Here is a 57,671-nt window from a genome sequence, read left to right on the forward strand (position 1 = left end):
AAATTTCAGAGCATAATATGAACAATAACAAGGGCGTTTGATACTGCTTTTTTAGGAACGTAGAACTGGACACACTAATTAATAATCTTGCAGCCTGAAGATTAATAATCTTACAGCAGATGAACCTATATGTGTCGGCGCATCTATCTGTGGGACTTTTTCCAGAATCAGACAATCTTATTCGAAAGTATACAACTCTGAAGGCAGCGTGCGCTTTAGTGCGCAAAGTTGTATATCGCGTCCTGCTACGATGCCTTGTTCGCGCAAGGCAAGTTCTACGGTCTTGTATGCAAGTTCCGGATGGTTGTTGTCTTTGCTTAGATGGCAAAGCCAAAGTACCTTCAGGTGGGGAGGAAAGTGCTCGGCAATAAACTGGGCTGCCTCACGGTTGCTCATGTGTCCGTTTGGCCCGGCGATACGTGCTTTCAGATAAGGGGGATAAGGTCCCATCTGCAGCATGGCATCATCGTAATTGGCTTCCAGAATCAGGTAATCGGCACGTTCGATGTATGAAGCAGCTGTAGGGGTAATGTGGCCCATATCGGTAAGAAAGGCGAAAGTCTTGTCGCCTGTTTCTATGCAATAACCCACATTGTCTGTACCGTCATGAGGCACCTCGAAGCAGGTTATGGTGAAATCATCCAGGCTGATAGTTTTTTCTTTTTCTATCAGACGGATGCAGTCTGCCGAAAGTTTTTCGGTCATGCAGTAGCTGCGCTCCATACCTTTGTGGATAGCCTGTGTGGCATAGACGGGGATATTATACCGTTTGGCAAGGTTGCCTACAGCTTTTATATGGTCGGCATGGTCATGTGTGATAAAGATGGCGTGGATACACTGCATGTCAATGTTGTAATCCTTGAATATTTTCTTTACAGTGCGGATGCCTACTCCGGCATCTATTAATATACTGCATGTCTCGGTGGCAAGATAATAACAGTTTCCGCTGCTTCCGCTACCTAAGCTCATAAATTGTACCTTCATGTTCTTTCTGTCTTTTTGTTTTTAGGAGCGGACAAAGATACGAAAAAGAAAGAAGCCCGCCAAATAGCGGGCTTTCTCATGCAAAATCTGATTTATGAAGAACGATTAGAAATTGAAATAATTCTTTGCGTTGTTATAGCAAATATCTTCTACCATTTGCTGGATGCGCGGCATTTCTGATTCCGGGAGTTCTCCGTTTTCAACATCATTGCCTAACAAATTACATAATGTGCGGCGGAAGTATTCATGACGCGGATAAGACAGGAATGAACGCGAGTCTGTAAGCATACCTACAAAGCGGCTCAACAAGCCCAGCAGTGAAAGCGCGTTCATCTGCTTTTCCATACCGTCTTTCTGATCGAGGAACCACCAGCCCGAACCGAACTGAATCTTGCCCGGTACCGAACCGTCCTGGAAGTTGCCCAGCATGGTAGCAACGACTTCATTCGCGCATGGATTCAGGTTGTACAGGATGGTTTTAGTCAGTTTGCCTTCAGAGTTCAAACGGTCGAGGAATTTCGACATTGATTTGGCTGTGTTGAATTCACCGATAGAGTCAAAACCGGTATCCGGTCCCAATAACTTGAACATCTTGCTGTTGTTGTCGCGGATAGCTCCGTAGTGATATTGTTGTGCCCAACCGGTTTCCCAGTCCATTTCGGCAAAGATAACCAACATAGCCGACTTGAACTTCAGGATTTCTTCTTTCGTCAATTCCGTGCCGCCGTATACTTTATTGAATATCGCACGGATTTCAGCGTCGGTATAGTCTTCTGCATAGAATTCTTCGATTCCGTGGTCAGACAATCTACATCCTTGTTCTGCAAAGAATGCGTGACGTTTGCGCAAAGCGTCAATCATGTCATCGAACGAAGAAATGTTTACGCCGCTTACTTCCGCCAGTTTTTCGATGTAAGCACGATAGTTGGCTGCAGATTCTACAGCCATGGCCTTATCGGGACGCCAAGCCGGAAGCATCTTGATTTCGAAGCCGCTTTCGCGTGTTGCGATATGATATTCCAAAGAATCTACAGGGTCGTCTGTCGTACATACTGTCTCTACGTGGTAGCGGCGCATCAAGTTGCGTGCAGAGTATTCAGGAGTAGCCAATTTGGCATTACATTCTTCGAATATTTCACGTGCGGTAGAGGGGTTCAGGATTTTATCGATACCGAAAGCGGTTTTCAGTTCCAGATGAGTCCAATGATACAAGGGGTTACGGAATGTGTAAGGAACAGTTTCTGCCCACTTTTCGAATTTTTCCCAATCTGTGGTGTCTTTTCCGGTACAATAGCGTTCGTCTACACCGTTGCTACGCATAGCACGCCATTTATAGTGGTCACCGCCCAGCCAGATTTCTGTGATTGACTTGAATTGATAATCATCGGCTACCATTTTCGGAATCAAATGGCAATGGTAATCGATAATAGGCATCTTGGCAGCGTGGTTGTGGTATAATTCCTGTGCAGTTTCTGTTTTCAACAGGAAATTTTCGTCCATAAATTTTTTCATATAAGTTTTCTTTTTGGTTTATGTTTTTTGTTAGGTATTTTCACTTTTTCTAATTGCTGGAACGATTTTTTATGCTGAACAACACAAATATCGTTTTATTCTCCGTTATCGAACACGAAAATAGAAATTTTATTTGGAATAACAAAATATTTCGTATATTTGCAGCGAATATTTAGTAAAATTAATCACTTCGTTGATGGGTAGGTTATGTGCTGGATAAATATTTTTTACCATTTGTGAAGGTGATTTGAACTTGAATATGTATTGTATGCAACAGTAAACCTAAAAATAAATACAAAGTATGAGACCGTTAAACAAAGAAAATGCGAACAAGCCTGTTCGTCCTGAAAGAATCATTCAATTTGGTGAAGGTAACTTTTTACGTGCGTTTGTCGACTGGATTGTTTATAATATGGACCAGAAGACAGATTTCAATAGCAGTGTAGTCATTGTGCAGCCTTTGGGTAAAGGTATGATTGATACGCTGAACAATCAAGACTGTTTGTATCACGTTAATTTGCAGGGACTTGATAAAGGTCAGGTGGTGAATAGCCTGACATTGATTGATGTAGTAAGCCGTGCATTGAATCCATACAGTCAATTTGACGAGTTTATGAAACTTGCCGAGCAGCCTGAGATGCGTTTTGTGATTTCGAATACTACCGAAGCAGGTATTGCTTTCGACCCTTCGTGCAAACTGGATGATGCTCCTGCTGCTTCTTATCCGGGTAAACTGACCCAATTGCTGTATCATCGTTTTAAGACATTCAATGGTGATATGTCAAAAGGTTTGATTATTTTCCCTTGCGAATTGATTTTCTTGAACGGGCATAAGCTGAAAGAAACCATTTATCAGTATATTGAATTGTGGAATTTGGGCGAGGATTTCAAGAATTGGTTCGAAAAAGCCTGCGGTGTATATGCTACTTTGGTAGACCGTATCGTTCCGGGATTCCCGCGCAAGGAAATTGATGCTATCAAAGAAAAACTGCAATATGATGATAACATGGTGGTACAGGGTGAAATTTTCCATTTGTGGGTAATCGAGGCACCGCAAGAAGTGGCAAAAGAATTCCCTGCAGACAAGGCAGGTCTGAATGTCTTGTTCGTTCCGTCTGAAGCTCCGTATCATGAAAGAAAAGTTACGTTGCTGAACGGTCCGCATACCGTATTGTCGCCGGTTGCATATCTGTCGGGAGTAAATATCGTCCGCGACGCTTGCCAGCATCCGGTTATCGGCAAGTTCATCCACAAGGTGATGTTTGACGAACTGATGGAAACCTTGAATTTGCCGAAGGCTGAATTGGAACAATTCGCTCATGATGTACTGGAACGCTTCAACAATCCGTTCGTTGACCATCAAGTAACCTCTATCATGCTGAACTCATTCCCGAAATACCAGACTCGTGACCTGCCTGGCTTGAAGGTATATTTGGAACGTAAGGGTGAACTTCCGAAAGGCTTGGTATTGGGACTGGCTGCTATCATTACTTATTATAAAGGCGGCGTACGCGAAGACGGTGCTGAAATCGTTCCGAATGATGCTCCGGAAATCATGGATTTGCTGAAACAATTGTGGGCTACAGGCGATACGCAGAAGATTGCAGAAGGCGTATTGGCGGCACAGTCTATTTGGGGCGAAGATTTGAATCAGATTCCGGGATTGACCGCAGCCGTAAAAGCTGATTTGGACAGCATTCAGGAAAAAGGTATGTTGGAAACTGTGAAGTCGATTCTGTAATAGTGCCTTAACTTAATTGTTAGAAATTCCATGTGGGGGAGGGAAGTGATTTTTACTTCCCTTCTTTTTTATGGGTCCAAGTTTCTTAATTTCCTCTACCTTCTTCATGTTCGGCAACAATGGACCAGCGGACTGGAATTATGAATAAACGGATGTGGAATATCGCAGTCTTTAGGCTGTTGGATAAAATGTTTGTGTTTTCCGGTATTCATTAGGAGAGTGTCCTGTATGCTTTTTGAAAACCCGGTTAAAATGCTGTGAATATTGAAACCCTAGTTCGTAGGCTATTTGAGTAATGGTTTTGTCCGAACCTAAAAGCAGATCCTTGGCGGTGTCAATGATTTTATTCTGGATGTATTCTTGTGGCGTTTTGCCTGTTTCTTTTTTTATGAGGTCTCCAAAATAATTGGGCGATAGGAATACTCTCTCTGCAAAGTATCTCACTGTGGGAATACCTTCTACTTGGGTCTTTCCGTTGTGGAAATAGTCATCCAGCAACGATTCAAAACGTGTCAGGACATCCTTGTTGACTTCTTTCCGAGTTTCGAACTGTCGGTTGTAGAAACGCATACAATAATCCAGTAGTAGTTGTATATTTCTGGTTATCAGTCTTTTGCTTAGTTTGTCTATCGGGTGCATCAATTCTGCTTTTATGTTTGTCAGGCAGTCAAGGATGGTGTTTTGTTCTTCATCCGAGAGGTGTAATGCTTCGTACGAACTATATGCAAAGAATGAATATGATTTGATTTCTTGCCCCAGTGATGTGCCTTTTATCAGATCAGGGTGGAACAAGAGGCCTTTAGCCTTGGGCTTTACTCCTTTCTGAAGTTCTGTTTCTGCAACTTGTCCAGGTGCGAAACTGACAATGGTTCCGTCTTGATAATCGTAAGTTTGCTTGCCATAGCGGATATCTCCACATCGGGTATCTTTTAGAAACAAGGCATATATTCCATAATTGATGGTGAAATGAGTAGGAAAGTATGTTGCTTCGTCCAGGTCGATGACATTTACCAGCGGATGGAGCGATTCTAACCCGAATAGTTGATTGTACGTTTCTACCGAATCCATTTTGATAAAATCTTCTTTCATATGCGTGTATATTTTACGTAGCAAAAATACATATTTTGTGGAAAAATGCTATGCTTGATGGAATAGAATCTGTAATTAAGGTACAAATCTCCGTAATTTTTCTCCATAAGAATCAGGCTCTTGCTGCAGATTTTGCTGTGATTGTGTGTGTAAAGCATCGGAAATATCTGAAGTTTTTGGTATTATGGCTTCCGGATATGAGAAAAAAACAGCCAGTTACGCGATATTGAGTGCTTTTTTTACTAATTTTGCAATTCGAACGAAATCTTGGAGAATAATCAAACAAAAGACATATCTATGGCAAAAGAACTGAAAGAACTGACCAAAAGAAGCGAGAATTATTCGCAATGGTACAATGATTTGGTAGTAAAAGCAGACCTGGCAGAGCAGTCGCCCGTGCGTGGCTGTATGGTAATCAAACCTTATGGGTACGCCATCTGGGAAAAAATGCAGCACCAGCTGGATACAATGTTTAAGGAAACGGGACATGTGAATGCTTACTTCCCGTTACTTATTCCAAAATCATACTTGAGCCGTGAGGCAGAACATGTGGAAGGGTTCGCTAAAGAATGTGCGGTGGTCACTCATTATCGCCTGAAGAATGCCGAGGATGGTTCGGGTGTCATTGTCGACCCGGCAGCTAAACTGGAAGAAGAACTGATAATCCGTCCTACTTCGGAAACCATTATTTGGAGTACCTACAAAAACTGGATTAATTCGTATCGTGACTTGCCTATCCTTTGCAATCAGTGGGCAAATGTAGTGCGCTGGGAAATGCGCACACGTCTTTTCCTGCGTACAGCCGAGTTTCTGTGGCAAGAAGGACATACGGCGCATGCTACCCGTGAGGAAGCCGAAGCCGAAGCACAGAAGATGTTGCACGTGTATGGTGATTTTGCTGAAAAATACATGGCAGTGCCGGTCATTAAAGGAGTGAAGAGTGCCAACGAACGTTTTGCCGGAGCATTGGATACTTATACCATTGAAGGACTGATGCAGGACGGTAAGGCTTTGCAGTGTGGTACATCCCATTTCCTGGGACAAAATTTTGCTAAGGCATTCAATGTGCAATTCGTCGATAAGAACAATAAGCTTGATTACGTATGGGCTACTTCATGGGGAGTGTCTACCCGTTTGATGGGGGCACTTATCATGACTCATTCGGATGATAATGGTTTGGTTCTTCCTCCACATCTGGCGCCGATTCAGGTGGTCATTGTTCCTATTTACAAGAACGATGAGCAGCTGAAACAGATTGATGCGAAAGTGGAAGGTATTGTCACGAAACTCCGTAATATGGGTGTTACCGTGAAATATGATAATGCCGATAATAAGCGTCCGGGATTTAAGTTTGCCGATTACGAGCTGAAGGGTGTTCCCGTACGTTTGGCAATGGGTGGCAGAGACCTTGAAAACAATACCATTGAACTGATGCGCCGCGATACGTTGGAAAAGGAGACCCGCTCATGCGACGGTATTGAGGAATACGTAAAGAATCTGTTGGAAGAAATTCAGGAGAATATCTACCAGAAAGCCTTGAAATACCGCAATGAACACATTGTGAAAGTGGATACTTACGAACAGTTCAAGGAACAGATCGAAAAGGGCGGATTCATCCTTGCACACTGGGATGGTACGACTGAAACTGAAGAACGTATCAAGGAAGAGACGAAAGCAACCATCCGTTGCATCCCGTTCGAAGCAGACGAGGAAAGTCTGACACCGGGCGTCGATATGGTAACAGGTAAACCTTCGGTACGCCGCGTATTGTTTGCACGTGCTTATTGATTATTTTTCTTCCTGAGGATTGGAGTTTTGCTTTGCAGGATTCCAATCCTGATTGGAAACAGGGAAAGGAGTATTAGAAGTTGGCTGATAGTGAGAACATGTTTTTGTCTTGTATCAGTTTAGAGATATTGTATAAAAAACAGTGTCGGCAGAGTTAATGTTTTATCTCTAGCTGACACTGTTTTTATTTTTATGGAGCTGGTTGCTGCAATGCTAACCTGATCCAATGTTGCTTGCGAATCAGATAAAATTGATTATTGATTCGCCTTATGGTTAAATTATTTGAACGAATTATTTGTCGATGTTAATGCCTTTATTACGCAAAGTTAACGCCATCAGACGAACGTAATCGGCATACTGCTTGTCATTTAATGTCTTTTTCATCAACTTCAAATTTCCATAAACCGCATTACGGACTTTCTGGTCAGTATCTTTAGACGATCTGTTCGCTAACTTCATTTGTTCCTGAAAGTAATCGCAGATATCTGCAACTTCTTCATTCTGTGCTGAAGTTAATTTCAAATACTTATTCAGTTTAGCCTTGTTAATAGATCCATCCCATTTGGCAACAACAGTTGAATCATTTACACCGTTAGCAAATACTGATGCAGAAAACGCTAAAGCAGCTACTAATGTTAATCCAAACTTTTTCATAATACCTAAATTTTAAATGTTACCTAAAAACTTGTTACCTTAAAACAATTACGTTATCTTTTTAAATCTAGTTTAGCTCGAGCTTTATCTTTTTACCACTGCAAAGATAAGAATGTGTTGAATAACATAAAAGCAATATTGGAGAAAATCACAAATAAAGGTGTCATTTATTGATGTAAATCAATATCAATATAGCAAAATGTATGTTTTTGAAATGGAATTGTAATATTCTAAATGTGTTATCTGAAAAAGAAGCAACCTTTTGTAAGATTAATGTTGCCATAAACAATAGTTCGTTAAAATGATAAGTTTTCTTTAGATGAATGTCTGCCATTCAGCCAATGCATCATCTACGAAAACGAAGATATACTTCATAAGCCATTCCAGTTAACTGCTACAGCCTGAAATGTCAAATAAGTATATCTTCATTTAAAGCACATTATTAAAAACATTCGTTTCCTTTAGTTTTTTATTCTTGTGCACTCTTTTTCATTCGCAGTTCGTAGAGGTCGCTGCGACGGTCGCGTAGGTTGCGCACACTTCCGTAGGTGTGAAGCTCGTTCAGCAGGTCAAGGTCGACATCCGATACCAGAATCATCTCGGTATTCGGAGTAGCCTCGGCACGTTTGCCATCGGTCGGAAAAGCGAAGTCGCATGGCGTGAATACACCCGACTGGGCATATTGGATATCCATGTTATGCACGCGGGGCAGATTACCGACACTTCCAGCTATCACCACGAAACATTCATTCTCGATGGCACGCGCCTGGGCACAGACACGTACACGTGAATATCCGTTCTGTGTATCGGTGAGGAAAGGCACGAAAAGGATTTGCATCCCTTGGTCTGCCATCAGTCGGGAGAGTTCGGGGAATTCGACGTCGTAGCAAATCAGTACGCCGATTTTTGCACAGTCGGTATCGAAGGTACGTACCATACGTCCACCACTCAAGCCCCAGCTCTTTACCTCATCGGGGGTGACATGGACTTTTTCATACATTTCGTAAGTTCCGTCACGGCGGCAGAGGAATCCTACGTTGTACAGGCTTCCGTCATCTTTTACGTAAGGCATGCTTCCGGTGATGATGTTGATGTTGTAGCTGATGGCAAGCTCAACGAAGCGGTCACGTACTTCTTCGGTGTATTGCGCCAGGGCGCGGATGGATTGTGCCTCACCCATATCGTTAAATTTAGCCATCAACGGAGCATTGAAATATTCGGGGAAAAGTACAAAATCGCTCTTATAGCCCGAAACGGCATCCACGAAAAACTCTACCTGTTCGAATACATCATCAAGAGTCTTGTATGAACGCATCTGCCATTGCACCAGGCCTACGCGCACGGTAGTTTTTTTGTCTACATACGAGTCGGTAGGTGGTTGATAGTAAATGTTGTCCCATTGAAGGAGTGTGGCGCAATGACGCGATTCCTCGTCGTTGGGCAAGTAGTTGCGCATCACACGGCGCACGTGGAAGTCGTTCGATAACTGGAAGGTGAGTACAGGGTCATAAATCTCGCGCAGGCGTACTTTTTCGATGTACTCTTTCGGGCGCATCGTGTCGGCATACTTGTGATAGTTTGGAATGCGTCCGCCAAACATAATTGCTTTCAGATTCAACTTTTCGCACAGTTCTTTTCGGTAGTCATACATGCGTCGTGCCAGGCGAAGACCTCTGTATTCGGGGTGGATAAACACTTCGATGCCATAGAGGATGTTCCCTTTCGGGTTATGGGTATTGAAAGTTTCATTGCCAGTTACTTTGGCATAGGTATGGTCGCCTTTCACCATGTCATAGTCAACGATAATGGAGAGCGCACAGCCTACAATCTTGTCGTCTGCCACGGTCACGATTTGCCCTTCCGGAAAAATGGCAATCAACTTCTTTATCTGAGCGCGTGTCCAAAATACGTCCCGGTCGGCGTACACGCGTGTGAATGATTGTGCCAACTGGTCATAATCTTCCATCCGCAAGTTGCGGATTTCTACTTTGTTGATTTTATGTGTCTGTTCCATAATGGTTATAATTATTAATGTGGCAAAGTGGGTTGGTATACAACATTACTCGTATATTTCCACCTTGTCGTTAGTATATCTTTATCCGTTTCTAGTCAAATAAAGCCGGTGGGTGATACATGCCGGAAGTTCTTCCTGGTAGTGTGTCACCATAATTAAAGTTTTGCCTTGGCGTTGGCAAAACGCCTCGATGATGTCTTTCACCATCCGGCGGTTGAACAAGTCGAGTCCGTGAAGTGGCTCGTCTAATATCAATAACTCGGGATCTTTCACAAAAGCGCGTGCCAGTAATACGAGGCGTTGTTCACCACTGGAAAGTTGTAAGAAACTGCGGTCTTTCAAGGCGAGGATACCGAAGATGTCCATCCACCATTCACACATGGCACGGTCGGCGTCACTCCGCTTTTTGTATAGCCCGATGGAGTCGTGCAGGCCGCTTGCCACGATGTCGACAGCTGGTAGGTTTTTCAAATAGGCGCGGTGCATTTCAGGGCTGACGTACCCGATGTGCCGTTTGATTTCCCAAATACTTTCTCCGCTTCCGCGCTTCCGTCCGAAGAGGGAGATGTCACATGCATAGCTTTGCGGATTATCGGCACATACCAGACTGAGTAGGGTAGACTTGCCTGATCCGTTGTCGCCGCTTAAGGCCCACCGTTCGCCGCAGCGCACAGACCAGTCGAGGTCTTTCAGTATAGTGCGGTTTCCGTAACGGATGCTCACCTTGTTCAGGTCAACGATGTGGTCACTGTGATATAAACCTTCGGCATATGGCAGATTCAGGATGCGTGCGCGTTTTTCCTCAGACAATACACGAGCTGGGATTTCAGGATGCGAAGCCAAGTATTCAGAAAGTGTGATTTTCTTTCCGCACACTCTGTTGGATACAGGCACCACGTGGGTGATGAATGCAGGAATATCATCCGACTTCGAAAGCACAAGGATGACTTGTAGGTGGGTTACCTCGGTGAGGCGTTTCAACAAGACATGCAGCAAGTCGCGCGTCTTGGCGTCTAGGCCAATGAACGGATTGTCCATAATCAGCACCCTAGGATGACTCAGCAAGGTCTTGGTGAGTTGGAACTTACGGAGTTCGCCACTTGAAAGAAGGATAATATGCTTGTCGAGCATCGCCTTGATGCCGAACAAGTCAAACAAGTTTTGTTTTAACGTTTCATCCTTACACTCGGGGAGCAAGTCGCGTACAACAGGCGTGTCGTCCAGGTCGTGTGCATTCCAGCGTTGTTGGTAATAATATGTAGCATCGGAGTCACCATACGAGTCGCGGAAGGTGATATACTTGATGTTATCGGACACCATTTTCGATGCAGAAGGCGAGAAGTCATATTTCACTTCGTTCATTAGCAAGGGATAACGTCCGGTTAGGGTGTCAACCAGCAGGCTCTTTCCTCCACCGTTGGGTCCGACGATGGCGATGTGTTCACCTTCGTTGAATTGCAGGTTCACTGGTTCTTTCATCCGGTATGCCGGATGGCGGGTTATGCCGTTTTCGATGGTAATGATATGTTGCATTGTTTTTTATATTATAATTGAACACAAAGACGCAAATACGCAGAGTTGTTATTGTTAAAGCAAAGTTTCCTGTTTTTAGAGAAGCAGAGCATGTGAAGAGATAATTCTCGGCAAATCTCTGTGGGTTTGGTTTTTCCTAAAAAGGAGTTCTTCGCGATTTTGTGTCTTAATGTTCCTGTTTCCATAAATCATTGGTGTATTATCGTGGCTGAGCGAGGAGCTACTTGGAGTTGGTTCCCCGTTATTGTGCCAAGTCCCAGTACCAAATCAACTTTTCCATTCTGGCATACCACCCAATACTTTCCTTCTGGGATATTCACTTTTACGGCTTCTGTACGTGCATTGAGCACTACTATTGTGTTGAGCCAAGCGTCTCCACATGGGTTCCCTTTCAGGCGGAAAGCCACAACGCTAGAGGCAGGTACGGGGATAAATTCTAAATGTTCTCTTATCAAAGCAGCATCTCCCATGCGGAAGGCTGGATGCCCCTTGCGCATGGCTATCAGCCCTCGGTAATAATCGAATACGTCACGATGCAATGCCTTGTCATTCCAGCGGATGGCATTTACTTCATCTGGCAGGTTATACGGGTTAGGTTTCCCTTGTCTTGTGCGCAAGAATTCATCTCCCGCGAACAAGAACGGCACTCCTTGTGAGGTAAGGAGGGCAGTAGCCGCCAGTTTTTGCAGCGAACCTAGTTCCTGCACTGAAGCTCCTGGAAGTGTTGCTTTCAAACGGTCGGTGAGGCACAAGTCATCATGGCAACTGACATAGCTGATGAATTGCAGTGGAGAACCCGTACATGAGTCATTGGGAGTCAAGGGATATGTGCCTCCCGATATGCCGAAACGTACGCCTTGTTCGTGGTTTGGTCTGCCAATCAGGAAAGCCCCTTTCTTGTCATTTCCGAACGGCCCGCGCAAACTATCGCGGAATTCGTCGCGGAAGACTGCTATTCCGGGCATTTTGTTCACGTTCTCTTTCATGGCGAGCAGGTCGGGCGAAAGGCTTGGAACTGATGCCGCCCATCCCTCGCCGCAGATGAAGATGGCAGGGTCAATACGGTCAAGTGCATGACGTACGGCACGCATTGTCTCTGCATCGTGTAAGCCCATCAAGTCGAAACGAAATCCGTCGATGTGGTACTCTTTTGCCCAATAACAGACTGATTCCACAATAAAGCGGCGCATCATCGCCCGTTCGCTGGCAGTTTCGTTTCCGCATCCCGATCCATTAGCAAAATTTCCTTTCGCATCCTTGCGATAGAAATATCCTGGGACAGTACGTTCAAACACACTTCCTTGAACAGTAAACGTATGATTATATACTACGTCCATAATTACACGGATACCCGCATTGTGTAAAGCCTGTATCATCTGTTTAAACTCGCGGATACGCACTTGGGGATTATAAGGGTCTGTAGCATACGAGCCTTCAGGCACGTTGTAATTCTTCGGGTCATATCCCCAGTTGTATTGGGTACGTTCGGGATGGCTTTCGTCGATGGAAGCAAAGTCAAACACAGGCATCAGCTGTACATGCGTTACCCCTAGCTCTTTCAGATGTGCAAGTCCTGTATGTTCTCCCATCCATGTATGTGTAGTATCTTCTGTCAAGGCAAGGTATTTACCCCGGTATTTCATGCCTCCTGTGCTATCCGTGGTAAAATCGCGTAAGTGCATTTCGTAAATGATGGCATCTTGCAAGCTTTTTGCTGTCGGACGGCGATCGTTCTCCCAATCGGTGGGGTCGGTTTCTTTCATATCGATAATGGCTGCCCGGTTTCCGTTTACGCCCACTGCCTTTGCCCATAGTCCTGGTGTGTCACCTTGCCACACATCGTTTATCCGCACATTAAAAGTATAGAAACAGCCTTTTAAATCGCCCTCTACCGATGTTCTCCACATACCGTCTTCGGCCGGCTCCATGTCAACCATTCGTTTTGCAGACCCTCCTTGTCCGGTTTCATACACTAGCACTTTTACTTGTTGGGCGGTAGGTGCCCACAAGGCGAAACTGGTATGCAAAGGGGTATATGTCATTTCTTCCCACTTCCCTTCGTATACCGGATACTCATCGTAGGAAGCATACGAAACAGAATGTGGCTGGCAAGCGAAAATCATTGTAGTTAACATTCCCATCAACAATATTGTTTTTATATTCATTGTCTGTATATTTATTACTCATCACAGATGGTGCAAATATTAAAACTTCTATGTGCTGCTGTGGTGAACAAGCTTACATCATTTCACGATCTTCTCCGGATGTTTCCGAAGATAGTCTTTCCATCCCGAATAGGCATCGGGAAGTGCCGGACGCCCCATCTGTAAGTAATGGCAATAGGCGGCGCCCAGTGCATCGGTGGCATCCATAAAGGGACCCATTTCTGAGTCGGGGATGTGGAGCATCCGTTTCAGCATATTTGCTACCTGCTCTTTGCTGGCCTGTCCGTTTCCCGTTATCGCCATCTTGATTTTCAAAGGTGCATATTCGGTTACGGGGATATCACGGCACAAAGCTGCCACTATCGCTACTCCTTGCGCACGTCCCAGCTTCAGCATAGACTGGACGTTTTTTCCGAAGAATGGGGCTTCAATGGCAAGTTCATCGGGCAGGTACGAAGCGATGATGCCCTGCACGCGCTGGTAGATATGTTTCAGTTTCAGATAAGGGTCACCGCATTTGCGAAGGTCGATGACTCCCAGTGTTATCACTTCAGGCTTAATGCCGGTCACTTTCAAGACACCATAGCCCATAATGTTCGTGCCCGGATCGATGCCCAGAATAATCTTTTCCCTTACAGGCTGTATCACGCGATGACCTCCATCAAGGTAGGAAAACCTATCACCTTGTCTTTAAACGTTCTTTTTAGTTCCTCATTCAGGTGTGCTCCCACCTGCGTGTGCCAGCGGTGCAGTGCGGCACTGTCTTCCACTTCCCATTGCAAAGAGAAGCACTCGCTGTCCTGCTCCTTATGGCTCAGGATGCGCAAGATGCGCGGGTTGCTCAACTCTCCCGATTTTTCTGCCTCGGGAATATAACATTCGTGAAGCCAGATGACGAAATTGCGTGCGTCAGCCATCTCCACGTGAAAGGTCGTATTGTAAATCAACATAATTTTTGAGCTTTAAATTACCCTGCAAATTTAGATATAAATCTCGATTTATAGGCTAGAGTGAGAAGAAAAAAGTCAAGCCTTCATGGTTCTTTCATTTAAAGTCGTGTAAAAGGTCTTGTTTTGGCATAAGTGAAGATATGGCTTATTTTCTTTGATTTTCAAAGTTTTTCGGTAATGTGACTGATGAAGCCATGTCCGAAAGGATTCTTCATTCATTGGCGGTTCTATCATGAACAGATTATTTTTAGCACCGGTATTGTCGCATCTACAGTAAGAAGCTGTTTTGAATTTCTCCAAAAAGTTTTTCTTGGCTTGATGTATCTGTTTTCGTGTGTGCTTTGGGCGATTTTTTGGTCCTTTTCGCTCCTGTTCTTCGTCAGATAGCCCGCTATCTTCCTCATCACAGAAGCGAAAATGCCTCAAAAACTCATCCCAAATCATCGCACGATAAATTCAAAACAGCTTCTAAAGTGGCTCTGGAGGGACTGATATGCATCGGAAAAAGCAAGCATAAAAAAAGGGAATCTTCCCAGATTCCCAATCTTCATTAACCTTAAATCTAATACCATGAAAAACACAATGCAAAGATATATATATTATGTTATTCAACATACATATATAAGAAAAATCGCATGTTATTTAACATATATTTAAATATTAATGAGATTTTGAGGGGGTAAAATTTGCTTTTCTTTAAAATTACTACAATCTTTGCACAATAAACAAACAGACAGGCAAAAGACGAAGAAACTATTTTAAGGAATTAATTACTAAATAAAGTCTAACTAAAACCTTATTTTATATGGAGAGTAATAGCAATCGCATCCTAAGATACAACAGTATCATCCAGGCTTTTGTGATAATGGGGGACTTATGCCTATGTAATGGATTGTTTTATGCTTTTTATTATTGGGCCAACATGATGGACAAGCCTGTTTTGTTTAATTCCAGTTTACCCCAGATTCTTATAGTAATGTCGCTTTGCTATTTATTATGCACAATGCGTGGAGGGGTTATATTACATCGACAAAAGGTACATTCGTATCAAATTGTCGCACGTGTATTTCGTAATGTATTCTATTTTACCATTGTAAGTGGTTTTTTATTAACGGTAGGTATGCATTTTAATGTCATATCATTATTTTATGCAGCTTATCTGTCTGCCTTATTCCTTATTATAAGTATATACAGGCTTATGTTCCGCACATGCCTGAAAATTTACCGGAACAACAAAAAAAACATACACTATGTAGTTTTGGTGGGAAGTACTCCAAACAATATCGAGTTATACCATGAATTGACCGATGACCCGGCAAGTGGTTATGGGGTTGTGGGATATTTTGATGATGAACCAAATCCTAACATGGATAATGAACATTGCACTTATCTAGGCAAGCCGGAAGAAGTGGAACACTATCTTTCTGCTCATCCTTATATTCATTATCTTTTCTGTTGTCTTCCATCGCGAAAAGCAGATGTCATTTTGCCCATTATCAATTATTGCGAGAATAATGTGGTACATTTTTACAGCGTTCCTAATCTTCGCAACTATCTACATAACCGGGTATATTTCAATATGATGGGTAATGTGCCTTACCTCAGTTTGCGCCCAGACCCTTTAAGCCGTCCGGAAAACAAGTTCTTGAAACGTGCTTTCGATATTGCATTTTCACTCTTGTTCTTATGTACTTTCTTTCCTATCATTTTTATCATTGTGGCTATCGTTACCAAATTAACCATGCCTGGTCCGATATTTTTCCGCCAAAAACGTAATGGACTGAACGATAAGGAATTTTATTGCATCAAGTTCCGCTCTATGAAGGTCAACAAAGATGCTGATACCGTACAAGCTACTAAAAATGATCCGCGTAAAACAAGATGGGGGGATATTATGCGTAAAACCAATATAGACGAATTGCCTCAATTTATCAACGTATTACTAGGTGACATGAGTATAGTCGGACCACGTCCCCATATGCTGAAACATACACAAGAATATTCTAAATTGATTAATAAATATATGGTACGTCATTTTGTTAAGCCAGGCATAACAGGCTGGAGCCAAGTGACGGGATATCGGGGGGAAACCAAAGAATTAAAAGATATGGAAGGACGTATCTTAGGTGATATCTGGTATATTGAGCACTGGAGTTTCGGGTTGGATTTATATATCATCTACCGCACAGTCCGTAATGCCATTCATGGTGAAAAAAATGCTTATTGATAAAATCAAGATACGGTACTATCAGGGCCGACGCATTTGATTTCTGCAAAACACTGCCCTTGGGATATACGTTTTGGGGTATCCAAAGGCAGGCTTTGGAGGACAAGCGGTGTAATGCTGCTGTAGATGATAATCTGTATAATTTAGATGCGTTTGCCCTGAATGTATTATGTAAAATACAAGATACAATGTTGTTTTCTGTGGACTTTTAGTTGTAAAAAAAAGTCCCACAAATCATTGATTTATGGGACCTTATTCACTTCTGTCCAGTAGTTACAGCGGAAGCTGGGGGATTCGAACCCCCGGTACGGTAACCCGTACGGCAGTTTAGCAAACTGCTGGTTTCAGCCACTCACCCAAACTTCCAATATAATTTAGGTTGGTAGCGCATACGGGAATCGAACCCGTGTTTCAGCCGTGAGAGGGCCGCGTCCTAGGCCACTAGACGAAAGCGCCATCTGAACTTTTGTAGCAATTGCCGGACCGGTTTGTCCTTTCATTGCTACTGAAAAGAATGACATTCTTCTTAACAAGCCTTTAATAGGTTTTGATTAAATTGAAAATCTTTCTTTTTCTTTTCCGGCTGCAAAGGTATGGCTTTTCTTTGAATTGGGCAAGTTTTTAAAACTATTTTTTTCAATCTATGGTTTTCTATTTTATGAATGTCCTTATTTTCTATTTTCATACTATGCGCGGTATGGATTTGTGCGTTTTGCTGATGTCGTTGCAGGACACATTCACATGCTGACACTCTCAAACGAACATAAGTGATAGGACTGACTTACTTATGTGAAACGCATAACTTACTTATGTGAAACGGCTAACTCACTTATGTTCATTAAAAGGCATGCTTGAAATCAGTTTTTTAGAAGCTGTTTTGAATTTATCGTGCGATGATTTGGGGTGAGTTTTTGAGGCATTTTCGCTTCTGTGATGAGGAAGATAGCGGGCTATCTGACGAAGAACAGGAGCGAAAAGGACCAAAAAATCGCCCAAAGCACACACGAAAACGGATACATCAAGCCAAGAAAAACTTTTTGGAGAAATTCAAAACAGCTTCTTATTTTCTTGTTTCACAATTTGTAAAGTCATAATCTTTCCGTATATTTGTTTCATTGTTTTTTATTTGGAGTATATATGATAAAATGAAGCGAATATGAATGTCAAAGTTCGATTGATAGTGATGAACTTCCTGCAATTTGCTGTGTGGGGGGCTTACTTGACTTCGATGGGGACGTATCTGGCAGGAATTGGGCTGGGAGGTCACATCGGGATATTTTATGCTATGCAAGGTATCGTTTCCTTGTTCATGCCGGCGATTTTGGGTATCATAGCCGACCGTTGGGTGCCTGCCCAGCGGCTTTTGGGGCTGAGTCATTTGCTGGCTGCTCTGTTTATGGCGGGTGCAGGTTATTATGGCTTGACGGCAGGCGACCAGGTTTCGTTTCCTGTTCTGTTTGCTTTTTATTCGATGAGTGTGGCATTTTATATGCCTACATTGGCATTGTCGAATTCAGTAGCTTATTCCGCCCTTGACCGCGCAGGGCTGGATACTATCAAGGCTTTTCCACCCATTCGTACGTGTGGCACGATTGGCTTCATTTGTTCTATGTGGCTGGTGGATTTGTGGGGATTCCAATCCAATTATATGCAGTTCTTTGTTTGTGCTGGTTGGGGTGTTCTGCTTGCTGTTTATGCCAACACACTTCCTGCTTGTCCGGTAAATCGTGGCGGTGGAGGTACGAAATCATTGGCTGAGGCATTGGGGTTGAAAGCTTTCCTGTTGTTCCGCCGGCGCAAGATGGCTGTTTTTTTTATATTTTCCATGTTGCTGGGAGTTTCTTTGCAGATTACCAATGGTTTTGCCAATCCGTATATTACGAGTTTCAGTGCTATTCCTGAGTATGCTGATACGTTTGGCGTTCAGCATGCCAATTTACTTATTTCCTTGTCGCAGATTAGCGAGACGTGCTGTATCCTGCTGATACCTTTTTTCCTGAGTCGTTTCGGCATCAAGAAGGTAATGCTTATCGCAATGGTGGCGTGGGTATTGCGCTTTGGCTTGTTCGGTTTTGGAAATCCGGGTGAAGGTGTGTGGATGTTTATCCTTTCGATGATTGTGTATGGTGTGGCTTTTGACTTTTTCAATGTGTCTGGCTCTTTGTTTGTCGACAAAGAAACGGATGTGGATGTGCGTTCCAGCGCGCAGGGGCTGTTCATTATCATGACCAATGGCTTGGGAGCTACCATCGGTACGCTGAGTGCGCAGGCGGTGGTCAATCGTTTTGTCGACTTCAACAGTTCGCTTCCTCAGGTAGAAGGATGGAGCCGTGCTTGGTTTGTTTTTGCTGCATACGCATTGGTGGTGGCAGTCTTGTTTGCCATCGTCTTTAAATATAAACACGTGAAGGAATGAAAGAGGTTGAACTGAAGATTCTGGATATGTCATCGGTCTTGAAACCGTCAGATTCGTTTGCGTTGGTTTTGGAAGAAGTTGGGGGAGAGGAACGGAAACTGGCATTGATTATCGGGGCGGTTGAAGCGCAGGGCATCAAAATGGCGGAAATGCACTATAGGCCGCCACGTCCGTTTACGCACGACTTGTTGTTGAATGTGATGGCAGTTGGTCGTCTGCAATGTCTGAAAGGGGTTATTTATCAAGTGAAGAATGGAATATATTCCACCTATTTATATATAAGGAGAGCCGATGGGGAAGTGGATGTAGTAGATGCGCGTACGTCGGATGCCATTGTGTTGTCATTGCGGGCAGGTTTCCCGCTTTATGTATACGAAGATATTTTGGAAAAAGAACATTTGCGCAATATTTCTTCGGACGGTTCCAGCTATACGATGTCAATCAACTCGGTAGATATTGATATGCTGAAAAGGGCGATGGATGAGGCGGTTCAGTGTGAAGATTATGAACGCGCGTCGCAATTGCGGGATGAAATCCGCAAACGGGAAAATGAAGAAAACAATAAAAACTAATACAGGGAGGGATTATGCATACATTTTATACGCCTGACATAAGGACTAAAGCGGAGTTGCCCGAAGAAGAGGCGGCTCATTGTCTGCGTGTGCTGCGGCTTACCGTGGGAGATGAAGTCTTGTTGACCGATGGAAAGGGGTTTTTCTACAAGGCTTTGATAGATGGCATTGCCGGGAAGCGGTGCCGTGTAAAGGTTATTGAAACCATTGCTCAGGAACCGCTTTGGACAGGACATTTGCATCTTGCCATGGCTCCTACGAAGAACATAGACCGTACGGAGTGGTTTGTGGAGAAGGCTACCGAGATTGGTTTTGATGAACTGACATTTTTGAATTGCCGTTTTTCGGAACGTAAAGTGGTGAAGAATGAGCGTATTGAGAAAATTGTGATATCCGCAGTCAAGCAGTCGCTAAAAGCACGGAAACCCTTGGTGAATGGAATGGTAGATTTTGCCAAGTTCGTGTGTAAGGACTTTCCGGGGCAAAAATTCATAGCTCATTGTTATGAGGGAGAAAAGCCTTTGTTAAGGAACGTGCTGAATCCGGAAGCTGGAGCAGTGGTACTGGTGGGGCCTGAAGGTGACTTTAGTCCGGAAGAAGTAAAGCTGGCGGAATCTTTCGGCTTCCAGCCGGTAAGCCTGGGAAAGTCAAGGCTGCGGACGGAGACGGCGGCATTGGTATCGGTGCATTTGATGAACTTGGCACATGTGAATGAATAAATAATAAAATGAATGTCTGCAAACAGCCAATATGTACCCCTGAAAAATGAATATATACTGCATGTGCGAATGAATATATACTTCATCTGCGATTGAATATATACTTCATCCGCCTATGGATATATACTTCATCTGCCAATGCAGTACTATTGCGTTTTCAACTTAGTTAGATGGGGGTAGATGCGGATATTAATAATAAATTTTTTAATATATAAATGTTATGATACAGAAGAAGACAATAAGTGTCTGGATGGCCTGTTGGACGATGCTTGTGGGGATGATGGTGTCTTGTACAGGCGGAAATGAATATGAATCTGCTTTGCCCGAAGACGCTGCTTTGGTGATATCCGTCAATCCCGTGTCTATTGTCGATAAAAGCGGATTGTCGGGAGAAACAGGAAAAAACGCTGTGCAAAGGCTGGGAGATGCATTGAAAAGTGGTATGCAAGGCTCCGGGCAATTAATAGACAAGATAATTGAAAACCCTTCGGAAAGTGGTATTGATTTTCGCAGGAATCTTTATTTTTTTATGGAATCGCAATCTATTTCGGCCGGGATGTTGGCACGTGTGTCTGACGAGGGGAAGCTGGAAGAGTTATTCAAGGCTTTGAGCAAGCAACAGATTTGTTCAATGCCGACGGAAGAGAATGGTTGTTCGTGGACGGTTATGGGAAATGTGCTTGCGGCCTACACGTCAGATGCATTACTGTTGCTGGCCGACCCTAATGGAGGTGCACCGCAAGATCTGTTGCATACTGCTTCGATGTTGTTGCGCCAAGGCGAGAAAGAAGGTTATCGTGCCACTTCGGATTTTGCGAGGATGAAGAGTGGGAATGGAGATGTCATAGCTTTGGGAACGCTTGATTTGATTCCCGGACGTTACGTGACTCCGATGATGATGGGTATTTCCGGTGACATGAAGATGAAGGATGTGAAATGTATGGCGGAGGTTACTTTTGGAGAAGGGAAGATGACCGTTGACTTTACTGACCTGACAACGGATCCTGTGATGAAGCAGATGAAAGACAGGCAAATGCAAGTGTTCGGGAAGGTGACGGGCAAGTATTTGGATTTTTTCCCTGCCAATACGGGTTTCTGGTTATCGGTGAATGTGGATGGAAAGAAGGCGTATGAAATGTTGAAAGAGCATCCAGTGTTCAATAACCAGTTGGAAAATTCGATGATGCCTGTCGATTTTGAGGCCATATTCAGTGCATTGAAAGGAGATATGGCAATTGCGGGTGATTTGCTGGCGAATAAGTTTATTGCGTATGCTGATGTGACAGATAATGGCTTTCTTCAGACATTCGAGGACTTGAAGCCTTTGCTCTTGCTGACAGGCGGGCAGATGAAACTGATAAACCGTGGAACTTCTGCATACGAATTTTGGATGATGGATGGCAGTATGCTTGGCATGCGTCCTGGAAGTTTGTCTTTCTGGTTTGGGGTCTCTGACGGAAAGTTTTATTTTACCAATGATTCCCGGTTGGTAGATGCATCTGTGGAAGGACTCTCTTTGCGTGATTGCCCGTGGGGGAAGGAAGTGAAGGGAAAACGTTGTTTTTATGCAATGAACCTTGCTGCGTTGCTGGAAACTGGGCAATCATTTCCAGACCGTCCTGAAATGCAGGCGCTCAGGTTTGTGAAGGGGTTGGATTACCTTGTCATTGAATCGGTTGATGCGGAAAAGTCACGGATGGAACTGGTAATGAAAGACAAGAAGCAAAATATTCTCCGTGTGCTGTTGAGTTCGATAAATTAAAGTGTGATTCATGCGTTCGGGACGGTATTTGTCAGAGCAATGGGTATCGTTCCCGAATGGAAGAATAAAGAATGGAAGACAATGGAAACAATAGAGTTGCAACAAACGTTGCCGGAAGTATTTGCCGGCAAGGATATGGTTATCTCAGATGTATGGCATCGGCAGATAACCTTTCAAAAAGGGAAGATTTATCTGCTGGAGGCAGCTTCGGGTACAGGTAAATCTTCTCTTTGTAGTTTTATTTATGGGTATCGGAAAGATTATCAGGGTATCATTACTTTTGACGGGCGTAATGTGCGCAGTTTTTCGGTGCGTGAATGGGTGGATTTGCGAAAACGTTCGTTGAGTATGCTTTTTCAGGAAATGAGGTTGTTCGGAGAATTGAGCGCAATCGAGAATATCCGGTTGAAGAATGCATTGACCCGCTATGCTTCGCGGAAACAGGTTGACGAGTGGCTTTTGCGTTTGGGGATTGATGGAAAAAAAGAGCAAAAGGTAAGCCGCATGTCATTCGGGCAGCAGCAACGTGTGGCGTTTGTTCGTGCCTTGTGCCAACCGTTTGACTTTATTTTCTTGGATGAACCAATCAGTCACCTTGACGATGGAAACAGCAAAGTGATGGCAGATATACTTTGTGAAGAAATCGGTAAACGTGGTGCAGGGGCGGTGGTGACGTCCATTGGTAAACATTTGCCTTTGGAATACGATAGGGTGTTGTCATTGTAGTTTAATCATAAAATGTTCATTATAAAAATATGATTTGGAAGTTATTGAAGCAGCATATCAGCCTTTCTCAATTACTGGGTTTTTCATTGGCAAACGTGTGTGGAATGGTAATCGTGTTGCTTGCTGTACAGTTTTATCGGGATGTTTTGCCTATGTTCACTCAGGAAAACAGTTTTTTGAAAGGTGACTATATCATTATAAGTAAGAAAGTAAGTACGTTAGGTACAATTGTAGGCAAGCAGACCACATTTTCAGCTGGAGATATTGCAGAGATAGAAGAACAGCCATTCGTGAAGCGTGTGGGTAGTTTTTTACCTTCTCAATTTAAAGTGATGGCTGGAATGGGGTTGCAAGGCATCAAGATGTCTACCGATTTGTTTTTTGAATCGGTTCCAGATGCGTATGTCGATGTGCAGTCGGAGGAATGGAAATTCAATCCCGAGTCGAATGTCATTCCTATCATCATTCCTCGTAATTATTTGAACTTGTATAATTTCGGGTTTGCGCAAAGTCGGAATTTGCCTCAGTTGTCTGAAGGGATTATCGGTATGGTAAATTTGGATATCCGTTTGGTCGGGAATGGGAAAACCGAGCAAATGAAAGGTCATATCGTAGGTTTTTCCAGTAGGTTGAATACAATATTGGTACCTGAATCTTTTATACGTTGGGCAAATGCACGTTTCAGCACAGGAGTTGAGGCTGAGCCTTCACGATTGATTGTTGAGGTGGGTAATCCAGCCGATGAACGCATCGTGCAGTTTGTCCAGCGCAAAGGCTATGAGATGGAAGGGAACGAACTGGAAGCTGGAAAGACAGTTTGGTTTTTGAAATTGATTGTCGGGGTGGTTTTGTCTGTCGGTTTGTTGATAAGCGTTTTGTCTTTCTATATTTTGATACTTAGTATTTATCTGTTGTTGCAGAAAAATATGCGAAAGCTGGAAACATTGTTGTTGATAGGTTATAGTCCGGCGCAGGTGGCAAGACCCTATCAAATGTTGGCTGTTGTGCTGAATCTGTCTGTGTTGTTGCTGGGCATAGCTATCGTAATAGGGATACGCGGAACTTATTTGCCTGTGATAACTTCGTTGCTTCCTGATGCGGGAAATGAAAGTCTGTTGCCGGCTTTGTTGACGGGAGCGTGTGTCTTTTTACTGGTGTCTGTCTTGAATATAGTTATGGTCCGTCGGAAGGTGGACGGGATTTGGATGCATAAAAAGTAAGTGACTTATGATTGAGCAAGTTGAATTTTCGTTGAAACCTCGAAGAAGAGGATTTCATTTGATTACTCAGGAGGTTGCAAGCCATTTGCCTGTACTTCCAGAAAAAGGTCTGTTACATTTGTTTGTAAAACATACCAGTTGTGCATTGAGCATCAATGAAAATTATGATCCTAGCGTGCGAAATGACATGGAATGTATTTATAATGATTTAGTGAAGGAAAATCAGCCTTATTACACTCATACTGATGAAGGTTCGGATGACATGCCCAGTCATGCCAAATGTAGTTTGACGGGGGTGTCACTGACTATTCCCATTACGGATGGACATATGAATTTGGGTACTTGGCAAGGTATTTATTTATGCGAGTTCAGGGATTATGGTGGGGCGCGCAGAGTGGTAGCTACGATTGTCGGATAAATTTGTCGTTCTCGCACACGATACCGTTTTCAGAACTTTTTCTGTGAATAATTGTTTAAAAAGTAAGCTGTAATGACAGTCATGTTAATATCTTGTTTCACGTTAGGTGGGAAAAGTGGTTTTTTTATAAAAAAATGTTATGTAGAATGACAGGTTTATAAGATATTTATTTAAATTTGCATAGATGATTTGGTCAAACATTGAACAATTGTAAAACTTGTTTCAGGTAACACAGAATATTGAATCCATAATAAAAAGAGTAAAGCTTATGTCAAAAATCGTTGGACACATTTCGCAGGTCATCGGTCCGGTGGTCGATGTGTACTTCAAATTGGAAGAAGGACAGGATGTGGAAAAATCCTTGCCGAAAATCCACGATGCGTTGACTATCGTTCGTAACGATGGGCGTACGCTGGTAATCGAAGTGCAGCAACATATCGGTGAGGATACCGTACGTTGCGTTGCCATGGACAGTACGGACGGATTGAAGCGTGGAATGGAAGTCGTACCTGCCGGTCATCCGATTTCTATGCCGGTAGGAAATCAGATTAAAGGACGTGTGATGAATGTCGTAGGTGATGCGATTGACGGTATGACGGAACTGGATAAAAAAGATGGTTTCCCGATTCACCGTGAGCCGCCTAAGTTCGAAGACCTGGCTACATCACAAGAAGTTCTTTTTACAGGTATTAAAGTTATCGACCTTTTGGAGCCTTATTTAAAAGGAGGTAAAATTGGTTTGTTTGGTGGTGCGGGTGTAGGAAAGACCGTGCTTATCAAAGAGTTGATTAACAACATTGCCAAGAAACACAATGGTTTCTCTGTCTTTGCCGGTGTAGGTGAACGTACGCGTGAAGGTAATGACTTGTTGAGAGAAATGATTGAATCTGGGGTTATCCGCTATGGTGATGAGTTTCTGAAGAGTATGGAAGAAGGAAATTGGGACTTGTCGAAGGTGGATTACAAGGAAGTGGAGAAGTCACAGGTATCCATGGTGTTTGGCCAGATGAATGAGCCTCCTGGTGCACGTCAGTCTGTGGCTTTGTCTGGTCTGACGCTTGCAGAGTCTTTCCGTGACCGTGAAACGGGTGAAAACGGTCCCCGTGATATCTTGTTCTTCATCGATAACATTTTCCGTTTCACTCAGGCTGGTTCTGAGGTATCTGCTTTGTTGGGACGTATGCCTTCGGCTGTGGGTTATCAGCCTACGCTGGCTACTGAAATGGGACAGATGCAGGAACGAATCACTTCTACCAAGAATGGCTCCATCACTTCTGTACAAGCGGTGTATGTGCCTGCTGATGACTTGACGGACCCGGCACCTGCTACAACTTTTACACACTTGGATGCCACAACGGTGTTGAGCCGTAAGATTACGGAGTTAGGAATATATCCGGCTGTAGACCCGTTGGATTCTACTTCACGTATCTTGGATCCGCTGATTGTGGGGAAAGAACATTATGAGACTGCCCAACGTGTAAAACAGATTCTGCAGCGTAATAAGGAATTGCAAGACATCATTTCTATTTTGGGTATGGATGAATTATCTGATGAAGATCGTCTGACCGTGAATCGTGCGCGTCGTGTACAGCGTTTCTTGTCACAGCCGTTTGCTGTTGCCGAACAGTTTACTGGTGTACCGGGTGTAATGGTTTCCATTGAAGATACGATTAAAGGTTTCAAGATGATTCTGGATGGTGAGGTAGATTACTTGCCTGAACAGGCATTCTTGAATGTGGGAACGATTGAAGATGCTATCAAGAAAGGCGAGAAATTGCTTGCGGCAGCGAAAGGATAAGGATTTTGGTTTTAAGTTTTTTGTTTTTTTATTCTATAGTGAGCTAGGCTATAGAAACTGTAAGTAAGAAACAAATAAGCTGAAGGACTGACAAACTTAAAAATGAATGACTAATGAAAGAACTTCATCTGGTTATCGCTTCACCTGAACGTACTATTTTCGAGGGAAAAGTAGATATGGCTGTTTTACCAGGAGAACTTGGAGAGTTCCAAGTGTTGGTGAATCATGCGCCGCTGATTTCATCGTTGATGGCTGGAGAAGTGAAGTATACGACTGGGACAGAATCGCAGTCCTTGCAAATTAAGGGTGGATTCGTAGAAGTCAGAGACAATCAGATATCAGTTTGCGCTGAACTCTGAAAAAGAGAGATGTAGCAAAGTTAAAGCTGTATTGGCAAAATGTATTTGAAGACCGTAAAGAAGAAATTCATAGAGGAGCTTACTGTGGCAAGCATTGTTCTTACAGCAGGAATGGGATTGATTTTTCATTTCGTTATTCCAACGTGGTACTTTGTTTGGTTTCCGATTATCCCTGTGTTCTTTTATCTGTTTGGTTTTTTATACATCTTTATGTTCGCATTCGGTTATGAATTAGGAACGGACAAGATAGCAATGACTTACCTGATATGTAAAGTGCTGAAATTGATATTAAGTGCTTTGATACTGGTTTCCTATGGATTCGTGATAAAAGAAGACGTAGTGGCTTTTGTGGCGGCTTTTGTCTTTTATTATTTTGCGTTTCTGGTTTTCGAGACCCGTTTCTTCCTTCGCTTTGAAGCGAAACTGAAATTAAGTAAACAAGTAAAAAATGAAAAGAATACGGTACATAGTATTGACGCTGCTGCTGTTGTCGGCAATTCCGACAATGACGCTGAGGGCGGAGACCGGCGGTGAAGAAGATATAGATGTGAACGAACTTATTTTCGGGCATATCGGTGATGCTTACGAGTGGCACGTGGTCACAGTAGGTGATACACATCTCACCATTCCGCTCCCAGTCATTGTGAAAAGCAATACGGGCTGGCATGTGTTTTGTTCTTCCCATCTTGCGGAAGGAAAAGAATATGAAGGTCTGTACATAGCCGAAGGAGGAGCTTATGACGGCAAGATAGTGGAGAGGAATGCTGCTGGCGAAGAGGTGAGACCCATTGACATTTCCATTACTAAAAATGTGCTAGGCTTATTCATCAACAGTGCCTTATTGGTAGTGATTATGTTAAGTTGTGCACGTTGGTATAAAAAACATGCTTTGGAACAAGGTGCCCCAAAGGGTGGGGTGGGAATGGTTGAAGCGACAGTAATGTCCATATACAATGATGTGATCAAAGGTTGTATAGGGGAGGATTACAAACGCTATGCTCCTTATTTGCTGACTGCTTTCTTCTTTGTGCTGGTGAATAATCTGATGGGATTGATTCCAATATTCCCAGGAGGTGCTACAGTGACTGGTAATATTGCTATTACTATGGTGCTGGCAATATGTACTTTCCTTTTTACCAATATTTTTGGTACAAAGGCATATTGGAAAGAGATTTTTTGGCCTGAGGTTCCTACATGGCTGAAAGTCCCCATTCCTATGATGCCGTTGATTGAATTCTTCGGTATATTCACTAAACCGTTTGCCTTGATGATTCGTCTTTTCGCCAATATGATGGCGGGGCATGCTGCTTTGTTGAGTTTGATTGCTATCATTTTCATCACAGTTAAGGCCGGTGCTGTCATCAATGGTTCGATGACGGTTGTCGCTGTGGCATTCGGTATTTTTATGAATGCACTTGAACTTTTGGTCGCATTCATCCAAGCGTATGTGTTCACGATGCTTTCGGCGGTGTTTATCGGTTTGTCGAGAGTGAAAGAACATCATGAATAAAAAGGACAATAAATTAAAAAGTATAACCAATTAAATTTTTAGAATTATGTTATTATCAGTTTTATTGCAGGCTGCTGCAGGTGTTGGCATTAGTAAATTGGGCGCTGCTATCGGCGCAGGTATCGCAGTATTGGGTGCAGGTATCGGTATCGGTAAAATCGGTGGTGCTGCCATGGAAGCTATGGCTCGTCAGCCGGAAGCATCTGGTGATTTGCGTATGAATATGATTATTGCTGCTGCTTTGGTCGAAGGTGTTGCCCTTATCGCCATTGTGGTTTGCTTGTTGACATTGTTCTTGTAAAAAAAATGTAGCTTATGGGATTATTAACTCCGGATCCGGGGCTAGTGTTTTGGATGATTATTACGTTTGGTGTCGTTTTCGTTTTGTTGGCGAAATATGGATTCCCCGTAATCATTAAGGCAGTAGAGGACCGGAAAGCATATATTGACAATTCGCTGAAAGCAGCACGTGAAGCCAATGAACAATTGGCAAACGTGAAGCTTGAGGGTGAAAAGATCTTGGCTCAGGCACGTGAAGAGCAAAACCGCATCTTGAGTGAGGCTGCCGTCACACGTGACCGCATCGTGAAAGATGCTCAAGATAAGGCTATAGTTGAAGGCCAGCGTCTGATGGCAGAAGTGAAAAAGCAGATTGAGACCGAAAAGGAAAGTGCAATCCGCGATATTCGTCGTCAAGTAGCTGTGCTTTCAGTCGAAATAGCTGAAAAGATTATGCGGAGCAAGCTTATTGATGCCAAAGAGCAAAATGCTTTGATAGACCGTATGCTGGATGAAATGCTTGAATCTTCAAAAAAATAATTAGGTTATGAATACGGGAGTTGTTTCCAGACGTTATGCAAAGGCATTGCTTGCTTATGCCAAGACGGTGAATAAGGAAGACAAAGTGTATCAGGAAATGAAAAGACTTGCTACCTATTTTGACCGTGTTGCCGATTTGCGTCATGCAGTGGAGAATCCTGTATTGGATGTCCAGACAAAGCTGAAATTATTGCATGAAGCAGCTGGCGGAGCCAATGTAAGCGACGAGCTGATGCGTTTCTTTAGTCTGGTATTAGAAGAAAAAAGAGAAAAATTCTTGCAGTTCATGACCTGGTCGTACATTGATTTGTATCGTGAGGATAAAAACATTCTCATCGGCAAGTTAATGACTGCTGTGCCATCACCCAAATTGGAAGACTACTTGAAAAAGTCTTTGTCAAAAAGTAACAATAATGCTACTATTGAATTGGATACGAAAGTGGATTCTGAACTGATTGGTGGTTATATCGTAGAGGTCGCCGGGTATCGGATGGATGCCAGTGTGGCTAATCAGTTAAAGCGTGTGAAACAGCAGTTTATAGCAAAAAACAGGAGAATCATTTAATAGAATTGAGAATTTTGAAAGGGGAGAAGCCATGAGCTTCTCCAACTTTCTATTTCTGATTCTTAATATTCAATTTATTAAGCTTATGCCAGAAAATAATAATATCAAACCCAGTGAAGTTTCGGAAGTGTTACTCCAGCAGTTGCAAGGAATAGACACTTCTCTGAAATTCGATGAAGTAGGTACCGTGCTTCAGGTGAGCGATGGCGTGGCTCGTATTTACGGATTACGTAATGCTGAAGCCAATGAATTGCTCCAGTTTGAGAACGGACTTATGGGAGTCGTGATGAATCTGGAGGAAGACAATGTCGGAGCCGTCTTGTTGGGACCTACCGATCAAGTGAAAGAAGGGATGGTCGTTAAGCGGACTAATCGTATTGCCTCTATTAATGTAGGAGAAGGTATGTTGGGACGTGTTATCGACCCGTTAGGGGTACCTTTGGACGGACGTGGTGAAATAGGAGGAGATACTTGTGAAATGCCTTTGGAACGCAAGGCACCGGGAGTAATTTTCCGTCAGCCTGTGACTGAACCGTTACAGACAGGTCTGAAAGCTATTGATGCCATGATTCCTATTGGACGTGGACAGCGTGAGTTGATTATTGGTGACCGTCAGACAGGTAAGACAGCTATTGCCATCGACACTATTATCAACCAGCGTCATAATTTCGAAGCAGGAGATCCTGTATATTGCATTTATGTGGCAGTAGGTCAGAAAGGTTCCACTGTTGCGAGCCTTGTAAATGTATTGCGCGAAAAAGGTGCGATGGATTATACGATTGTGGTAGCTGCTACTGCATCCGATCCTGCAGCCTTGCAGTATTTTGCACCATTTGCAGGTGCAGCTATCGGTGAATATTTCCGCGATACGGGCCGTCATGCGTTAGTTGTTTACGATGACTTGTCAAAGCAGGCTGTCGCTTATCGTGAAGTATCTTTGATTTTGCGCCGCCCTTCAGGCCGTGAAGCCTATCCGGGCGATATCTTCTATCTGCATTCTCGTCTGTTGGAGCGTGCGGCAAAGATTATCAGCCAGCAAGAGGTGGCAGAAACCATGAACGATTTGCCTGCAAGCCTGAAAGGGAAGGTGAAAGCGGGTGGTTCGCTTACCGCGTTGCCTATTATCGAGACACAGGCAGGCGACGTTTCGGCTTATATTCCTACCAATGTGATTTCTATTACCGATGGTCAGATATTCTTGGAAACAGACTTGTTCAACCAAGGCTTCCGACCTGCCATCAATGTGGGTATTTCTGTATCCCGTGTCGGTGGTAGCGCACAGGTCAAGAGTATGAAGAAAGTGGCAGGTACGTTGAAAATTGACCAGGCTCAGTATCGCGAACTGGAGGCATTCTCTAAATTCAGTAGTGATATGGATCCCGTTACTGCCATGGCTATCGACCGTGGCCGTAAGAACAACCAGTTGCTTATCCAGCCTCAGTATTCACCGATGCCGGTAGGCGAGCAGGTTGCCATCTTGTATTGTGGAACACACTCGTTGATGCGTGATATTCCTATTGATAAGGTTCGCGCATTTCAGGATGCGTTTCTTACTACGATGCGTGCTAATCATCAAAAAGATGTATTGGATGTGTTGGCAAGTGGAAAAATCAATGACGAGGTGACAACAATCATCGAAAAAGTAGCGGCAGACACTGTAGGACAATTTAAAGACAAATAATCATCATGGCATCACTGAAAGAAGTAAAAGGAAGAATCAATTCCATCAACGGGACGCTGAAAATCACTTCGGCGATGAAGATGGTAGCCTCTGCCAAGCTCCATAAGGCGCAAGGCGACATTGAAAATATGCTTCCTTACGAACGAAGACTGCACCATATGCTCACTAATTTTTTAAGTTCGGGACAAAGTGTGGAGTCGCCTTTCATTGTGAAACGTGATGTGAGGAAGATTGCGATTGTCGTGTTTGCATCGAATAGTAGTTTGTGTGGGGGATTCAATGCAAATGTGATTCGCCATTTGCAGGAAACGGTAGCAGAATATGCTCAGGCAGTGCGGAAGGATGATATCCTGATTTATCCGGTAGGACGTAAAGTGGCTGATGCTGTCAAGAAGATGGGATACACTCCAATGGGTGACTATCAACACATGAGTGGAAAGCCCAATTACAAAGAAGCATCCGATTTGGCAGAGGAGCTTATTGACCGTTATTTAGATGATGAAATTCAGGAGGTCATCTTGCTGTACAACCATTTTAAGTCTTCATCTTCGCAGATTCTGACCAAAGAGGCGTATTTGCCGCTTGATTTGTCTGCAGAGCAGAAAAATCAAGAAGGGGAAGACGATACGCGGAAATTCCACATGGAAGCTGATTATATTATTGAGCCTTCGGCAGAACGGGTGATGCAGGAACTATTACCCAAGGTACTGCGTCTGAAGATTTATACCGTTTTGCTTGACTCGGCTGCAGCCGAACATGCAGCACGTACGATGGCGATGCAGATTGCTACGGATAATGCCAATGACTTGCTTCAAGAGCTTACATTGCTTTATAATAAGAGCCGTCAGCAGGCAATTACCAATGAATTGCTTGATATTGTGGGTGGTACGATGGCATGATTGTTGTTGTAGGGAAGAAGGTAATTGATTCCCAACCCCGGCAAGTTAGGATTATTTTATAAGAATGGCATATGAAAATGGCGAGATCATTTCATATGCCATTTTTTTAGGGATACCTGGCGTATGGCTACTACAAGGGTTATCTTCTCCAATGAAGAGGATGATTCTTTATTTTTCCGGTATGTAGAATTTGTCATTAAATGAATGCCGCCAACAATCGATACATACCTCTGAAAAATGAATATATACTGCATCTGCGGTTGAATATATACTGCATCTGCGGTTGAATATATACTGCATCTGCGGTTGAATATATACTGCATCTGCTTATGGATATAACTTCATCGGCAAATGCAGTACTACTGCGTTTTCAATTCAGCCGGATTGGCTAAATGAGGACATTCGTTAATTGGGGAATATGAAAGGTGTAGACCAACTTATTTGCTAGGCTTAGGAGAAAGATAAGGCATTATAAAGTCTTGTACTTTTTTTGTATATGTCTGAGGATAGTCACGGTAGGAGTGTGCATGGTCTACTCCTGGCACAACCCATAAGGATTTGGGTTGAGGCTTAGCATCGTAGAGCTTGTATATCATATAGGTAGGGACGAAATCATCGTTTCCACCATGAATGAATAGCATCGGGAGGTGACATTTCTCCACTTGATTTAGTGCTGAAGCTTCGTGAAAGTTCCATCCGTTCTGAAGTTGGCATATCCAACTGGTGATATACAGCAAGGGGAATGCAGGCAGGTGAAACATTCCTTGCAGTTCTTTTTCAAACTGGTCCCATACACTGGTATAGCCACAATCTTCTACAAAACATTTAATGTAAGTCGGAAGCTCTTCGCCTGAAAGCATCATTGTTGTGGCTGCTCCCATTGAAATGCCGTGAACTACAGTACGGAGAGAATCGCCAAAAAGGTGGGGGGCTACATTTATCCATTGCATTACGTCTTTTCTGTCAAGCCACCCCATTTGGATAGCATCACCTTCTGACAAACCGGAATAGCGCAGGTCGGGCAACAATACATTGAAATCAAGCGAGTGGTTATAGAGGTATCCGATATGAAACATGCGTATGGCATTATCTGTATATCCGTGTATGATAACTGCAGTATTTGCCGTAGGTTTGGAAGAATAGGCATAGAATGCATGCAGGCGGATACCATCGGGAGCAGTGATAAAAGTATCGCGTAATGCATTGCATTGTGTCAGACTGTCTATCCAAGGCACAACTTGTGGATAAGTTTCGCGTATGTAAGTCATTGAGCCTTTTATGTCTTTCCCACGGTTAATAGGCCGTAAGGAAAAGTCAAGCATATACAAGCCTGCTCCAATGAAGATACCTGCCAATACAAGGATTCCCACTATGGCGCTGATAAGAATTTTCTTTTTTTTCACTGCACAACCTGTTTATTAGTTATTAATGGCTTGTTCTGGTAGATGCGGAAAATCATTTGTTCCAGATTTCCCATGAACCGAATGCTTGTAGCAAAAGCATTTCCAGTCCGTTTTTCACCACGGCTCCCTGATCACTTCCTTTTTTCATAAAAAGTGTCGTGTCGGGGTTGTATAAGAGGTCGTAGAGTAAGTGTCGTGAGGTAAGACATTCGTAAGGAATATCAGGACATTGGTCGGCTTGCGGATACATACCTACAGGGGTACAATTGACGATAACTTTGTATTCGTCCATTATTTCGGGAGTGATTTCCTTGTAGGTGATGGTATGGTCATCGTGTCGGTTTCGGGAAACGAATCGTGTTTCTAGCCCGAGTTGCTTCAAACCGTAGTTGATAGCTTTAGATGAACCTCCTGTACCTAAGATGAGAGCTTTTTTATGGTAGGATTCAAGTAGTGATTCTATTGACCGCGTAAAGCCGATGACGTCAGAATTGTATCCTGTCAGCCTCAGCTTGCCTTTTGTCCATTCGAACTTGATGACGTTGACCGCACCGATTTCGGCAGCTACAGGGTCTATATGGTCGAGATAAGAGATGACTTTTTCCTTGTAAGGGATAGTGACATTCAATCCGCAAAGGTCGGGATTGGTTGCTGTTACTTTGGGAAACTCGTCAATGGTGGGTATTTCGAAGTTAACATATTGTGCATCGATGTTTTCTGAGGCGAACTTCTCATTGAAGAAGTTTTTGGAAAAAGAATGTCCCAGTGGATAGCCTATCAAACCAAATTTTTTCATAGAATAAAATTTATAAAGTATTATTTAGTGGCAAAATAAAGCGTGCAGACGCCCAAAGTCAGTCTTTTGAATTTCACTTCCCGGAAACCTGCTTTGCGAAGAATTCCCTGCATTGCCTCTCCTTGTGGGAAAGCCTTGATGGAGTTGGGCAGGTAGGTATAGGCACTGTTGTCTTTCGAAAACAGTTTCCCCAGATTAGGGATAACGATTTTTGAATAGATGGAGTAAAGTTGCTTCATCGGGAACCATTCAGGTTCTGACAATTCTAGAATTACAAGATGCCCTTCGGGAACCAGTACCCGGTGCATCTCTTGCAGGCCTTTATCAAGATTCTCGAAGTTACGTATGCCGAAAGCTACGGTAATGGCATCAAAGCGGTTATCCGGAAAAGAAAGGGTCGTGCAGTCTTCTTTGGCGAAAGAAATCTGCTTGTCGAGATGCATTTGTTTTACTTTTTCGCGTCCTATGTTCATCATACCTTCCGAGATGTCGGTTCCTATTAATTCTTCGGGTTGGAGCATACGGTAGGCTTGGATGGCGAAGTCTCCTGTTCCGGTAGCTACATCCATGATGTGTTGCGGCCGGTAGGGTTTAAGCAGGCGGATGGCTTTACGCCGCCAGCTTTTGTCGATGTCCAAAGAAAGCAGGTGATTCAGTTTGTCATAAGCAGGTGCGATGTTGTCGAACATTTTTTCTACCTGTACTGCTTTTCCTTCGCTTTCGTTATAGGGCTTGATTTTCTCTTGTGGATAATGGGTCATAGGAGCTTTTTTAATGTGCTAATTGTTATAATGAACAATGTGCTAATGTGCCAATGAGTTTTTTAATGTGCTAATGAATAATGTGCTGATAGAAAAAATATTCTCTCATTAGCACATTCTCTCATTAGCACATTGTCATATTCTCACATTGTTACATTGTCACATTTTTATCATTCCATCAAATAATTCATCACGTTCTTTTCGATACGTTCGCTCAGATGGTCGGTATCGGCTTTGACAAAAGGTTCGCCGGTGATGTGCTCATAAAGTTCGATGTAACGGTCGCTGATGGACGATACTATCTCTGGAGTCATTTCGGGCACTTTTTGTCCTTCTTTGCCTTGGAAGCCATTGTCCATCAGCCATTCGCGGACAAATTCTTTCGAGAGCTGGCGTTGCGGTTCTTCGTTTTCGAAGCGTTCCTGATAGCCTTCCAGGTAGAAGTAGCGGCTTGAGTCTGGAGTGTGGATTTCATCCATCAGGTAGATTTCACCGTTGTGTTTGCCGAATTCGTATTTTGTGTCTACCAGTATCAGGCCTCTTTGGGCAGCGATTTGTGTACCACGTTCAAAGAGGGCAAGTGTATAGCGTTCCAGTATGTCATATTCTTCGGGAGTAGCTAATCCACGTGCCAGGATTTCTTCTTTTGAGATGTCTTCATCGTGCATACCCATTTCCGCCTTGGTGGTAGGGGTGATGATGGGATGAGGAAATTTTTCGTTTTCACGCATATTTTCGGGCAGACGTACGCCACAAATTTCACGTACACCGCTCTTATAGGCACGCCATGCACTTCCGCACAGATAGCCGCGCACTATCATTTCAATGGGGAATCCTTGGCACAATACGCCTACGGTTACCATGGGGTCGGGAGTAGCAAGTTTCCAGTTGGGGCAGATATCGGCGGTAGCATCCAGAAATTTGGCTGCGATTTGGTTCAGCATCTGTCCTTTATAAGGGATACCTTCGGGCAAAACCACGTCGAAAGCGGAGATGCGGTCGGTTGCCACCATAATCAGTTTCTCATCATTGATGTTGTACACATCACGTACTTTTCCGTGATATACACTTTTTTGTCCCGGAAAGTGGAAATCGGTTTTTGTCAATGCTTTGCTCATAGTTTTATATTTTATTACATTTTTAATTAGGTGACAAGTTTTCAGTGGGCAAGGTTTTCAGATAATCTTGACTGTTCAGGACCTTGTCACCTTGTTGCCTTTGTTCTCTTCTTCGAATTTTTCGTATGCCTCCACGATACGTGTCACCAGTTTATGGCGTACGATGTCTTTTTTGTTCAGCTCGATAAAGCCGATGCCCTTCACTCCTTTCAGAATCTTAAGGGCTTGTACCAGTCCCGAAGTCTGGTGTGAAGGCAAGTCTATTTGCGTCATATCACCTGTTACAATCATCTTGGTATTCATCCCCATACGTGTAAGGAACATTTTGATTTGTTGTGTGGTGGTATTCTGGGCTTCATCCAGAATTACCACTGCATCGTTCAGTGTACGTCCACGCATAAAAGCCAGCGGGGCTATCTGTATGATGTTCAGGTCCATATACTCCTTGAGCTTGGCGGCAGGAATCATATCTTGCAATGCATCATATAGCGGTTGCAGGTAAGGATCGATTTTATCTTTCATGTCACCCGGTAAGAATCCCAGTTTTTCTCCCGCTTCTACGGCCGGACGGCTCAAGACTATTTTTTTTATTTCCTTGTTTTTCAAAGCACGTACTGCCAGTGCTATAGCGGTATAGGTTTTTCCTGAACCGGCAGGACCGATGGCAAAAATCAAGTCGTTCTTGTCGAACTCTTTGACTAGCTTCAGCTGGTTGGTACTCCGCGGTGTGATGGGTTTTCCCGTTACGCTGTATACGATGGCATCCCCTGTTTTTTCTACCGCAGGTTTGTTTCCCTTGATGATATCGAGGATGGTTTCTTCGTTTAACGAATTGTATTGTGCACAATGCTTTTCCAAGTCAAGGATAGCTTCTTCGAAAGCGCACATTTCTTCTTCGTCTCCCATAATCTTGATGACATTTCCACGTGCTACGATTCGTAGTTTTGGAAACAATGCTTTAATCATCTGCATGTTGGCGTTATTGACGCCATAAAAGACAACCGGGTCAATGTCCTCCAGTACAATATGCTTTTCTATCATTCAGTCTTTGTTCGTATTTAAATTTCTGCAAATTTAATCATTCCTTTTAATCTAACGCTTCTTATCGGGCATTTTCTTTTCTTTTTTCATCGGATGTTTCGTTGAATCTCGTTATCTTTGTGCCATATTGTTTAGATTTGTGAAATCTGTACTAAAAAAAAAGAAAATGATACGAACTTTCATGCGAACAGTCCTGATAATAGGGGGCTTTTTGGTTGTGTTGGGAAGCTGTATGGAGCCTGACCGGAGTATTGTGCTGAACAATCCGCACAACATCCGTGGGGTAGTAAGTTATAAACGGAGTTTCAATGACCTGAATGATGTGCAGTTGTCTTCAGCTAAGCGTATCGGCATCCGTCCCATTGCTTCGCGTGAAGAGGCCGAAGATGAAGTCGGGTCACGTCTTACCCACATAGCTCCGTGCGGGCATTATGATATGGACTCATTGACACATTCAATTCCTTTTCTTGTTCCGAAGGCTAGTGCCTTGCTGGATACTATAGGCATGAATTTTCTTGACTCATTGGGTCGGAAGGGGTTGAATCCGAATAAAATTATTGTGACTTCGGTGTTGCGCACCAAAGATGACGTGAAGCGTTTACGTCGTACCAACGGAAATGCTTCGCTCAACTCATGTCATTTTTATGGTACTACGTTCGATATCAGTTGGAAACGATTTGCTAAAGTCGAGCATCCCGAGGGGCGTCCCATGCAGGATGTGGGTGCAGATACCTTGAAACTGGTATTGTCGGAAGTGCTTCGTGACTTACGTCAGGCAGACCGGTGTTATGTGAAGTATGAGTTGCGTCAAGGATGTTTTCACATAACGGCAAGATAAGGGAAATGGTACGTTATTTCATTTATTTAGGATATGACGGCACAGCTTATCACGGCTGGCAGGTACAACCCAATGGCATGAGTGTACAAGAAGTATTGCAAAAAGCCTTGTCTGTCTTGATGCGCCGTCCGGTGGAAGTGGTTGGAGCCGGGCGTACCGATGCCGGTGTGCATGCTCGTCTGATGGTGGCACATGTTGATTTTGATGCTCCGGTAGATATATTTCGGATGGTGGACAAGCTGAATCGCCTGCTTCCGCCTGACATTGCGGTTTACCGGATGCGTCGGGTTACAAACGAGGCTCATGCCCGTTTTGATGCCACTTATCGGCGGTATCAGTACCATATTACCACAAATAAGGATCCATTCCATCGGCATTATGCATGGCGTGTATTTCAGTCGCTTGACTTCGAGGCGATGAATCGGGCTGCATCTGTTCTTTTCGAATACACCGATTTTACGAGCTTCAGCAAGCTTCATACTGATGTGAAGACTAATAATTGCCGTATCATGCAAGCTGGTTGGGAACAGGTGGGCGAAGATGAATGGGTGTTTACTATTCAGGCAGACCGTTTCCTCCGTAATATGGTGCGTGCGGTGGTAGGTACGCTAGTCGAAGTAGGTAGGGGCAAACTTACCCTTGACGGGTTCCGTAGGGTGATAGAAGCAAAAGACCGTTGTAGTGCAGGGACTTCCGTGCCTGCACATGCTCTTTTCCTGGTTGATGTGGGCTATCCGGAACTTCTGTTTTATCCATAAACCAGATATCCCACAATACCGCTTAGTACAATCAGCAGGATGGGATTGGCCTTAAAGCGGTAGGAGGCTATGAAGACAGTTACGAAGAGGATGATGCTGACGATGATTTGCACATTGGCGGTGCCGAAGTTTTCTCCATTCATCAATACGAGGGCGGCAGCAGCAAGCAGTCCTACTACGCCCGGACGTAACCCACTAAATACGGAAGACACAGCAGGATGTTTTTGGTATTTCAGGAAGAACCGGCTGATGAGGACCATCAAGATAAACGAAGGAAGCACCACGGCACCAGTCGTGATAATAGAGCCTAAAATACCCCAAGCGTGCGAATAGCCTGCATTGACTACTGCCGTATACCCCACATAAGTAGCAGAGTTGATACCGATAGGACCAGGAGTCATTTGGCTGATGGCGATGATGTCGGTAAACTCGGGCGATGTGAGCCAGGCGTGGCGGGTCACAACTTCGCCTTGTATCATGGATATCATGGCGTACCCGCCTCCGAATCCAAAAAGTCCGATTTTGAAGAATGCGTAAAAAAGTTGCAGGAAAAGCATATGGATAATTAATAGTTAATAATTAATAATTAATAGTGAACGGTTGATGTTTGAGCCGGTGTATGCAAACTTCTAATTTTCAATGTTTAGATTTTAACCTCCCATAGATGTATCCTCCCAGTCCGCTTAGGATAATGACATAAATGGGAGAAAAACCCAAGAGCCAGATAAGAAGAGCGGAAACAATGGGAATCCACACGTTATAGCGGTTAATACGTGCCGACTTTGCCATCTTGAACGTGGGGGCAGCTATTAATGCCACTACAGCAGGGCGGATGCCCTTGAACACGTTTTCCACTGCAGGGTATTGTTTGAATTGTTGGAAGAAAAGGGCAATGGCAAGGATGACAAGGAACGAAGGGAGGATGGTGCCCAGTGCCATCCAGAAAGCTCCCCAGAACTTTCGTAACTTGTAGCCGATGAAAATGGCGATATTGACGGCAAAGATGCCGGGTACGGTTTGTGCCAGTGCCATCAGGTCGAGGAAGTCTTCGCGGGTAATCCATTTCCGTTTGTCGACTAGTTCGTCTTCGATGAGCGGCACCATGGCATATCCGCCCCCGATGGTGAACATCCCGATGCGGGTAAAGATAAGGAATGACTTGATGTAGAAATTCATGTTGTTGTTTTAATCGGTTTGTTATTCGTTTTTCTTATATACGCTGGGCGGCACGCCATAAAATTTCTTGAACGTGTCGGCGAAATATTTCGGATCGGCAAAACCCATACGGTCGGAAACTTCTGCTACAGTGTATTGCTGGCTTTTCAGCAGGGTGGCAGCTTCTTGCATACGGATATTGCGGATGAATTCGTTGGGGGCGATGCCCGTTAGTGCCTTCATCTTGTTGTAAAAACTGGTGCGGCTCATGTTCATGCTGGCGCACAGTGTGTCTACAGTCAGTTCACCTCCTAGGTTTTCCTTAATGAAAGTAGTGGCACGGCGCATGAAGTCTTCGTCCAGTCCTGATGGGAGAGGGATGTCTTCGGCAGGTGGTTCCATGTCTAATGATGCCTGCTTCAGACGCTTACGTATAAACTCACGGTTTTCCAACAGGTTATTGATATTTGCTTTCAGTACCGTCAGGTCGAAGGGCTTTACAATATGCATGTCTGCTTTGGTCTGTAGACCGCGCAGGATATCCTCCTTAGTTCCCAGGGCTGTGAGCAGAATGACTGGTATGTGGCTGGTTTCAATGTTACTTTTCAGGGTTCCACATAGCTCTTCTCCGTTCATTACGGGCATCATTACGTCGGAGATGACCAGGTCGGGCTGAAGGGTGCGTATCTTGCTGAGTGCCTCTTGTCCGTTGCCGGCTTCTTCTGTACGATAGGTGTCAGCCAGGTTTTCTGCAAGGAAAGTGCGCAGGCTGGTGTTGTCTTCTACTATTAAGATAAGAGGAGCATTGGAAGCTGCTTTCCGGACGTTCTTTTTCTGAGGAAGTGCAGGAAGAATTTCTTCTCGTTCTTCCATTGTGGCAAAGGCTTCGCCTGGGATTTCATCGGTGCGATACTGATAATGTTCGCTCCGGATGGGGAAGCTCAAGACGAAGGTGGTGCCTGCGTTTTCAGCACTTGTGAAACTTATTTTTCCTTCGTGATTACGGATGAGCCGGTAGGTGAGCAACATGCCGATACCTGAACCCGTTATCAGTTGGTTGGTAGCATTTCTGCCCCGGAACAGGAAACGGAACAGTTTCTTTTGGTCTTCTTTGGGGATGCCGATTCCGGTGTCTTTGATGCAGAGTGTCCAGCGGTTCTTGGTATATCCGGATTCTATCTGTATTTCTCCTCCGTGCGGTGTGTACTTCAAGGCGTTGCTGATGAGGTTTCTTAGGATAGAGTCTATTTTATTACGGTCTATCCATACATCCAGTTGGCTGAAAGTGGAGGTATAATGTAGGCTGATGCCTTTTTGTTCGGCGTATGCCTGAAATTGTTTCAGGTAGGTTTGCAGGTAGGTTCCCAGCTCATGTCGTGACACTACGGCTTGTGAACTGTAGTAACTTTCTTTCTGGAAGTTGATGAGATTGTCTGCAAGGTCAGAGAGGTTTTCGGTGCTTTGCAGGGCGAGGTTTAGATTCATTACTCCCTTATCGCTTAAATGTTCGTCTTTCAGGATTTCACCCAAAGGAGCCTTGATGAGGGTGAGCGGTGTACGGATATCGTGAGCGGTATGTACGAAGAAATTGATTTTCTCTTGCGATACTTGTTTCTCGTGGCGTATCATTTTGATGCGTACCAAGAGGTATGTGATGCCGATGATGATAAGGGCATAGCCCAGAAATGCCCAAAAGGTGAGCCATGCCGGACGTCCTATCAGGATACGGATAGAGCGCTCTTCTATCGGTTGGTGATTATCGGTCAGGACGGCTCGTACGTGCAGGGTATAATTGCCTGGCGAGAGGTTGGTGTATTGGATGAGTCCGTCGGGCGAGAGAGGTGACCATTCATCGTAGAATCCTTCCAGTTTCCAGCTGTATGCAATGTCGGATGAATTGTCGAAATTGATGGATGAAACGTTGAGTGAGAAAGTGTTCTGGTTATACCCCAGCTTGATTTGTGTCGTTTGGTCAAGCGGTTGGGAAAGGGGAGAATCTTTCTCTCCCGCGTGTACTGTTCGGTACATGATTTTCAAGTCTGTAAATACCAGATGGCTATAGAAATCGGAAGGTAACTGGATGTTGTCAGGCAAGACGATGGCACCTTCGTTACTTCCGAATATCATTTCCCCATTCCGGCTATGGATAGCTGCATTGGGGTTGAAGCTTGCTGCCAGCAGACCTTGCTCTTTGGTCCAGTTAGTAAATGTACCAGTGGAGAGGTTGAAAAATGCCAGTCCGTTTTCTGTGCCCAGGTAGAGATTTCCTTCACGGTCGTTCGTGATGCTGTAAATATTGTTGCTTCCCAAGCCACTGTTTTCGGTATGGTAGTGCCGGATGATTTTTCCTTGATCATCGGCAACGAACAGTCCGTTTCCGGAGGTTCCGATATAGGTATACCGGCTTTTTGGGTGCAGACAGATGGCATTGATGCAACCCATTTCGATTTCATTGTCAAGCGGACGGATTTCACCACTCTGTTTGTTGAGGACGAATACCCCGTTTATGGTACCTGCCCACATTGTCTGTTTGTCTTTTTGTACCAATGTTGTAATAGGATAGCCTATGTCATACTCGGCAGTGGCGTGCGTGTGAGGATGATGCGATTTCAGGCGGTAGAATCCTCCAGTCCATACAAGGCCTTCTTCATCGCGCAGGATGCATCGGATATATTTGTCCGGTCCTTCTTCGGGTGAGAACTTTTGTTGCTGATAAAAGGTCACTCGTCTGGCCTGCTTGTCTATTGCATAGATTCCCGACATGTATCCTCCGGTTAGGATAAGGCCGGGGCGAACTTCGCAAAGAGCTGTAAAGATGCGGTTTTCACTTTCTCCGTTGGAGCCTTTGTCGGAAGAAGTGAGATAGTTGGTCCATTGCTTCCGCTGAGTGTCAAAACAGCTTATGCCGTTGCTGGTGGCATACCAGATGTCTCCATCGGCATCTTCCAGAATGTCGTTGATACAATTGTTTGCCAAGGAATTGGCATTGTTGGGCGAGTGTACAAGCCACTGATAACTGGGATATTGTTCCGAATAGATGGTGATACCAGTAGGGTAGACCACGTTCCAAAGTCGTCTGGCGTGGTCCATGTAAATATCTTTGATGATGTTTCCATTCATCTTATTGGGGGTGCGTGGGTCTTCTTGCAGGAATGGTTCCAGGTGCAGGCGGTTCATGTCCAGGCGGTAAACGCCTTTCCCATCGGTGGCGATATAAAGTGTATCAGGGTACGTACGGTCTGGGATGATATTGTTAATGCCAATGTCTTTCATCGAATTGCCCAGTGCCGTTAGCTTTTCTTGCAGCGGATTATATACATACACCTTATCCAGCAGGCTATTGATGACAAGCTGGTGTGTAGGTTGGTGGTAATAGATATAGTCTATCAGTTGGAGGGTAGGCAGATGGATGGGATATATCTCTCGAATCTGGAAATCCTCGAACCGGATTTTGTATAATTGTAGTTCGGATGCCAGATAATATTCGGTTGCATTTGCCTGTGCAATGCCGATGATTTTGCCTTTTGCCTGTTGGGGTAACTGGTAGTGTTTACCCGAGTGGATGTCGTAAATGACAAAATGCTGGTTCACGCACATCCATATCCGGTCCGAACGGTCCATATAAAGTGCCGATATAGGGTGCTTCTTCAATTCCGGATATGCAAGATGCAGGTCGAAAGTGAGCTGGAAAGAATCTTTCAGTTCGTTGTAGCGAAAAAGGTGTCCATCTTTTCCTATTTCCCATATTGTCTGTTTGCTGTCGGTGCGTAGGAGGTTAAGGTTGGGATAGAAGTCTTGGGCTTTTCCTTGATGGAACAGGTCGTAATGTGTGAACCGTTTCCCGTCGTAACGGTCTGCCCCTTTGTGGGTAAGTATCCAGATATAATATTGTTTTCCTTGTTCGATAGAAAGTACCCTTCTGCTGCTGAGTCCGTTATCCATGCCGATGTATTTGAATATTTGGGCGTTTATAGGGAATAATGACATCAGTATCATTCCTATTAGAATAAAGAACTTGTTCAGCATAACGGAAAGGTTTATGAGTTTTGTTTTTAACGCGGATTAACGCAGATTTTCGCAGATATTCATTCGATAATCTGCGTTAATCCGCGTTAATCTGTGTCTCCTTATATATTAAAGGTATTTACTTATGTACTTCTACCCACTTACGTGCATTGACGAAGGCTTCCATCCACGGTGTGATTTGGTCTTCGTGAATGCGGTCGGCAGGATAGTAGGCATTGTTCCAGGGGAAGCAGGCACGTTCCAAGTGCGGCATCATAGCCAGATGGCGTCCGTCCTGACTGGCGATACCTGCTACGCTATAGTCTGAACCGTTCGGATTGCCCGGATATTCATCGTATGAATATTTCAATACCACGTTGTAATGGTCTTCAGGATAAGGCAACGAGAATTTTCCTTCTCCATGGGCTACCCAGATGCCTAATTTTGAGCCGCTCAACGAGCCGAACATCACGCTTCGGTTCATCGGTACGGTTACGCCCAAGAATGCCGATTCGAACTTGTGCGAGTCGTTGTGCAACATCTTGCCCTGTTTCTTGTCTTCAGGAGTAATCAGCCCTAATTCCATCATCAGCTGGCATCCGTTGCATACGCCTAACGAAAGGGTATCCTTGCGTGCATAGAAGTTATCAAGTGCCGCCTTGGCTTTCGGGTTGAAGAGGAAGGTTCCAGCCCATCCTTTTGCCGAGCCTAATACGTCGGAATTGGAGAACCCTCCGCAGAACACGATGAAATGGATGTCTTCCAGTGTTTCGCGTCCGCTTACAAGGTCGGTCATCGTTACGTCTTTTACATCGAAGCCTGCCAAGTAGAGCATATATGCCATTTCGCGTTCACCGTTGGTTCCTTTTTCACGGATGATTGCCGCCTTGATGCCGCTTGGTGTGCGTCGGTCGGGGTTCAAGCCGAATTGTGACAATTTGCCTGTAAATGACTTGTCGAATACGGTTTCGAGCGGTTGCATCTTGTAGTTCTCGAAACGTTTCTTGGCGCATCCGTTCATGCTCTGCTTGCGGTCGAGGAGGTAGGAAGTAGAGTACCATACATCACGCAAGTAGTCGATGCCGAACTGGTAAGTAGCTTCGTGAAGCGTGACAAGTATATGGCGTTCGTCGGCAGGTGTACCCAGCTTGACAAAGCCTACGCCTGCATCTTCCAGGATTTTCTTGACTTCGTGTTTGTGTTTGTCGGCTATCTGGATGACAACGCCCGGATTTTCAGCGAAGAGAATCTTCACGATGTCTTCGTGCTTGAATTTATCGAGGTTGATTTCCATACCGCCTTCGGTATTGGCGAAGCACATTTCGAGTAAGGTAGTGATAAGACCTCCAGCCGAAATGTCGTGTCCTGCCAAAATCAATCCTTTGTTCACCAGTTCCTGAATGGCAAGGAATGCATCACGGAAATAGCTGGGATTTTGTACGGTAGGAACGTCATCGCCCACTTTATTCAAGGATTGTGCAAATGCCGAACCTCCCAAGCGGAGCTGGTCGAAGCTGAAATCAATGTGGTAGAAGGTCGATTTCGGATTGTTTACCATTACCGGAGAAACAACTTTCTTGATATCCGATACTTCGCCTCCTGCAGATACGATAACTGTTCCCGGGCTGATAATCTTTTCTCCGTTCGGGTATTTTTGCGTCATCGAAAGCGAGTCTTTTCCTGTAGGCACATTGATTTGCAAGGCACAGCAGAAATCAGACAATGCTTTCACCGCCGTGTAGAGACGTGCGTCTTCACCTTCTTGCGAGCGGCAGGGCCACATCCAGTTAGCCGAAAGCGAGAGGCTGTCCATGCCGTCTGCCAAAGGTGCCCATACGATGTTGGTCAGGGCTTCGGCTACAGACAATACCGAACCGTATGCCGGATTGGCAAGACCTGCTTGCGGAGCATGTCCGAGAGCTGTGGCAATACCTTTCTCACCCCGATAGTCGAGCGCAACCACACCGCAATCGCTCAAAGGCAACTGAAGTTCGCCCTGACATTGCTGGCGCGCGATTTTACCTGTAACCGAGCGGTCTACTTTGTTGGTCAGCCAGTCCTTGCAGGCTACGGCTTCCAGTTGGAGCACACGGCGCACGTATTCGTTCAGCTTGGTTACGTCGTAGGTCACGTTTTCATAGTGGCGTTCTACAGTCTTGTCTACCATATAAGTCTTAGGAGAAGAACCGAACATCTGGTCTACCGCCAGGTCGAACGGGCGTACACCGTCGGCTTGCTCGAAGGCAAAACGATGGTCGCCCGTGGTTTCGCCTACCACATACATCGGGGCACGTTCGCGTTCGGCTATCTTTTTCACATGTTCGATAGATTCTTCTTCAATCAACAGTCCCATACGCTCTTGCGATTCGTTGGCTATGATTTCTTTTGCCGAAAGTGTTTCGTCTCCGATAGGCAGCTTGTCCATGTGAATCAATCCGCCGCAATCCTCAACCAATTCCGACAAGCAGTTTACGTGACCTGCCGAACCGTGGTCATGGATGGAAACAATCGGGTTGGTATCTTCTTCGCAGAGGGCGCGCACTACATTGTATGCGCGTTTCTGCATCTCGGCGTTGGCACGTTGTACGGCATTCAGCTCGATGCCTGATGAATAACGGCCGGTTTCTACCGACGATACCGAACCGCCTCCCAGTCCGATGCGATAGTTGTCGCCTCCTAATACTACGATTTCATCTCCTGCTTCGGGCGTTCCTTTCAGGCAATCGCGTTTTGTTCCGTAGCCCACGCCTCCGGCAAGCATAATCACCTTGTCGTATGCATATTTTTCGTTGTTTTCCTGATGCTCGAAGGTCAATACCGAACCGCAGATGAGAGGTTGCCCGAATTTGTTTCCGAAGTCGGAAGCACCGTTCGAAGCCTTAATCAGGATTTGTTCGGGAGTCTGGTACAACCATTTGCGTACGGGCAGGATGCTTTCCCATTCGCGTCCCTCATCGGTACGGGGATAAGAAGTCATATAAACCGCTGTACCTGCAATGGGCCACGAGCCTTTTCCTCCGCCCATACGGTCGCGGATTTCACCTCCGGTACCAGTAGAAGCGCCGTTGAACGGCTCTACCGTTGTGGGGAAGTTATGCGTTTCCGCCTTCAGGGAGATGACGGTCTTTATATCTTTAATGATGAAATAATCGGATGTAGAGTGGTCTTTCGGAGCGAATTGCTCTACTACGGGACCTTCGGCAAAGGCTACATTGTCTTTGTATGCCGAGATAATCTTGTTCGGGTTCTCTTTGGTAGTCTTCTTAATCATCTGGAACAAGGATGATTCCATTTCCTTTCCGTCAATGATGAACGTACCGCCGAATATTTTATGGCGGCAATGTTCCGAATTGATTTGGGCGAAACCGAACACCTCCGAGTCGGTCAGCTTGCGTCCCAGGTCTTGTTCTACTTTTTTCAGGTAGTCCATCTCTTCGCGTGAGAGTGCCAGTCCTTCCTGTTCGTTGTAAGCTTCCAGGTCATCAATGTAAATAATGGGCTGGGGTTTGATATTTACGTCAAATATCTGTTGGTTTAGCCCGTGGTACATGCGTTGCAGCATCGGGTCGTGTTCCGCGTTTTCGTCCTTTACGGAAAAATATTCTTCGATGCGGCGAATACCTGTAAGTCCCATGTTCTGGGTAATTTCTACCGCGTTCGTACTCCACGGCGTAATCATTTCCCGGCGTGGACCGATGAACCAGCCTTGTAAATTCTCTTCTTTTTCTACCGTCGCGTTTCCATACAGCCAACTCAGTTTCTTGATGTCGTCTGCATTCATTTCCTTATTGCATTGGGTAGCAATCACACTTTGATTAGGTGTTCTGAAAAATAGAATCATAGCGTCTGTTATGGTTAAAATTGATTGTTCACTAAAATTATTCTGCAAAGTTACACAATTCGTTGGAATATTATCGAATAAAAGATAGATTTATATAGATTAGAAAGGAATATTTGTGATGGATTTTCAGGCTGTTGAGATTGTATATATGAGGTGTGTTGGCAACAATTTTGATTTTTGTTTGGCAGATGAGCTTGAAAAAGTTAACTTTGCCGTGCTGAAAACTAACTTATTACATCAAGACAAAATGAATAAAATTATTTCAAAGGAACATTTTTCAGAAAAGGTGTTCAAATTAGTGGTGGAAGCACCACTTATAGCCAAGTCACGTAAGGCTGGGCATTTTGTCATCGTGCGCGTAGGAGAAAAAGGTGAACGTATGCCGCTTACCATAGCTGAGGCAGATCCGGTAAAGGGCACGATTACATTGGTGGTACAAGAGGTGGGATTATCGTCTACACGCCTGTGCGAGTTAAACGAGGGTGATTACATTACTGACGTGGTAGGACCACTTGGTAAGGCCACGCACATTGAAAACTTCGGTACGGTGGTTTGTGCTGGTGGAGGCGTGGGTGTTGCTCCAATGTTGCCTATTGTGCAGGCGTTGAAAGCTGCCGGAAACCGGGTGATTACTGTGCTTGCCGGACGTAGCAAGGAACTGATTATCCTGGAGAAGGAGATGCGTGAAAGTTCGGATGAGGTAATCATTATGACTGATGACGGTTCGTATGGGAAGAAAGGCTTGGTAACGGCTGGTGTGGAAGAAGTCATTCTGCGTGAGAAAGTGGATAAGTGTTTTGCCATCGGTCCGGCAATTATGATGAAGTTCGTTTGCCTGCTCACCAAAAAATACGATATCCCGACCGATGTGTCGCTCAATACCATTATGGTAGATGGAACAGGTATGTGCGGTGCCTGCCGTATAACTGTAGGAGGAAAGACCAAGTTTGTATGCGTAGACGGGCCGGAGTTCGATGGACATCAAGTGGATTTCGATGAAATGTTGAAGCGTATGGGGGCTTTTCGCGATATCGAACGCGAAGAAATACATAAACTCGATCCGGTAGACCCGCACGTATGTGAAGTTACAAAGTCTCAAGACGACCGTACAGCTCCATGGCGAGAAGCCCTGCGTAAGTCAATGAAACCGAAAGAACGCACCGCTATCCCTCGTGTGAAAATGAATGAGTTGGATCCCGAATACCGTTCGCATAGCCGTAAGGAGGAAGTGAATCTCGGATTGAATGAAGAACAGGCATTGACAGAGGCTAAGCGTTGTTTGGATTGTGCCAATCCTTCGTGTATGGAAGGTTGTCCGGTAGGTATCAATATTCCGGGCTTCATTAAAAATATCGAACGTGGTGAGTTTCTTGAGGCGGCTCGTGTATTGAAAAAGACCAGTGCACTGCCTGCAGTTTGTGGTCGGGTATGTCCACAGGAAAAGCAATGTGAGTCGAAGTGCATTCATCTTAAGATGGGGCACGAAGCCGTTGCTATCGGCTATTTGGAGCGTTTTGCTGCTGATTACGAGCGTGAGAGCGGACAGATTTCTACGCCCGAACTGGCTCCGAAGAATGGCGTTAAAGTAGCTGTTGTAGGCTCGGGACCTGCCGGTTTGTCGTTTGCTGGCGATATGGCTAAGATGGGTTATGATGTGACCGTGTTCGAAGCTTTGCACGAAATTGGTGGTGTATTAAAATATGGTATCCCGGAATTTCGGTTGCCGAATAAAATCGTGGATGTAGAGATAGAGAACCTTTCGAAAATGGGGGTAGAGTTTGTAAAAGACTGCATCATTGGGAAGACGGTTTCTGTAGAAGACTTGCAGGCTGAAGGTTATAAGGGTGTTTTTGTAGCATCTGGAGCCGGACTTCCCAACTTCATGAACATTCCGGGCGAGAATTCAATCAATATTATGTCATCGAATGAATATCTGACCCGCGTCAACCTGATGGATGCGGCAAGTGAGGATTCAGATACCCCTGTTACTTTTGGAAAGCGTGTCATTGTGGTGGGAGGCGGAAATACGGCAATGGATTCCGTGCGTACAGCACGCCGTCTAGGAGCTGAGCGGGCAATTATTGTTTACCGTCGGTCGGAAGCTGAAATGCCTGCCCGTATTGAAGAGGTGAAGCATGCCAAAGAAGAAGGTGTGGAGTTTATGACTCTGCACAATCCGCTTGAATATATTGCCGACGAGCAGGGGCGTGTGAAGCAAGTGGTGCTTCAGAAAATGGAGTTAGGAGAACCCGATGCTTCTGGACGCCGTAGCCCGGTGGCTATACCAGGGGCTACTGTAACGCTCGATATTGATATGGCTATTGTCAGTGTGGGCGTGTCGCCAAATCCGATAGTACCGAATTCCATTCCAGGACTGGAACTGGGACGTAAAGGTACCATTGCGGTGAACGATGACATGCAGTCTTCCATTCCTGCTATCTATGCCGGAGGTGATATCGTGCGTGGAGGTGCTACGGTGATTCTGGCAATGGGTGACGGACGTCGTGCTGCAGCCGCCATGGACAAGCAGTTGCGTGGTGCTGTCTAATGAGTGGTATAATATATTGGTATTGATTTTAGAACATTAGGAACGCAGGTTTCCGCAGATTGGAAAAGATAAATCATCTGTGTGAATCTGCGTTTTGTTGATGATTAAATATTGAAAATGAGTAAAGACAATCGTGCATCGACACCGATGCGCCGACTGCCTTCGTGGCAAGTTTCTTTGATACCTTTTGTGGTATTGACCCTGTCTCTGGTAGTGATTATAAAAATATTCGGCCCCGATGCTCTTTCGGGAGGGAGTCAGGTATGTTTGTTATTGGCTTCTGCTGTTACGGCAGCCATTTCGATGTTTGCCTATAAGAATTCGTGGGAAATTTTGGAGTTTTGCATTCTCGACAATATCCGGTCTGTTGGTACAGCTATCCTTATCTTGTTGCTTATCGGTGCGATTGCCGGCACATGGATGGTGAGTGGTATTGTTCCTGCTATGATATGTTATGGAATGCAGGTAATTTATCCGGCAATATTCTTGGCTGCAGCTTGTGCGATATGTGCGCTAGTATCGCTGATGACAGGGAGTTCGTGGACCACGATTGCCACCATTGGAGTGGCATTGATAGGCATCGGTGTGGCTTTGGGATTTGAACCGGGATGGACGGCAGGTGCTATTGTGTCGGGGGCTTATTTCGGCGATAAGGTCTCTCCGTTATCTGACACGACGGTGTTGGCTTCTTCCTCTTCGGGCACTCCTTTGTTCACTCATATTCGCTATATGATGATTACTACTATCCCTTCGCTGACGATAGCGATGGTGATTTTTCTTGTGGCGAGTCTGATGCACAAGCAGGTTGGAGCGTCACAGACTGCCGAGTTTGCTGGGGCATTGAAATCTGTTTTTAACATTACACCCTGGTTGCTGATTGTTCCGGCACTTACTGGTGTGCTTATTGTTAAGAAAGTACCTGCTGTCTTGACGCTTTTTTGTGCTGCGGTGATGGCTGCCGTAACGGGACTTGTCGCTCAGCCTCAAGCGGTATGGGCAGTAGCGAACCCCGGACTGCCTTTTACTGATTTTTCAGGTTTGTCTTTTTGGGATGCATGTAAGGGCATTACTGTTACATTTTATGGCTCGACGGCTATCCAGACCGGTAATGAGGCTATTGATGCCTTGATTTCTACACGAGGTATGACGGGGATGCTTAATACGATATTCTTGATTGTCTGTTCGGTTACTTTCGGTGGAGTACTTGCGGGAAGTGGTATGCTGAAAAGTCTGACCGAACTGTTTGCCCGTCTTGCCCATAGGGCCTTTACGTTGGTAGGAGCTACGGTTGGAACCGGATTGGTATGTAATATCGTTACGGGCGACCAGTATATTTCCATCTTGCTGACTAGCAGCCTCTATAAGAAACTTTATGAGCGAAAAGGGTATGAAAACCGTTTGCTTAGCCGGTCGGTGGAAGACTCGGCTACTGTCACATCGGTGCTTATTCCATGGAATTCTTGTGGTATGACGCAGGCGACAGTACTTAAAGTACCTACGCTGGAGTATCTTCCATATAGCTTTTTTAATATCCTTTCTCCGTTTATGTCTGTTCTGGTTGCTGCAGTAGGGTATAGAATATTCCGGAGTAAGAAGGCGAAGGCAGAAGAGGTTGATTGAAAGGGAATACGTTTCAGTGCCTCTTTTTGTCGGTTGGGAAAGATTTCTGAAGTCAGTCTTGTGTGAATGCTTTTACTTTGCATGCGTTAATCAATAAAATACAGATGATATGAAATTTTGGTTCGACACACTCCGGAGCCGGCTGCTGCTGACGTTCATCACTTATGTGCTCTACATGTTGCTTTACTTCCTGACTGACGAGGTAATGCGTGATTTCTATCTGGAGAAGCACCCGGTCTGGGATTACGTGGTGGATATTTTGACTACCTTGGTCTGCGTGTTCTTTTTCGTACAGCTTTCCATCTGTTACAGCAAGTTGATTTACAGGCGGTTCATGTCGTTGGCACACCCTTATCGCAGTCTGATTGTATTCTTCGTCAGATAGCCGTTATCTTCCTCATTACACAAACGGAAATGCCTCAAAAACTTATCCCAAATCATCGCACGATAAATTCAAAACAGTTTCTGAATTGCCTGATGAAATTTTGTAAGCATTCGAACCAATGCTTACTGACTACTGCCTTTCCGGATAGAATCATAACAAGACGCAGCCGGTTGCAGAAGCCCGCGGATATAGTTGCAGTGGCAAGCGCATATAGGTCCATCCGCTGCAAGATTATTAATTTTATACCAGACGAAGTTATCTGTGTGGAGACAAGAAGATACAGTACTCCGGCGTTTGATAGGTCTATACAATCTATAGTCACTTGTTTGTCTATGTTGTTACGGTAGTAAAAAGCTATAAACAAGTTTTTTCGGATGGCAGTAAGATGGGCAGCAAGCAATAAAAAAGAGGATAGGATGTTACTCTTTGCGAGTGTACATCCTATCCTCTTTTGGAAATTTAGGGAGTTTGTTATCTCATTTCAATTTGAGTAATTTCACCGATATACATTGTATATTGTTTAGATGCATCGACAGTTTGGTTGAGCGATTTCAATTCATTTGCAGTCATTGGTTGCGCCATCGCTTTTTTGCAAGTAATAATTATCGAAGGCTGTGTGCTTTGGTTGAAGTAGAATGAAACTTTGTAGGTCGTGTTTTGTCCCATCAATGCGTTGGCTGCGATGCGGCTTTGGTCGAATAAAATATAGGCAACATTCTTTCCCAACATTTGTCCCAGTCCACTCCAGCTTTCAGTTTGGATGTCAATGGTTTCTCCGTTTTCAGCAGTCAGAGTGATACGTCCTTGGGTAGCCAGCTCATTCAAGTTGGAAGGAAGCCGGTCTATGCTCACTGTTTTCAGTTCACCTGTAGCAGAAAGAGTGGGCTGTTGTGTAGAGAGAGTGGCAGGTTGTTGTACGTTTGCAGTTGTTTGCGTACCCAGAAGCTTTTGTCCTAAAGCATCGGTTACCTGCTGGAAGAGTTGGTCTTTCAGGTCGATGGTTTCTCTTCTGAACTTTCCACATATCGGAGCCAGTTTCGTTTGTTTCTTGTTTAAAGCCATATCGTCTGTAATCCATTCTTCTGCAGTATATTTTTCACCTCCATCACGGGCTTCGTCATACCAATAGCGGATACGTGTCATTTCAAGGTCGCAAATACCTTCTTTGGCATAAATCAGAAATTGATAGTAAATACGTGTGCGGTCGAGTGATAATGCGGAAGAAGAAAATACAATGTATTCTTCAGCTTGTACGGCGATTTCTCCAGCTTCTTCGTTGGTATAGGCTACAAAACTGTTTAGTTTTCCATCGGGTTTAAACCGGTTCGTAGCCCAGTCTAGAAGTTGATTGTAGATTTCCTGTTTCGAGAGTCCGGGTGCTTTGATTTCTTTGGTGAAAGTCACTTTCCCATCGGTCAGGGTTACGGCTCCTGCCAGGTACTTTGGATTTGAGTTGTCGTTTTTATCCTTAGCAATGCCTGTCAGAGGCAAACATATCAAAAGGATGAGCAGTAGTTTTTTCATAATGATTTATTGATTTGATTCTATTTAGAAGGACAAATATAGGAAGAAAACGAAAAAAAAGGCTGAATTTTGCTATAAATAATATGAAAAGAGAAGCGTAAGAAGCTGTTTTGAATTTCTCCAAAAAGTATTTCTTGGCTTGATGTATCCGTTTTCGTGTGTGCTTTGGGCGATTTTTTGGTTCTTTCCGCTCCTGTTCTTCGTCAGATAGCCCGCTATCTTCCTCATCACAGAAGCGAAAATGCCTCAAAAACTCATCCCAAATCATCGCACGATAAATTCAAAACAGCTTCTAAATAAAATGCGGATTAACGCAGATTGGGCAGTTAGTTATTCTATGCTGCGAAAGCCTGCGTTAATCCGCATTTTTAAAAGGTACCGGTTAGTGGACCGGCATTTTATCGATGCGTTTTTGGTGACGTCCTCCTTCAAAAGCAGTGTTGAAGAATTCGGTCATAATTTTGTCCGCCATCTCGTTGTCAATGAAACGTCCAGGCATTACCAAAACGTTGGCATCATTATGCTGGCGTGCCAAGTGGGAAATCTCCGGAATCCAGCAAAGTGCGGCACGTATGCCCTGATGTTTGTTCAGAGTCATGCTGATGCCTTCTCCGCTGCCACAGATTGCAATACCCGGATAACATTCGCCCGCTTCTACGGCAAGTGCCAACGGGTGTGCAAAGTCTGCGTAGTCGCAACTGTCGGCAGTATATGTGCCGAAGTCTTTATATTCCCAACCTTTTGCTTCGAGCCATTGCTTTACATATTGTTTCAATGCAAAGCCGGCATGGTCGGAAGCCAATCCTATCAGTTTCATATTAGAACATGGCTTTTACTTGGTTGTATACGTTTTCGGCTGTGAAGCCCAGCTTTTCGTCCAAAACCTTGTACGGAGCCGAGAAACCGAATGATTCCAATCCCCAAATCTTTCCGTCAGTGCCTACCAGTCCAAGCAGATTTACAGGCAGTCCGGCTGTCAGACCGAATTTCTTTACTCCGGCAGGAAGGACGCTGTCCTGATATTCTTTGCTTTGGCTGCGGAACAGTCCTTCCGAAGGAACAGAAACGATACGCACCTTGATGCCATCTTTACGGAGTAGTTCAGTTCCGGCTACCAAAGTAGATACTTCCGAACCTGAAGCCAGCAGGATAACATCCGGGTTTTCGTCAGAGCCGGCTACGACATAAGCGCCTTTGGCTGTCTGGGTATAATCGTTTCCTTCGGGCAAGTTGGCAATATTCTGGCGAGAGAAAATCAGTGCAGTAGGAGTGGTCGTGTTTTCCATTGCCAGCTTCCATGCCTGAGTAGTCTCTTCGCAATCTGCCGGGCGGAGAACCAACATTGAGTTGTGTCCCTTGTGGTTTTTCAGTTTCTCCATCAAGCGGATTTGTGCTTCTTGTTCTACCGGTTCATGAGTAGGTCCGTCTTCGCCTACACGGAATGCGTCGTGTGTCCAAATGAACTTCACAGGAGTTTCCATCAGGGCAGCCATACGTACAGCTGGTTTCATGTAGTCGGAGAATACAAAGAAGGTACCGCATGCGGGGATAACGCCTCCGTGCAATGCCATACCGATGCAGCAGCATGCCATGGTCAATTCTGATACACCTGCTTGGAAGAATGCGCCGCTGAAGTCGTTTTTCGTAAAGGCATGTGTCTTTTTCAAGAAACCGTCGGTCTTATCAGAGTTAGACAAGTCGGCAGATGCGCAAACCATGTTTTCTACTTGTTCTGCCAATGCGCCGAGCACAGTAGCCGAAGCACCACGTGTAGCCGAACCTGCTTTTTGCTGGATAGCGTCCCAGTTTACTTGAGGAGCTTTGCCAGAGAACCAGTATTCCATCTTGGCAGCCAGTTCCGGATTAGCCTTTGCCCATTCTGCTTTAGCCGCATAGCGTTCGCCTACGATGGCTTTCAGTTCTTCGCGGCGTTTTGCGTAAAGTTCCGCTACTTCCGGGAAGATTTGGAACGGTTGTTCCGGATTGCCACCCAAGTTCTTGACGGTATTGGTGTAAGCGTCACCTCCCAACGGCGCGCCGTGTGTAGCGCAGTTGTGTTCGTAGCTGCTGTTGTCTGCCTTACGTGCCCCCTTACCCATGATGGTCTTACCGATAATCAAGGTAGGCTGACCTGTTACGGCTTTTGCTTCGGTCAATGCGGCACGGATTTCGTCAGCGTCATTCCCATTGATTGTAATGACTTTCCAGCCCCATGCCTCGTATTTCTTGGCTACATCTTCGTCTGTTACGTCTTTACATTCGGTAGACAGCTGGATATCGTTCGAGTCGTAGAACATAATCAAGTTGTCCAGTCCCAAGTGTCCGGCGATACGTCCCGAGCCTTGTGAGATTTCTTCTTGTACACCTCCGTCTGAGATGTAAGCATAAATCGTTTGGTTCATTACATCGCCTAAACGTGCTTTCAGGAATTTAGCTGCGATGGCGGCACCTACAGCGAATGTGTGTCCTTGTCCCAGCGGGCCGGAAGTGTTTTCGATGCCTCTCATGACGTCTACTTCAGGATGTCCTGGAGTAGGGCTTCCCCATTGACGGAATTGTTGCAATTCGTCCATGGTGAATTTGCCGGTCAACGCCAGTACAGAGTACAGCATCGGCGACATGTGTCCTGGGTCAAGGAAGAAGCGGTCTCTGCCTTCCCAACGGGGATTTTCAGGGTCGTAAACTAAAAACTCCGAGAAGAGTACATTTACAAAGTCTGCACCACCCATAGCGCCACCCGGGTGTCCGGATTTAGCTTTTTCTACCATTGAAGCAGCCAAGATACGGATGTTATCGGCTGCGCGGTTCATAAGTTCTTTACTGTTTTTCATTATTGGATATATTAGTTGGATGTATTAGTTTGTTGCAAAGATAAGAAAAATCTGGAATGTACAAGCAAATTCGGAATCTAAAATTGGGGATGGAAGGGTAAGAAATGGTGGATAAAAGGATAATTTTTCTTTTCAGCGCTTATTTGCCGTTCGCAGACATACCGAAAAACGCAGGAAAAAGCCTCAAGCCATGAAGTCATCGGATGCTTTTTCCTGCGCGTTTAGAGTCTGTTTATTGGGGTTCATCAGAAACTGATAAATTCCAGTTTGGCGTAATCTGACTGGAGGACGAGGTGTTTCCCGTCGGCTTTCAAAACATCGAAGGTCGTTTCAAGTGAGTTGATGCCGAAAGGAAGCAGCCGCTCTACTGGAACATCTTCACCGCTGTCGCCGGTTGATTCACGGAAACGGAAATCTTTCATGGTTGCCTGGCTATGGTCTTCGTTCAGGTAAAAATGTCCGACGAATGTGCCGTATTTGTGCGTGCATTGCTTTTCAGCTATCTGTACAATCTGCAACTGGATGCTATAAAAGATGCGCTGGCAGTCACGGTGGACAATGCCATCGTCAAGGGTGGTAAACTGTTCCAATTTCCACATGCCTTCGATGTTTTCGTCAATAGGCTTTTTCTCGCAGGAAGCGAACAAGGCGAAGAAACACATCGCAATTAATAAATGTATGGCTTTCATATTAACAATCAAAACTTAAAAACTCACAAACTTAAAATATCTTTCCTGTTTTCCGGATTGTCAGGATACCTCCTGTAGAGTTTCCCAAATAATTTCCGCGGTCGAGTCCTACGCCTACGGTTGCGCCCCATCCTTTGGCCCATTGGGGAGTATAGCTCACTTCATAAAGCGAACTGAACTGTTTGCGTTGTTTGTCCAGCGGTGTTTGGTAGGTTCCCCAATGGCGTGCAAACGATA

51 protein-coding genes and 2 tRNA genes (1 of these 53 running past the window's edge) are annotated in these 57,671 nt (G+C 44.6%); 25 read left to right on the forward strand and 28 right to left on the reverse strand.

The window, feature by feature from the left end; all coding sequences use genetic code 11:
• Positions 1-177: 177 nt before the first annotated feature.
• Both H9625_RS01320 and uxaC read right to left on the reverse strand, forming a co-directional pair.
• The gene (locus H9625_RS01320) at positions 178-984 is read right to left on the reverse strand and encodes an MBL fold metallo-hydrolase (RefSeq protein WP_191762789.1); all 807 of its coding nucleotides are present in this window, start codon (positions 982-984) and stop codon (positions 178-180) included.
• Between the two features lie 105 nt (positions 985-1,089).
• The gene (uxaC, locus tag H9625_RS01325; protein ID WP_013616758.1) at positions 1,090-2,496 is read right to left on the reverse strand and encodes a glucuronate isomerase; all 1,407 of its coding nucleotides are present in this window, start codon (positions 2,494-2,496) and stop codon (positions 1,090-1,092) included.
• Between the two features lie 301 nt (positions 2,497-2,797).
• Between uxaC and H9625_RS01330 the strand changes: the two genes are divergently transcribed.
• A complete protein-coding gene (locus H9625_RS01330; protein ID WP_022039143.1) occupies positions 2,798-4,237 on the forward strand; it encodes a tagaturonate reductase in 1,440 nt (479 codons plus the stop codon).
• 171 nt (positions 4,238-4,408) lie between these two features.
• Here the strand turns inward: H9625_RS01330 and H9625_RS01335 are convergent, their stop codons facing one another.
• On the reverse strand, positions 4,409-5,326 hold the full coding sequence (locus H9625_RS01335; RefSeq protein ID WP_191762790.1) for a helix-turn-helix domain-containing protein: 918 nt from the start codon (positions 5,324-5,326) through the stop codon (positions 4,409-4,411).
• 297 nt (positions 5,327-5,623) lie between these two features.
• Here H9625_RS01335 and proS point away from each other — a divergent pair, with 297 nt between their 5' ends.
• Entirely contained in the window at positions 5,624-7,114 is a 1,491-nt protein-coding gene (proS, locus tag H9625_RS01340) for a proline--tRNA ligase (RefSeq protein ID WP_087212719.1), read from the forward strand.
• Positions 7,115-7,405: 291 nt separating this feature from the next.
• Here the strand turns inward: proS and H9625_RS01345 are convergent, their stop codons facing one another.
• The 7 genes from H9625_RS01345 to H9625_RS01375 all read right to left on the reverse strand — a co-directional run bounded on the left by H9625_RS01345 (position 7,406) and on the right by H9625_RS01375 (position 14,874).
• Positions 7,406-7,768, reverse strand: a complete 363-nt coding sequence (locus tag H9625_RS01345; protein WP_191762791.1) for a hypothetical protein — start codon at positions 7,766-7,768, stop codon at positions 7,406-7,408.
• A 469-nt stretch (positions 7,769-8,237) separates the two neighbouring features.
• On the reverse strand, positions 8,238-9,782 hold the full coding sequence (locus H9625_RS01350) for a carbon-nitrogen hydrolase family protein (RefSeq protein WP_022039148.1): 1,545 nt from the start codon (positions 9,780-9,782) through the stop codon (positions 8,238-8,240).
• Positions 9,783-9,863: 81 nt separating this feature from the next.
• Positions 9,864-11,315 carry an ATP-binding cassette domain-containing protein gene (locus tag H9625_RS01355; protein WP_191762792.1) on the reverse strand — a complete coding sequence of 484 codons (1,452 nt, stop codon included), beginning with the start codon at positions 11,313-11,315 and terminating at the stop codon, positions 9,864-9,866.
• Between the two features lie 188 nt (positions 11,316-11,503).
• Positions 11,504-13,480, reverse strand: a complete 1,977-nt coding sequence (pulA, locus tag H9625_RS01360) for a type I pullulanase (protein ID WP_191762793.1) — start codon at positions 13,478-13,480, stop codon at positions 11,504-11,506.
• 78 nt (positions 13,481-13,558) lie between these two features.
• Entirely contained in the window at positions 13,559-14,128 is a 570-nt protein-coding gene (gene ruvC / locus H9625_RS01365) for a crossover junction endodeoxyribonuclease RuvC (RefSeq protein WP_022039151.1), read from the reverse strand.
• On the reverse strand, positions 14,125-14,430 hold the full coding sequence (locus tag H9625_RS01370; protein ID WP_022039152.1) for a DUF4286 family protein: 306 nt from the start codon (positions 14,428-14,430) through the stop codon (positions 14,125-14,127). The genes ruvC and H9625_RS01370 overlap by 4 nt, the downstream gene beginning before the upstream one ends.
• Before the next feature lie 75 nt (positions 14,431-14,505).
• Entirely contained in the window at positions 14,506-14,874 is a 369-nt protein-coding gene (locus H9625_RS01375; RefSeq protein ID WP_191762794.1) for a hypothetical protein, read from the reverse strand.
• Between the two features lie 361 nt (positions 14,875-15,235).
• Between H9625_RS01375 and H9625_RS01380 the strand changes: the two genes are divergently transcribed.
• Entirely contained in the window at positions 15,236-16,657 is a 1,422-nt protein-coding gene (locus H9625_RS01380; protein WP_191762795.1) for an undecaprenyl-phosphate glucose phosphotransferase, read from the forward strand.
• Between the two features lie 279 nt (positions 16,658-16,936).
• Here H9625_RS01380 and H9625_RS01385 read toward each other — a convergent pair.
• The 3 genes from H9625_RS01385 to H9625_RS01395 all read right to left on the reverse strand — a co-directional run bounded on the left by H9625_RS01385 (position 16,937) and on the right by H9625_RS01395 (position 17,342).
• Positions 16,937-17,023: transfer RNA gene (locus H9625_RS01385), tRNA-Ser, on the reverse strand.
• A gap of 14 nt (positions 17,024-17,037) precedes the next feature.
• Positions 17,038-17,113, reverse strand: a tRNA-Glu gene (locus tag H9625_RS01390).
• Between the two features lie 70 nt (positions 17,114-17,183).
• The gene (locus H9625_RS01395) at positions 17,184-17,342 is read right to left on the reverse strand and encodes a hypothetical protein (RefSeq protein WP_191762796.1); all 159 of its coding nucleotides are present in this window, start codon (positions 17,340-17,342) and stop codon (positions 17,184-17,186) included.
• A 208-nt stretch (positions 17,343-17,550) separates the two neighbouring features.
• Here H9625_RS01395 and H9625_RS01400 point away from each other — a divergent pair, with 208 nt between their 5' ends.
• From H9625_RS01400 to H9625_RS01480, 17 genes are all read left to right on the forward strand, one after another.
• Positions 17,551-17,751 carry a hypothetical protein gene (locus H9625_RS01400; protein WP_191762797.1) on the forward strand — a complete coding sequence of 67 codons (201 nt, stop codon included), beginning with the start codon at positions 17,551-17,553 and terminating at the stop codon, positions 17,749-17,751.
• Between the two features lie 62 nt (positions 17,752-17,813).
• Positions 17,814-19,073 carry an MFS transporter gene (locus H9625_RS01405; RefSeq protein ID WP_191762798.1) on the forward strand — a complete coding sequence of 420 codons (1,260 nt, stop codon included), beginning with the start codon at positions 17,814-17,816 and terminating at the stop codon, positions 19,071-19,073.
• A complete protein-coding gene (locus H9625_RS01410) occupies positions 19,070-19,645 on the forward strand; it encodes a bifunctional nuclease family protein (RefSeq protein ID WP_087247244.1) in 576 nt (191 codons plus the stop codon). The genes H9625_RS01405 and H9625_RS01410 overlap by 4 nt, the downstream gene beginning before the upstream one ends.
• A 14-nt stretch (positions 19,646-19,659) precedes the next feature.
• Entirely contained in the window at positions 19,660-20,364 is a 705-nt protein-coding gene (locus tag H9625_RS01415) for a 16S rRNA (uracil(1498)-N(3))-methyltransferase (RefSeq protein ID WP_087208812.1), read from the forward strand.
• Positions 20,365-20,584: 220 nt separating this feature from the next.
• Entirely contained in the window at positions 20,585-22,126 is a 1,542-nt protein-coding gene (locus tag H9625_RS01420) for a DUF4836 family protein (protein ID WP_191762799.1), read from the forward strand.
• A gap of 81 nt (positions 22,127-22,207) precedes the next feature.
• The gene (locus tag H9625_RS01425) at positions 22,208-22,852 is read left to right on the forward strand and encodes an ATP-binding cassette domain-containing protein (RefSeq protein WP_087208830.1); all 645 of its coding nucleotides are present in this window, start codon (positions 22,208-22,210) and stop codon (positions 22,850-22,852) included.
• A 29-nt stretch (positions 22,853-22,881) separates the two neighbouring features.
• A complete protein-coding gene (locus H9625_RS01430; protein WP_022040761.1) occupies positions 22,882-24,072 on the forward strand; it encodes a hypothetical protein in 1,191 nt (396 codons plus the stop codon).
• A gap of 7 nt (positions 24,073-24,079) precedes the next feature.
• The gene (locus H9625_RS01435) at positions 24,080-24,490 is read left to right on the forward strand and encodes a secondary thiamine-phosphate synthase enzyme YjbQ (protein WP_022040760.1); all 411 of its coding nucleotides are present in this window, start codon (positions 24,080-24,082) and stop codon (positions 24,488-24,490) included.
• Positions 24,491-24,758: 268 nt separating this feature from the next.
• Positions 24,759-26,288, forward strand: coding sequence for a F0F1 ATP synthase subunit beta (atpD, locus tag H9625_RS01440; RefSeq protein ID WP_087208809.1), 1,530 nt, complete (start codon positions 24,759-24,761; stop codon positions 26,286-26,288).
• Between the two features lie 113 nt (positions 26,289-26,401).
• Entirely contained in the window at positions 26,402-26,647 is a 246-nt protein-coding gene (locus H9625_RS01445; protein WP_022040757.1) for a F0F1 ATP synthase subunit epsilon, read from the forward strand.
• Positions 26,648-26,686: 39 nt separating this feature from the next.
• On the forward strand, positions 26,687-27,181 hold the full coding sequence (locus H9625_RS01450; RefSeq protein ID WP_022040756.1) for a hypothetical protein: 495 nt from the start codon (positions 26,687-26,689) through the stop codon (positions 27,179-27,181).
• Entirely contained in the window at positions 27,096-28,157 is a 1,062-nt protein-coding gene (gene atpB, locus H9625_RS01455) for a F0F1 ATP synthase subunit A (protein ID WP_191762800.1), read from the forward strand. Before H9625_RS01450 ends, atpB begins: the two co-directional genes overlap by 86 nt.
• Positions 28,158-28,203: 46 nt before the next feature.
• Positions 28,204-28,458 carry an ATP synthase F0 subunit C gene (gene atpE, locus H9625_RS01460; protein WP_013616285.1) on the forward strand — a complete coding sequence of 85 codons (255 nt, stop codon included), beginning with the start codon at positions 28,204-28,206 and terminating at the stop codon, positions 28,456-28,458.
• A gap of 14 nt (positions 28,459-28,472) precedes the next feature.
• Positions 28,473-28,976 carry a F0F1 ATP synthase subunit B gene (gene atpF / locus H9625_RS01465; RefSeq protein ID WP_022040754.1) on the forward strand — a complete coding sequence of 168 codons (504 nt, stop codon included), beginning with the start codon at positions 28,473-28,475 and terminating at the stop codon, positions 28,974-28,976.
• 7 nt (positions 28,977-28,983) lie between these two features.
• On the forward strand, positions 28,984-29,541 hold the full coding sequence (locus H9625_RS01470) for a F0F1 ATP synthase subunit delta (RefSeq protein ID WP_087208807.1): 558 nt from the start codon (positions 28,984-28,986) through the stop codon (positions 29,539-29,541).
• An 85-nt stretch (positions 29,542-29,626) separates the two neighbouring features.
• Positions 29,627-31,222 carry a F0F1 ATP synthase subunit alpha gene (atpA, locus tag H9625_RS01475; protein ID WP_191762801.1) on the forward strand — a complete coding sequence of 532 codons (1,596 nt, stop codon included), beginning with the start codon at positions 29,627-29,629 and terminating at the stop codon, positions 31,220-31,222.
• 5 nt (positions 31,223-31,227) lie between these two features.
• Positions 31,228-32,121 carry a F0F1 ATP synthase subunit gamma gene (locus H9625_RS01480; protein WP_191762802.1) on the forward strand — a complete coding sequence of 298 codons (894 nt, stop codon included), beginning with the start codon at positions 31,228-31,230 and terminating at the stop codon, positions 32,119-32,121.
• A gap of 437 nt (positions 32,122-32,558) precedes the next feature.
• Here H9625_RS01480 and H9625_RS01485 read toward each other — a convergent pair whose 3' ends face one another.
• The 5 genes from H9625_RS01485 to H9625_RS01505 form a co-directional block, all read right to left on the reverse strand.
• Positions 32,559-33,524, reverse strand: coding sequence for an alpha/beta hydrolase (locus H9625_RS01485; RefSeq protein WP_087406398.1), 966 nt, complete (start codon positions 33,522-33,524; stop codon positions 32,559-32,561).
• Between the two features lie 52 nt (positions 33,525-33,576).
• Positions 33,577-34,320, reverse strand: coding sequence for a shikimate dehydrogenase family protein (locus tag H9625_RS01490; protein ID WP_022040749.1), 744 nt, complete (start codon positions 34,318-34,320; stop codon positions 33,577-33,579).
• 20 nt (positions 34,321-34,340) lie between these two features.
• Positions 34,341-35,081 (reverse strand): bifunctional demethylmenaquinone methyltransferase/2-methoxy-6-polyprenyl-1,4-benzoquinol methylase UbiE, encoded by a 741-nt coding sequence (gene ubiE / locus H9625_RS01495; protein WP_087406397.1) that lies wholly within the window; start codon positions 35,079-35,081, stop codon positions 34,341-34,343.
• A 170-nt stretch (positions 35,082-35,251) separates the two neighbouring features.
• Positions 35,252-36,199 carry a phosphoribosylaminoimidazolesuccinocarboxamide synthase gene (locus tag H9625_RS01500; protein ID WP_087247254.1) on the reverse strand — a complete coding sequence of 316 codons (948 nt, stop codon included), beginning with the start codon at positions 36,197-36,199 and terminating at the stop codon, positions 35,252-35,254.
• A gap of 75 nt (positions 36,200-36,274) precedes the next feature.
• Positions 36,275-37,240: a PhoH family protein gene (locus H9625_RS01505; RefSeq protein ID WP_022040746.1), complete on the reverse strand. Its 966-nt coding sequence runs from the start codon at positions 37,238-37,240 to the stop codon at positions 36,275-36,277.
• Between the two features lie 232 nt (positions 37,241-37,472).
• On the opposite strand from H9625_RS01505, the gene H9625_RS01510 reads away from it, so the two are divergent.
• Both H9625_RS01510 and truA read left to right on the forward strand, forming a co-directional pair.
• Positions 37,473-38,078, forward strand: a complete 606-nt coding sequence (locus H9625_RS01510) for a DUF5715 family protein (RefSeq protein WP_239473420.1) — start codon at positions 37,473-37,475, stop codon at positions 38,076-38,078.
• Positions 38,079-38,083: 5 nt separating this feature from the next.
• A complete protein-coding gene (gene truA, locus H9625_RS01515; RefSeq protein WP_022040744.1) occupies positions 38,084-38,836 on the forward strand; it encodes a tRNA pseudouridine(38-40) synthase TruA in 753 nt (250 codons plus the stop codon).
• Here truA and H9625_RS01520 read toward each other — a convergent pair.
• From H9625_RS01520 to purL, 4 genes are all read right to left on the reverse strand, one after another.
• Entirely contained in the window at positions 38,827-39,393 is a 567-nt protein-coding gene (locus H9625_RS01520) for a chromate transporter (RefSeq protein ID WP_022040743.1), read from the reverse strand. The two genes, truA and H9625_RS01520, sit on opposite strands and share 10 nt — an antisense overlap.
• A gap of 79 nt (positions 39,394-39,472) precedes the next feature.
• On the reverse strand, positions 39,473-40,012 hold the full coding sequence (locus H9625_RS01525) for a chromate transporter (RefSeq protein WP_087406396.1): 540 nt from the start codon (positions 40,010-40,012) through the stop codon (positions 39,473-39,475).
• Positions 40,013-40,033: 21 nt separating this feature from the next.
• The gene (locus H9625_RS01530; protein ID WP_191762803.1) at positions 40,034-44,017 is read right to left on the reverse strand and encodes a hybrid sensor histidine kinase/response regulator transcription factor; all 3,984 of its coding nucleotides are present in this window, start codon (positions 44,015-44,017) and stop codon (positions 40,034-40,036) included.
• A gap of 118 nt (positions 44,018-44,135) precedes the next feature.
• The gene (purL, locus tag H9625_RS01535; RefSeq protein WP_191762804.1) at positions 44,136-47,837 is read right to left on the reverse strand and encodes a phosphoribosylformylglycinamidine synthase; all 3,702 of its coding nucleotides are present in this window, start codon (positions 47,835-47,837) and stop codon (positions 44,136-44,138) included.
• A gap of 247 nt (positions 47,838-48,084) precedes the next feature.
• Between purL and H9625_RS01540 the strand changes: the two genes are divergently transcribed.
• The 3 genes from H9625_RS01540 (at position 48,085) to H9625_RS01550 (ending at position 52,390) form a co-directional block, all read left to right on the forward strand.
• Positions 48,085-50,385: a bifunctional dihydroorotate dehydrogenase B NAD binding subunit/NADPH-dependent glutamate synthase gene (locus H9625_RS01540; RefSeq protein WP_087208823.1), complete on the forward strand. Its 2,301-nt coding sequence runs from the start codon at positions 48,085-48,087 to the stop codon at positions 50,383-50,385.
• A 147-nt stretch (positions 50,386-50,532) separates the two neighbouring features.
• Positions 50,533-52,005: a Na+/H+ antiporter NhaC family protein gene (locus H9625_RS01545; protein ID WP_087208820.1), complete on the forward strand. Its 1,473-nt coding sequence runs from the start codon at positions 50,533-50,535 to the stop codon at positions 52,003-52,005.
• 109 nt (positions 52,006-52,114) lie between these two features.
• A complete protein-coding gene (locus tag H9625_RS01550) occupies positions 52,115-52,390 on the forward strand; it encodes a hypothetical protein (protein WP_191762805.1) in 276 nt (91 codons plus the stop codon).
• A gap of 471 nt (positions 52,391-52,861) precedes the next feature.
• On the opposite strand, the gene H9625_RS01555 is transcribed toward H9625_RS01550, so the two are convergent.
• The 6 genes from H9625_RS01555 to H9625_RS01580 all read right to left on the reverse strand — a co-directional run.
• Positions 52,862-53,914 (reverse strand): DUF4468 domain-containing protein, encoded by a 1,053-nt coding sequence (locus H9625_RS01555; RefSeq protein WP_087247266.1) that lies wholly within the window; start codon positions 53,912-53,914, stop codon positions 52,862-52,864.
• Entirely contained in the window at positions 53,859-54,182 is a 324-nt protein-coding gene (locus H9625_RS01560; RefSeq protein WP_162614342.1) for a hypothetical protein, read from the reverse strand. Before H9625_RS01560 ends, H9625_RS01555 begins: the two co-directional genes overlap by 56 nt.
• Positions 54,183-54,296: 114 nt before the next feature.
• Positions 54,297-54,731: a ribose 5-phosphate isomerase B gene (gene rpiB / locus H9625_RS01565; protein ID WP_022040735.1), complete on the reverse strand. Its 435-nt coding sequence runs from the start codon at positions 54,729-54,731 to the stop codon at positions 54,297-54,299.
• A 1-nt stretch (position 54,732) separates the two neighbouring features.
• Positions 54,733-56,745 carry a transketolase family protein gene (locus H9625_RS01570; protein ID WP_087213151.1) on the reverse strand — a complete coding sequence of 671 codons (2,013 nt, stop codon included), beginning with the start codon at positions 56,743-56,745 and terminating at the stop codon, positions 54,733-54,735.
• A gap of 245 nt (positions 56,746-56,990) precedes the next feature.
• Entirely contained in the window at positions 56,991-57,434 is a 444-nt protein-coding gene (locus H9625_RS01575; RefSeq protein WP_022040733.1) for a lipocalin-like domain-containing protein, read from the reverse strand.
• Between the two features lie 31 nt (positions 57,435-57,465).
• Positions 57,466-57,671, reverse strand: the final stretch of a protein-coding gene (locus tag H9625_RS01580; protein WP_191762806.1) for a capsule assembly Wzi family protein. The gene runs 1,285 nt beyond the window's last position; the window shows 206 of its 1,491 coding nt (coding positions 1,286-1,491); its start codon lies beyond the right edge, outside the window; the stop codon is at positions 57,466-57,468.

This window comes from Phocaeicola intestinalis, assembly GCF_014837065.1.
Taxonomy (GTDB): domain Bacteria; phylum Bacteroidota; class Bacteroidia; order Bacteroidales; family Bacteroidaceae; genus Phocaeicola; species Phocaeicola intestinalis.

Bases quoted from the DNA above. Each gene is read 5' to 3' on its own strand.
- H9625_RS01320 (WP_191762789.1), bottom strand. From the start codon at position 984: ATGAAGGTACAATTTATGAGCTTAGGTAGCGGAAGCAGCGGAAACTGT.
- uxaC (WP_013616758.1), bottom strand. From the start codon at position 2,496: ATGAAAAAATTTATGGACGAAAATTTCCTGTTGAAAACAGAAACTGCA.
- H9625_RS01330 (WP_022039143.1), top strand. From the start codon at position 2,798: ATGAGACCGTTAAACAAAGAAAATGCGAACAAGCCTGTTCGTCCTGAA.
- H9625_RS01335 (WP_191762790.1), bottom strand. From the start codon at position 5,326: ATGAAAGAAGATTTTATCAAAATGGATTCGGTAGAAACGTACAATCAA.
- proS (WP_087212719.1), top strand. From the start codon at position 5,624: ATGGCAAAAGAACTGAAAGAACTGACCAAAAGAAGCGAGAATTATTCG.
- H9625_RS01345 (WP_191762791.1), bottom strand. From the start codon at position 7,768: ATGAAAAAGTTTGGATTAACATTAGTAGCTGCTTTAGCGTTTTCTGCA.
- H9625_RS01350 (WP_022039148.1), bottom strand. From the start codon at position 9,782: ATGGAACAGACACATAAAATCAACAAAGTAGAAATCCGCAACTTGCGG.
- H9625_RS01355 (WP_191762792.1), bottom strand. From the start codon at position 11,315: ATGCAACATATCATTACCATCGAAAACGGCATAACCCGCCATCCGGCA.
- pulA (WP_191762793.1), bottom strand. From the start codon at position 13,480: ATGAATATAAAAACAATATTGTTGATGGGAATGTTAACTACAATGATT.
- H9625_RS01370 (WP_022039152.1), bottom strand. From the start codon at position 14,430: ATGTTGATTTACAATACGACCTTTCACGTGGAGATGGCTGACGCACGC.
- H9625_RS01375 (WP_191762794.1), bottom strand. From the start codon at position 14,874: ATGATTTGGGATGAGTTTTTGAGGCATTTTCGCTTCTGTGATGAGGAA.
- H9625_RS01380 (WP_191762795.1), top strand. From the start codon at position 15,236: ATGGAGAGTAATAGCAATCGCATCCTAAGATACAACAGTATCATCCAG.
- H9625_RS01395 (WP_191762796.1), bottom strand. From the start codon at position 17,342: ATGAAAATAGAAAATAAGGACATTCATAAAATAGAAAACCATAGATTG.
- H9625_RS01400 (WP_191762797.1), top strand. From the start codon at position 17,551: ATGATTTGGGGTGAGTTTTTGAGGCATTTTCGCTTCTGTGATGAGGAA.
- H9625_RS01405 (WP_191762798.1), top strand. From the start codon at position 17,814: ATGAATGTCAAAGTTCGATTGATAGTGATGAACTTCCTGCAATTTGCT.
- H9625_RS01410 (WP_087247244.1), top strand. From the start codon at position 19,070: ATGAAAGAGGTTGAACTGAAGATTCTGGATATGTCATCGGTCTTGAAA.
- H9625_RS01415 (WP_087208812.1), top strand. From the start codon at position 19,660: ATGCATACATTTTATACGCCTGACATAAGGACTAAAGCGGAGTTGCCC.
- H9625_RS01420 (WP_191762799.1), top strand. From the start codon at position 20,585: ATGATACAGAAGAAGACAATAAGTGTCTGGATGGCCTGTTGGACGATG.
- H9625_RS01425 (WP_087208830.1), top strand. From the start codon at position 22,208: ATGGAAACAATAGAGTTGCAACAAACGTTGCCGGAAGTATTTGCCGGC.
- H9625_RS01430 (WP_022040761.1), top strand. From the start codon at position 22,882: ATGATTTGGAAGTTATTGAAGCAGCATATCAGCCTTTCTCAATTACTG.
- H9625_RS01435 (WP_022040760.1), top strand. From the start codon at position 24,080: ATGATTGAGCAAGTTGAATTTTCGTTGAAACCTCGAAGAAGAGGATTT.
- atpD (WP_087208809.1), top strand. From the start codon at position 24,759: ATGTCAAAAATCGTTGGACACATTTCGCAGGTCATCGGTCCGGTGGTC.
- H9625_RS01445 (WP_022040757.1), top strand. From the start codon at position 26,402: ATGAAAGAACTTCATCTGGTTATCGCTTCACCTGAACGTACTATTTTC.
- H9625_RS01450 (WP_022040756.1), top strand. From the start codon at position 26,687: ATGTATTTGAAGACCGTAAAGAAGAAATTCATAGAGGAGCTTACTGTG.
- atpB (WP_191762800.1), top strand. From the start codon at position 27,096: ATGAAAAGAATACGGTACATAGTATTGACGCTGCTGCTGTTGTCGGCA.
- atpE (WP_013616285.1), top strand. From the start codon at position 28,204: ATGTTATTATCAGTTTTATTGCAGGCTGCTGCAGGTGTTGGCATTAGT.
- atpF (WP_022040754.1), top strand. From the start codon at position 28,473: ATGGGATTATTAACTCCGGATCCGGGGCTAGTGTTTTGGATGATTATT.
- H9625_RS01470 (WP_087208807.1), top strand. From the start codon at position 28,984: ATGAATACGGGAGTTGTTTCCAGACGTTATGCAAAGGCATTGCTTGCT.
- atpA (WP_191762801.1), top strand. From the start codon at position 29,627: ATGCCAGAAAATAATAATATCAAACCCAGTGAAGTTTCGGAAGTGTTA.
- H9625_RS01480 (WP_191762802.1), top strand. From the start codon at position 31,228: ATGGCATCACTGAAAGAAGTAAAAGGAAGAATCAATTCCATCAACGGG.
- H9625_RS01490 (WP_022040749.1), bottom strand. From the start codon at position 34,320: ATGAAAAAATTTGGTTTGATAGGCTATCCACTGGGACATTCTTTTTCC.
- ubiE (WP_087406397.1), bottom strand. From the start codon at position 35,081: ATGACCCATTATCCACAAGAGAAAATCAAGCCCTATAACGAAAGCGAA.
- H9625_RS01500 (WP_087247254.1), bottom strand. From the start codon at position 36,199: ATGAGCAAAGCATTGACAAAAACCGATTTCCACTTTCCGGGACAAAAA.
- H9625_RS01505 (WP_022040746.1), bottom strand. From the start codon at position 37,240: ATGATAGAAAAGCATATTGTACTGGAGGACATTGACCCGGTTGTCTTT.
- H9625_RS01510 (WP_239473420.1), top strand. From the start codon at position 37,473: ATGGAGCCTGACCGGAGTATTGTGCTGAACAATCCGCACAACATCCGT.
- truA (WP_022040744.1), top strand. From the start codon at position 38,084: ATGGTACGTTATTTCATTTATTTAGGATATGACGGCACAGCTTATCAC.
- H9625_RS01520 (WP_022040743.1), bottom strand. From the start codon at position 39,393: ATGCTTTTCCTGCAACTTTTTTACGCATTCTTCAAAATCGGACTTTTT.
- H9625_RS01525 (WP_087406396.1), bottom strand. From the start codon at position 40,012: ATGAATTTCTACATCAAGTCATTCCTTATCTTTACCCGCATCGGGATG.
- H9625_RS01530 (WP_191762803.1), bottom strand. From the start codon at position 44,017: ATGCTGAACAAGTTCTTTATTCTAATAGGAATGATACTGATGTCATTA.
- purL (WP_191762804.1), bottom strand. From the start codon at position 47,837: ATGATTCTATTTTTCAGAACACCTAATCAAAGTGTGATTGCTACCCAA.
- H9625_RS01540 (WP_087208823.1), top strand. From the start codon at position 48,085: ATGAATAAAATTATTTCAAAGGAACATTTTTCAGAAAAGGTGTTCAAA.
- H9625_RS01545 (WP_087208820.1), top strand. From the start codon at position 50,533: ATGCGCCGACTGCCTTCGTGGCAAGTTTCTTTGATACCTTTTGTGGTA.
- H9625_RS01550 (WP_191762805.1), top strand. From the start codon at position 52,115: ATGAAATTTTGGTTCGACACACTCCGGAGCCGGCTGCTGCTGACGTTC.
- H9625_RS01555 (WP_087247266.1), bottom strand. From the start codon at position 53,914: ATGAAAAAACTACTGCTCATCCTTTTGATATGTTTGCCTCTGACAGGC.
- H9625_RS01560 (WP_162614342.1), bottom strand. From the start codon at position 54,182: ATGATTTGGGATGAGTTTTTGAGGCATTTTCGCTTCTGTGATGAGGAA.
- rpiB (WP_022040735.1), bottom strand. From the start codon at position 54,731: ATGAAACTGATAGGATTGGCTTCCGACCATGCCGGCTTTGCATTGAAA.
- H9625_RS01570 (WP_087213151.1), bottom strand. From the start codon at position 56,745: ATGAAAAACAGTAAAGAACTTATGAACCGCGCAGCCGATAACATCCGT.
- H9625_RS01575 (WP_022040733.1), bottom strand. From the start codon at position 57,434: ATGAAAGCCATACATTTATTAATTGCGATGTGTTTCTTCGCCTTGTTC.